This window comes from Streptomyces sp. NPDC032745 (assembly GCF_055579465.1).
This window is the reverse complement of record NZ_JBVING010000005.1, coordinates 414,800-470,006: the sequence shown is the minus strand read 5'-3', so window position 1 is coordinate 470,006 and position 55,207 is coordinate 414,800. Positions and strand designations below refer to the sequence as shown.

Here is a 55,207-nt window from a genome sequence, read left to right as displayed (position 1 = left end):
CCCGCCTCCACATCAAGGTCGTGCCCGAGCTCGACTCGCCCGGGCACCTCGGCGCCGTGCTGCGCGCCCATCCCGCCCTCCAACTGCGGGACGTACAAGGCAGAGCCGTCAAGGGCGCCGTGGACATATCCGACCCGGCCTCGGCCAAGCTGATCGACGAACTGCTCCGCGAATACCTGCCGCTGTTCCCCGGCGGACTCTGGCATCTGGGCGCCGACGAGTACCAGGCACTGGTCTACCGCGACCCGCAGGCCTCCTTCCCGCAGCTCGCCCGGGCGGCGCAGCAGCGGTACGGGCCTTCGGCGCGAGTCCAGGACCTGGCCGAGGGCTGGCTGAACGACCGTGCGGACGTGGTGCGTCCGGCGGGCAAGGTGCCCAAGGCGTGGAACGACGGCTTCTTCACCGGAGGTGTGGTCCAGGCGGCCAAGGACATCCAGGTCGAGTACTGGACGGGCAAGGAGCTCGGGGCCCGGCCGCCGCTGGAGTACCTGCGCGAGGGCCGCAAGCTGGTCAACCTGAACGACGAGTACCTCTACTACGTGCTCGGCCAGCCGAACCAGTTCACCTACCCCACCGGCAAGCGGATCTACGAGCAGTGGACCCCGCTCGTGCTGCGCGGCACGACCCCGGTGCCCGCCCGGTACGCGGCGCAGATACTCGGCGCACGGCTCGCCGTGTGGAGCGACCTGGCCGGAGCCCAGACCCAGGCCCAGGTCGCCGAAGGGATCCGGCTGCCCCTGGCGGCGCTGTCCCAGAAGGTCTGGGACAGCCGCCCGCCGCAGCCCGCCTGGGCCGACTTCAAGGCACTCGCCGACCGGCTCCAGCCTCCGGGGTGAGCCGTACATCCGCCCATATTCGCTGGCCCGGCCGCCGTACGCCTTGGTTGGATGCCGGGATGAACAGTGAGCTGCCGGACGGCTACGAGATGTCCACCGATCCCGCCCGGCTCGACGCCGCGCTGATCCACCGCTGGCTGTCGCAGGACGCCTACTGGGCCCTCGGCCGGAGCAGGGAGAAGCAGGACCGGGCCATCGCGGGCTCCCTGAACTTCGGCGTCTACGACACCGCCTCGGGCGCCCAGCTCGGCTACGCCCGCGTGGTCACGGACCGGGCCACCTTCGCCTGGTTGTGCGACGTCTACATCGACCCCGCCGTACGAGGCAAGGGGCTGGGTACGGGCCTGGCCGCCGCGGTCCGCGACCACCTGGCCCCGTACGGTCTGCGCCGGGTGCTGCTCGCCACCGCCGACGCCCACGCCGTCTACGCGAAGGCGGGCTTCGCGCCCATGGCGCAGCCGGGGCAGTGGATGGTCCTCGGCGAGCAGTGAGCCGCCGGGCGCAGGGGCCGTTACGGGCGGCCTACGCGCTGCCAGCGGCGCCGGATCCACTGGCCGACCAGGGGCAGCGCCAGGACCGCGGTCAGGGTCCAGGCCACCGCGAAACCCCATATCAGCGGCAGTGAGACGGTGACCGAGGCCGCGACCAGCAGGGCCAGCGTCACCGCACCGAGAAGGCAGGCGGCCAGGGTGCGGTGACGCGGGCGTGTGTGCGCGGAGCGCAGGATCCGGACGAGGGAGCGGTCACCCTTGAGATCGGCTTCGATCGCGGAGAGGGCGCGCCGCTCGCGGTCGGACAGTCCGGGTCCGTCCATGACGACCTCCATGGGCTGGCGTCGCCGGGCGGCGCGCGCCGCAGCCTCTGGCCTGCGCATACCCGACCTGGCGCGGCCCAACCCTCGGAGGCCGCCACCCGGCCGGGCGGCGGCCTCCGAGCCGGCGTTCAGGGCGCGGTCACCAGATGGAGTTGACCCACTCCGGGTGGTCGATGAACGGGTTCCGGTTGTGCTGGAAGGTGTCGAATATGACCTGGTTGCGGCGCTGCTCGAAGGCGTCCGGCGGGTCCTGCTGGTTCCACTGCTTCAGCAGGCTGATACGGCCGAAGAGCGGGGCGGTGCCGTTGTTGACCTTGTCGTTCATCTCGAGGTCGGCGAAGCCGTCGCCGCCGTCGTAGCGCACGGCCATGTAGAGCAGCATGCGCGCGACATCGCCCTTGACCGCGTCGCGCGGCTCGAAGGAGTCGGAGTCGGTGAAGCTGCCGGGGGCCTCCGAGACCGGGCTGCCGCCCATGTCGAAGTCCTTGTTGCCGCGCGTGCTGTTGACCGTGACGTCCTCGGGGCGCAGGTGGTGCAGGTCGGTGCCGGGTCCGGTCGCGGTGCCGAAGTCGCCGTGGCTCTTGGCCCAGACGTGCTCGCGGTTCCAGTCGTTGACCCCGCCGCCGTTGGTGGACTTGGACTGGGAGCGGCCCGAGTAGACGAGGATGACGTTGTTCGGGTTCGCCGGGTCCTGGTCGGTCACCTTCAGCGCGTTCCACACGCCGTCGTAGGTCACCTTGGACTGGGTCTTGATGATGTCGTGGAGCGCGGTCTTCAGCGCCGCTCCGGTCTTGCCCTCGGCGGCCGCGTAGTACGAGTCGACCGAGATCGCGGTGGTGGTGGCGGTGGTGGCAGCCGCGTCGGCGTGGGGAGCCGCCGTCCGCTGCTGGCCGGCCGAGGCGGTGGCCGGAATGAGGACCAGGGCCGCTACGGCGAGCCCGGCGACCCAGGGGGTGCGTGGGGAGATTCTCATGGTGTGGGGGATACCTCTTCGCAGGCACCGCCCCCGCCATGGCAGTTGGCGGGGCATCAGGTGGCAGAGCAGAGGCTCACATTGTCATGTGCCTTACAGGTAAAATCCATGTGTCGGAAGGCTGGATTCTGCCCCTGGTGACCACTGGTCCGAACGGGTGAGGACCTCTTGGCAGAACGCGCCGCGGCGGGCACGGTGGCGGGGGCCCCGGCCGGGGCCGTGCGGACCGTGCACACCGTGAACCCCCCTACCGGGAGCAGCCCATGGCAGTGAAGATCCTCATCGTGACCGGCGACGCGGCGGAATCGCTCGAGGTCCTCTACCCGTACCAGCGACTGCGCGAGGAGGGGTACGAGGTGCACATCGCGGCGCCGTCGGTCAAGAAACTGCGGTTCGTGGTGCACGACTTCGAGGAGGGCTTCGACACCTACACCGAGAAGCCCGGCTACACCTGGCCCGCCGACGTGGTTCCCGAGGAGTACGCGGCCGTGGTCGTCCCGGGCGGCCGCGCGCCGGAGTACCTGCGCAACGATCCCGAGGTACGGCGGATCCTGGCCGCCTTCACCGGCTCCGACAAGCCGGTCGCCCAGATCTGCCACGGCCCGCTCATCACGGCCGCGAGCGGCGGGCTGGACGGCCGCCGGGTGACCGCGTACCCGGCGCTGGAACTCGACATGAAGGCCGCGGGGGCGGTGTACGAGGACTCCGAGGCCGTGGTCGACGGCACCCTGGTCTCGGCGCGCGCCTGGCCCGACCACTCCGCCTGGATGCGGGAGTTCCTGAAGGTGCTCGGCGCCAAGGCGCCGCTGGCCTGACGTACGCGGAGGGGCGGTGAAGGGGAGGCTCCCCATTCCCTTGTGAAAGGTCCGGGCCCGGGACTGACGGGGCGGCTGTGGTGTGCTGAGGTGGCAGTCAACCGATGTTGTTCAACTTGTCCTGTTCGCACGGCAGTTGGTGCGGCAGCTGAAAGGACACCACCGTGACTGGACCCTTGGGTCGGCGCAGCTTCCTCGGTGCGGCCGCAGCCCTCGGCGGCGCCGCGCTCGTGGGGCCGCTCGCGCCGCTCGCCCAGGCCCGCCCCGCCGCGTCCCGGCCGGCCACCCTTCCCACCCCGCCCGGATTCCAGCCCGAGGGCATCGCCGTCTCGCCGGGCGGGCTCGCGTACACGGGTTCGCTGATCGACGGTGCGGTCTACCGCGTGGACCTCGCCACCGGGGCCGGGCGGATCCTGACCGAGGGGCAGGGCCCGGGCGCGATGTCCGTCGGGCTGAAGCTCGACGGACACGGCCGGCTGCTCGTCGCGGGCGGTGCGGACGGCCGGATCCGCATCGTGCACGCCGGGGACGGCCGGGTGCTCGCCACCCACCAGGCGGCCACCGGGACCACCTTCGTCAATGACGTCGTCGTCGGCTGCGGCGGAGCCTGGTTCACCGACTCCTTCAACGACGTGCTGTACTTCCTGCCCGCCGGCTCCAGCTCCGGCTCCGGCCAGGCCCCGCGGGCCGTGGCGCTCACCGGTGACTGGGTCCCGACCCCGCCCGGAGGCCAGGTCTGGGGCTCCAACGGCATCGAGCGGACCCCGGACGGCCGGGCGCTGCTGGTGGTCAACGACAACGCGAAGGCGCTGTTCCGCGTCGACCCGCGCACCGGCGCCGCCGCCAGGGTCCCGCTCGACGGGGGATCGGTGGCCAACGGCGACGGGCTCGTGGTGCACGGCCGCACGCTGTACGTCGTCCGCAACTGGGACTACGCCGTCGACGTGTTCACGCTCAGCGCGGACGGCCGCCGGGGCCGGTTCGTCAAGCAGATCACCGATCCGCGCTTCGACGAGCCCACGACGGCGGCGGTCCACGGCGGACGCCTCTACGTGGTGAACGCCGCCTTCGACTCCGACTGGTCGAATCCGGCCACCGCGTCGACGATCGTCAGCTGCCCGTCGTGATCACGGGGGCGGGCTCGTTCCGGTAGTTGGCCGGGCCGAAGTTCTTCTTCACGGCCGCGTCCCAGGACCCGTCCTGGACCATCTTCTTCAGGGCGGCGTTGATCTTGCCCTGGAGCTCCTTGTCGCCCTTCTTGACACCGATGCCGTAGTTCTCGTTGCTCAGGCTGAGCCCGACCAGCTTGAACTTGCCCGCGTTGGCCTTCTGCGCGGCGTACCCGGCCAGGATGGAGTTGTCCGTGGTCATGGCGTCGACCACGCCGTCCTGGAGCGCGATGACGCAGTCCGAGTAGCCGTCTTGCTCCAGGAGGCTCGCCTTGGGGGCCAGCTTCTCCTTGACGTTCTGCGCCGAGGTGGAGCCGGTGACCGAGCAGAGCTTCTTGTTGTTGAGGTCCTCGGCCTTGGTGATCGTGGTGTCGTCGGCACGGACCAGCAGGTCCTGGTGCGCGAGGAAGTAGGGGCCGGCGAAGTCGACCTTCTCCTTGCGCTTGTCGTTGATCGAGTAGCTGGCCGCGACGAACTCGACCTCGTTGTACTGGAGCAGCAGCTCGCGGTCGGAGCTGTCGACCTTCTTGAACTCGATCTGCTCGGGCTTGTAGCCCAGCTCCTTGGCGATGTACGTCGAGACGTCCACGTCGAAGCCGGAGAAGGTCCCGCCCGGCTCGCGCAGCCCGACGCCCGGCTGGTCGAACTTGATGCCGATGGAGAGGTTCCCCTCGGGGCCGCTGTCACCGCCGCACGCCGTGGCGGTCAGGGCGAGGCCGATCACTGCGGCCAAAGCACCGGCCTGGGGAACCTTCATGCTGCACTCTTTCCTCGGGAACGCGGGACTCGCTGCGGGATCGCCGGCAGCAGGTGGAACCGCGGGTTCGTAAGAAGCGTCAAGACGCGTGTACGAGGAAGCTAGGAAGGCGGTGGGCGCGCTGTCACTGGAATTGAGCAAAGCTTGAGGTAACGATCCGGCGTGCCCGGCGTTTCTGCGGCGCATTGTGCCGCGAACGGGATAAACGGGGCCGGGCGCGGTGTCGCGCCCGGAGCGGGGCGGTCGCGGAGAGTCACCGGCCCGGGGGCGGCCCTTTCGAATAGATGATCGATTTTCGCTCTGCGGTCGTGCGTGATCTCCCGTGGAGACCGGGACGTGCGCGCGGACGTCGCGGCGGCCGCATCGGCCACGCTGGGCGAACCGGCCCAACTGGCCGGGAACGTACGCTCGTCCGGACCTGCGGGGCCGCGGCATGACAGCATGGCCGGGCAACGCCCGGTAAGCGGAGGGGGAGTTCGGTGAGCACGTCGACGACGACCGGAGTACGCAAGAGCCTGGCCAAGGTGGAGATCGCCCTGCGGTGGGATCCGAGCCCCTCGGGCACGCCCGCCCACGACCTGGACATCATCGCAGCGGTGTACGGCGCCGCGGACCCGCACGGGGAGCCGGTCCACCTCGTGCACTTCGGCAGCCGTTCCCCCGACGGCACCATCACGCTGAACCGCGACAGCCACACCGGTCAGGGCTTCGGCTTCGACGAGGTGATGACCCTCGAACTGAACCGGATGGCGCCCGCGCTGGGGCGGGTGGTGGTGGGCGTGGTCATCCAGGGGACCGGCCCGCGCGGCGCGCGTACGAAGACCTTCGCGGCCATAGGCGGTACGGGGGTCCGGATCCGGGAGGGCTACACCGATCTCGCGGTGTCCGATTTCGCAGGGGTCCCGGCCGCCACCGCGGCCACGGTCGCGGAGTTCACCCGCGACGCCTCGGGGGCCTGGTCGCTGGACGCCGCCGTACGGGGCTTCGACGCCGATCCGGAGGAGTTCGCCCGGGTCATGGGCGCCCTGCGGCCCTGACGCAACGCGTTGTCGCGGGGCCGCACAGACCGGGCGGTGGTCACTCCCTCGAGTGAGTGGCCACCGCCCCGTCCGGGTGGCGCGCTGCCGCCGTCCCCACGAGGCAGCGCGGGCGGGTCGCCGTCAGGTCATCGTGACGGCGCCCCACCGGTTCAGGGGGCCGGAGCCCGGTTCCGGTCCGGCAGGGGGATCGGGGCCAGGCCCAGCGCGGGCAACAGGGCCCCGTCGACGAACCGGACCAGATAGTCGGCGTCGGCGTACCGCCCCTCCAGCACCGGCCGGATCCGCAGCACGCCCATCAGCTGGGCCGGCAGGAACTCCAGGGCCGGGTGGTCCGCCGCGATCTCGCCGCGTGCCACGGCCCTGGCCACCATCGCGTCGAACGCGGCCAGCTCCGGCTCGACCAGGGCCTCGCGCAGAGCCGCCTGCAGCTCCTCGTCGCTGAGCACCGCATGCCCGAGGGCCTGGGTGAGGCGGGTGTCGCGCCCCGAGTTGCCGGCCGCGATGCGGGCCGCCTCGCGCAGGTCGCCGGCGAGCGTGCCGGTGTCCACCGCGACGAGCGTGCCCTGCCGGTGCGCGCGCAGGGCGGCCGCGACCAGCTGGGGCTTGGTCTTCCACTGCCGGTAGAGCGTCGACTTCCCGCAGCAGGCCCGGGCGGCGACGCCCTCCATGGTCAGGGCCTCGTACCCGTGCTCGCGCAGCTGTTCCAGGACGGCGTCGTAGAACTCCTGCACCCGCTCCGGGGTGATCTTGGAGCGGCGCGCGGCGGGCGGCGTCGACGTCATGGTGAGCTGCTCTCCTCGGGGGCTCCGCGGCGATTGGTTCCGTAGGGAAAGTGTACGGGAACGCGAGCGTATCGGTACACCAGCGTATCGATACGCGAATGTATCGATACACTGGCGTGTCGATGCGCGGCGGCCGGCTCCGGCCGCCGCACACCGGCGCACCCAGCGCGTGACCATCCGCACCATCCGCATTCAAGCGGCGCGCGAGTACAGGAAGAGAGAGTTGGGGGAATGAGCTCCCACACGACACCTGGCGGGCCGGCCGACGGCCCGGGAACCGGGCAGCGGCGACGCCTCATACGTGAGCTGTTGCTCGTCGCGGGCCTGTTCGCCGTCTACAAGGCGGGCCGGATGCTCTCCACGGACCGCACCGACGAGGCCTTCCGCAACGCCGGCCGGATCTGGGACGCCGAGCGCACCCTGCACCTGCCCGGCGAGGGCGCGATCCAGCGGCTGCTCCTCCACGGGGACGCCCTCGTGCACACCGCGAACACGTACTACGCCGCCGTGCACTTCCCGGCGACCGCCGTCTTCCTGATCTGGCTGTACCTGCGCAGACCCGGCCACTACCTGTGGGCCCGGCGCGTACTCGCCGTCCTGACCGGCGCGGCCCTCGCGCTGCACCTCGCCTTCCCGCTCGCACCTCCGCGGATGCTCGACGCCGCGCACCTGGTGGACACCGGGCTGGTCTACGGGCCCTCCGTCTACCGGGCCGCGCCGGCCGCCGACACCATGGCCAACCAGTTCGCCGCCATGCCCTCGCTGCACTTCGGGTGGGCGCTGATGCTGGCGCTCGGCATGATCGCCGCCACCCGGTCCCGCTGGCGCGTGCTGTGGCTGCTGCACCCGCTGCTGACGCTGCTCGTGGTCGTCGGCACCGCCAACCACTACTGGCTCGACGCGATCGTCGCCACCGTGCTGCTCGGCGGGGCGCTGCTGGTCGTCCCGCGCCCGCAGGTGCGTACCGGCTCGCTGCCCGTCGTACGGCACCTGCCGCGCCCGCGGAACGCCGTGGGAGCGGACGATACGGCCGGGGCAGGAGTGGCCCGGCCGGACCGGCAGGCCCAGGAGGCCTCGGCCGAGGTCGTGGGGGCCGGTCCCGAGGCCGTGGGGGCCGGCCGATGAACGCCACCGTCCTCGCCGTCGCGCTCTGCCTCGCCTCCGCCGTGGCCTACGCCTCCGCCGCCGTGGCCCAGGAGCGGCTCGCCCGGGCCGCCGTCGCGCGAAGCGCCGGTGCCCTGTTCGGGAACGGGGCCTGGTGGTGGTCGGCCGGGCTGAACGCCGGCGCCGCGCTGCTGCACGCGGCCGCCCTGCGCTACGGCCCGCTGACCCTGGTCCAGCCGCTCGGCGCGCTCACCCTCGTCGCCGCCGTCCCGCTCGGGGCCCGCGGAGCCGGCCGCCGGGTCGCGGCCACCGAATGGCGGGGCACCCTGGCCACCGTCGTCGGGCTCGGCCTGCTGCTGCTCCCGGCCTCCGGACCGGCCCCCGACGACACCCTCACCCTGGTCGAGGCGCTCGCCGTGTCCGGGGCGACCGCCTTCGCGATCGTGCTGCTGACCGCACGCCGGGACGTGAGCTCGGGGCTGCGCCACGCGACGGCCTCCGGGCTGGCCTCCGCCGTGGCCTCCGCCCTCACCCAGACGGTGGCCGTCGCCGGCGGCCGTGGCGGGGCCCTGCTCAGCGTGCGGGTCGTCTCCGTGGCCCTGCTCGTCGTGGTGTTCGCGGTCGGCGGGATGCTGCTGTCGCAGCGGGCCTACCGGGGCGGGCTCGGGGCGCCGCTCGCCGTCGTGAACCTGGCCAACCCGCTCGCCGCGGCCGCCATCGGCATGGTCCTGCTCGGCGAACGCCTCCAGGGCGGCGCCATGGGGCTCCTGCTCGCCACGGCCGGCGCGCTGGCGGCGGCGCGCGGGGTGCTGCTGCTGACGCGGACGGCCCCGAGCGCGACGCCCGTTCCCGCACCCGCACCCGTTCCCGTACCCGCACCCGCACCCGTTCCCGTACCCGCACCCGCACCCGCACCCGCACCCGCACCCGTATCGGCCTCGGCCGCCGCCGTGTCGATCACGCGTGTGCCAGCATGACGGATATGACTGACGGATCGTTCCTCTCGCTCTGGTCCAGGAACTCGGTGCTGTCCATCGGTTCGGTCGGCTCGGTGCTCTCCATCGGCTCCGTCGGCAGCGTGCTGTCCGTCGGGTCCGCCGGCTCCGCGCTCTCGATCGGCTCCGCGGGGTCCTGGCTGAGCTCGGGCTCCGTGCTCTCCGCGTGGTCGCACCGCTCCGTGCTCTCCTTCCGGTCGACCCGGGCGGTGCTCGGGCGGGGCCCGCGCGCCGGCCTCGCGGCCGCCGCGGTGGCGTCGGCGGCGGCCGCCGGGGTGGTGCTCGTACGGGCCCTCCGCAGCTGAGAACCGTTTCGCCGGTGTTCGCGTCCTCCCCGGTGAACGCGAACACGCACGCACGGCGAAGCGGAGTGAACACACATGGGGATCGTCAGCTGGATCGTCCTGGGACTGCTGGCCGGCGTCATAGCCAAGGTCCTGCTCCCCGGCCGCGACCCCGGCGGCCTGATCGGGACCACCCTCATCGGCATCGCGGGAGCCTTCGTCGGCGGCTGGCTCTCCGCGAAGTTCCTGGACAAGCCGATCGCCAACGAGTTCTACGACCCCGCCACCTGGGGCTCCGCGATCGCGGGCTCGCTCGTCCTGCTCATCGGCTACCGGATCCTGTTCGGCAACTCCCGCGACTGAGCGGCGCCGGGAGCCGTCAAGGCACCGGGCGCGGTCCCCCGCAAGAGCGGCAAGGCGGGCGCGGGCACGGCGGAGGAGCCGGTCGCGACCGGCGAAGCCGCGTTCCGCCCGGGGGGCGAGATCCGGCCAGGGGCGGGACAGGAGCTCTGGTGTCCACCCGGTCGGGCGGGATTCACTGCGGGGCCATGAGACGACACAGGATCACGGGCCTGCTCGGCGCGCTCGCGCTCGCCGCAGGCACCCTGGCCGGCACCGCGGGACCCGCGGCCGCGGCCGACGCCACCGCGCGCGCGGGCGGGGCCCACCGCGCCACCGAAACGGTTCCGGGGGACCCGGCGGTCCCGGCGGCCGGCTCGGCCGCGCCCCGACCCGGCGCCGGCGCCGAGCCGCCCCCCGAGTTCGGGACCGACTGGCACGACCCCCTCACCGCCGCCCCGCCCGTCGCCCGCCCCGCGACCCGGTCGTGCGAGGTGACCCTCGCCGAGGCACAGTTCCGCGACTACACGCCCTACCTGGGGAACTACACGCCCCCGGCCACATGCGGCAGCGGGTCCTGGGCCAAAGTCGTCCTGCGCCTCGACGGCAAGGTCAAGGGCCGCCAGTACGACCGCCTCGGCCACCTCTCCCTCGGCGGCGTCGAAATCCTGCGGACCTCCACTCCCGAGCCCTCGCCCGACGGCATCACCTGGTCCGTCGAGAAGGACGTCACCCGCTACCGCGACACCCTCAGCCGGCCGCAGCCCGTCGAGATGCTGATCGGCAACGTCGTCAACGACACCTACACCGGCGTCATCGACGTCAAGGTCACCCTCACCTTCTACGCCGCCGACCCGGACCGCCACACCCCCGCCCCCGACACTCCCGACCGCGTCCTCCCGCTCACCACCCCCTCCGTCACCACCCCGCGCAACACCGAGCGGCTCCTCGCCGAGGTGTACGCCACCGGCTCCGGCGGCGGCTGCGAGGAGTACTGGTACATGACCACCCCCGACGCCGCCCCGTACTCGTGCAAGGCCGCCGACGGCCCGTACCGCGAGGTCCGGATCTCCGTCGACGGCCGGCTCGCCGGCATCGCGGCCCCCTTCCCGACCGTGTGGACCGGCGGCTGGTCGAACCCCTTCCTCTGGTACGTCACCCCCGCGCCCCGCGCCTTCGACGTCCAGCCGATCGTCTACGACCTCACCCCGTACGCCGCCCTCCTCAACGACGGCCGCCCGCACCGGATCGAGGTGTCCGTCGCCGGCGTTCCGGCCGGGCAGAGCGGCTGGAGCACCCCGGTGAACCTCCTCCTGTGGCAGGACGAGGGCCGCACGGTCGTCACCGGCTCCCTCACCCGGCACGAGGAGGGCGAGCCGGCCAACTCCACCCGCTGGACGCCCGCCGCACCCGGTACGCCCGGTGCGCAGCACCGCCTCGACACCGAGGGCGGCCACCGCCTCACCGTCGCCGGCCGCCTCGACACCTCCCACGGCCGGGTCACCACCACCGTCACCCGCGCCGTCCACAACACCTCCGTGCACCGCTGGACGGAGGGCGAGAACCAGGACGCCCTGACCGCCACGTGGACCGACGAGGAGAGCGTCACCCGCGGCCCCACCACCGTCCGCACCGCACGCACGTACACGATGGACGGCGAGACCACGCTCGGTACCGGGGACCGGCTGCGCACCGTCATCGCACTCGGCGACCGCGCCGAGACGACCACCCTGCGCGGCGGCCGGACCGTGGACCGGACCCGGCTCGACGACCGGTACACGGGCGACGCCGCCTACACGGCGAACGTCCCGCGCGAGCAGCGGCACGCGGTCGGCACCGGCTCCGAGCGCTACCAGCTGTACGGGACGGAGGCCGGGCACGGCTGTTACGACCGCACGCTGACCACCGTCCAGGGCACGGTGACGGTGGACCGCCGACGCTGCTGACACCGGCGGCGCCTACGATGACCGGCCATGGACATGAGTGAGGCCGGCAGACAGCTGGTCGACGGCCGCTTCGAACTGATCGCGCCCCTGGGCGCCGGCGGTATGGGCACGGTGTGGCGCGCCCGCGACATCGCACTGCACCGCGACGTCGCCCTGAAAGAGGTGCGCCCGCCGGACCCGGCGACCGCCGCCGCCCAGCCCGGGCTCACCGTCCAGCTGCGCGAACGTGCCATCCGTGAGGCACGGGCGCTCGCCCGGCTCGCGCACCCGCACGTGGTGACGATCCACCACATCGTCGAGCCCGCGGCCGGTACCGACGGGCACCCGTGGATCGTGATGGAGCTGGTCAAGGGCGGCTCCCTGCACGACAAGCTGGAGTCGGGGCCGATGCCGGTCGCCGACGTGCTGCGGCTCGGCCTCGACGTGCTGTCCGCGCTGCGGGCCGCGCACGCCGAGGGGGTGCTCCACCGCGACGTGAAGCCGGCCAACGTGCTGCTGCGCCCCGACGGCTCGGCCGTGCTGACCGACTTCGGCATCGCCGCCCTGCACGGCTCGACCGCCCTCACCTCCACCGGCGTGCTGATCGGCTCGCCGGAGTACATCGCCCCGGAGCGGGCCCGCGGCGAGGAAGGCCTGGCGGCCTCCGACCTCTGGTCGCTGGGCATGCTGCTCTACGTGGCCGCGGAGGGGGTCCACCCGCTGCGCCGTGCCACCAGCCTGGCCACCGTCGTCGCCGTGCTCGACGAGCCGATCCCGGCTCCGGTGCGCTCCGGCCCGCTGGGGCCCGTACTGGAACGGCTGCTCGTTCGGGACCTGTCCGTGCGGCCCGACGCGGCGCAGCTGGAACGGCTGCTCCGGGATGCGAGCACTGCTCTCGGCGGTGCCACGCCGGTCGTGCCTCTGGTCGTCCTGGGCCAGTACGGGCCGCCGAACCCGCAGCCGGGGATCGGTATCGGCATCGGCCAGACCCGGCCCGCGCAGCCGCAGATCCCGCAGCCCTACGCGCCGGCGGCGCCGTTCACCCCCGGGGGCGGGTCCCCGTACTCGGCCACCGCGCCCGTCCCGGCGGTACACGCCCCGCGCCGCCGCCCGGCGCTGCTCGGCGGCCTCCTCGCCCTGGTCCTGGCAGGCGGCGTGATCGGGCTCGTCAAGTGGATGCCCGACGGCGCGGGCGGCAGCGGCGCCGCGAAGGGCGGTGACACCGTTGCGAGTACGGGCCCCTCCACCGCCTCCAGTCCCAAGCCGAGCCTCCCCAAGTCGGCCGGCAGCCCGGTCGCCGCCCCCAAGGGCAGCCTGCTCACCCCCGCCAACGTGCGCACCGCGCTCGAGGCCCTCAAGCAGAAGTCCGGCACGACCGAGTTCGTGGAGATGACGGTCTACGAGGAGTACGTGCTCGCCTCCATCCCCACCGGCCCCGGAGCCAAGACCTACGACCGCTACCAGTACCGCGACGGCGAGGCGAAGCGCACCGGCCCCGGCGGCACCGTCAAGCCGGACGAGCCGCTGATCGACATGGCGGCCGTCAACTGGGACGCCCTGCCCGGCCTCCTCGACCGGGCCAAGCAGGAGCTCGGCGTGGCCAACCCGACCTCCCGCTACGTCATCGTCGAGCCCTGGCTCCTCGATCCGGCCTCCCTGTCCATGCGGCCCTACCTCAGCGACGAGTACGGGCAGGGCGGCTACGTCTACGCCGACACCCAGGGCAACGTGAAGAAGGTCTACCGCTCCTGACATCGTGTACCCGTACGCATGCCGTACCTGCGTACGGCCCTTCACGGTTCGAGGAGTACGACCACCATGCCCAGCTGGCGCACCACCCTGACGGCGGCCGGTATCTCAGACCCCCGGCTGCGCGACGACTACACGAGCGTCGCCCGCCGGGTGCTGCGCCGCGAGCCGGCCCCGTACCTGACGCTGCGCCTGCTCGCCGCGCCGCCGCTGGTGCCCTGGCTGACGGCCGGGGTGGGCTTCATGAACCTGGTCGACGACGTGGCCGAGACCGGTACCCCGCAGGAACGATCCGCCGGTCTGACCGCACTCACCGGGCAGGTGGACGCGGCCCTGAAGACCGGCGACAGCCCCGACCCGCTGCTGCGTGCGTACGCCCACGCCGTCGCATCCCGCGGCCTGCCCGAGCACTGGGTCTCCCGGTTCCTGGCCGGCGCCGCCACCGCCGAGGCCTGCTTCGACGGCTTCGAGACCGAGGAGGACTTCCAGGCCTACCTCGACGCCTACGCCTGGCCCGGGGTGCTCGTGTTCACCGGACTCCAGTACCGGGGCGGCCCCGACGAGGAACAGGCCGCCGGATGGCGGCGGTTCGTCGACGCCGCCCAGCGCGTCGACTTCCTCGCCGACCTCGCCGGAGACCTCGCGGAGGGCCGGCTCTGCCTCCCGCGGGCCCGCCTCGCCGAGCACTCCGTCACCCGGGCCGACCTCGAACAGGCCCGCGACACCTCGGCCGTACGTGCGCTCCTCGCCGCCGAAACCGGGCTCGCCCGGACCGCCCTGGACGCCACCGACGGCATCCTCGACCTGGTCGAGCCGGGCCTGCGCCCGGTGATCGCCACCATGACGGAGCTCATGGGGCACCAGCTGACCGCCGTGGAACGGGCCGGCGTCCGGGCCCTGCGCAAGGACGTCGGCTACGGCCTGGCGGCCCCCGTCCGCACCCTGATCCGCGCCCGCGCCGGAAGGCCGCGTCCGCGGCCGGGCGCTTAGCCGGTGAGGTCCGGGGCCGCCGGGTCGGGACATTTGTACTGGTGGGGTCCGTACATGCGGATCTGCCGGGGGACCCCGCCCGGTCCATAGCGTGGTGGGCATGACGCAGACGATGCCCACCACACAGACGACGCGGCCGATGCAGACCGCGAAGCCGCCGAACGACGAGCCTGCCATCCGGTTCCGGCACGCCGCCAAGTCCTTCGGCCCCGTCCACGCCGTCGCGGGCATCGACCTCGACGTCCGGCGCGGCGAGACGGTCGCCCTGCTCGGCCGCAACGGCGCCGGCAAGTCCACCGCCATCAGCCTGCTGCTCGGCCTGAACGAGCCCGACGCGGGCAGCGTACGGCTCTTCGGGCAGACCCCCGCGCAGGCGGTCCGGAGCGGCCGGGTGGGCGCGATGCTCCAGGAGGGGCGCGCCGTACCGCGGATCACCGTGCGCGAGCTCGTCGGCTTCGTGGCCCGGACCTACCCGGCCCCCCTGCCCGTCGCCGAGGCGCTGGAGCTCGCCGGGCTCACCGACCTCGCCGGCCGACGCATCGACCGGCTCTCCGGAGGCCAGGCCCAGCGCGTCCGGTTCGCCGTCGCCCTCGCCGGCAACCCGGAGCTCATCGTGCTCGACGAGCCGACCGCCGCCCTCGACGTGGAGGCCCGCCGCGCCTTCTGGGAGTCCATGCGCGGCTATGCCCGGCGCGGCAACACCGTCCTGTTCTCCACGCACTACCTGGAGGAGGCCGACGCCCACGCCGACCGGATCGTGGTCGTCGACGGCGGCCGGATCGTCGCCGACGGCACGGGGGAGCAGCTGCGCCGCGCCGCCGGCGGGTCGCTGGTCTCCGTCGACCTGGCCGGGCGCCCCACCGAGGGTCTCGGCGAACTGCCCGGGGTGGTCTCCGTCGAGGTACGGGGAGACCGCGCGCGGCTGCGTACGGAGGACCCGGACGCGACGGTCGTCGCCCTCGCCCGCCTCGGCGCCGTCCGCGGGATCGAGGTCACCGCGCCCTCGCTCGACGACGCCTTCCTCGCCCTCACCGAGTCCCACACCCCCACCCCCACGCACACCCACACCGCCGCAGGGAGCGCCCGATGATCACCGCCTACGTCCGGCTGGAAGTCCGCCGCACCCTGCGCGACACCGGCTTCGTCGTCTTCGGCATCGGCATGCCGGTACTGATGTACCTTCTCTTCACCAACCTCGGCACCGACGCCGGCGCCGGCGAGTGGAAGACGGCCTCCATGGTGGCCATGGCCGCCTACGGGGCCCTGGGCGCGGCCCTGTCGACCGGGAACGGCGTCGCCGAGGACAAGGGCATCGGCTGGCTGCGCCAGCTGCGGGTCACCCCGATGACCCCGCGCCAGGTGGTGGCCGGCCGGGCCCTGACCGGCTCGGTGATCGTGCTGCCGGCCATCGCCGCCGTGCTCGCGGCCGGGGCGTTCGTCAACGGAGTCCGGCTCGAGGCCTGGCAGTGGGCCGCCGTCGCCCTCGTCCTGTGGCTCGGCGCGCTCCCGTTCACCCTGCTCGGCATCGGCAACGGCTACCGGCTCACCTCCCAGAGCACCGGCGTGGTCAACGTCGGCTGCAGCCTCGCCCTTTCCGTCGTCGGCGGACTCTGGTTCCCGGTCGAGCTGTTCCCGGACTGGCTGCGTTCCCTCTCCGGCTTCACCCCCACGCGCCGCTTCGCCGAGATCGGCCAGTCCCTCGCCGCAGGTGCCGCCCCCGGCCTGAGCGCGGTCGCCGTACTCGCGGTGTGGGGCCTGCTGTTCGGCTCGTACGCGGTGTTCTCGTACCGTCGGTCCGCGAGGACGGTGTAACGCATGAAGCAGGGAACGGGAATGAAGAGGCACGGCAGGCAGGGGAACGAGGAGGACTGGAAGGCCGACTGGGCGGCCCGCAAGGCCGCATGGCGGGCGCGGGAGAAGAGGCGCAGGGAGTGCGGGGAGGCACCCGGCCACGGCCGCGGCCCGATGGGCCCGACCAATGCCTTCGCGCTGCTGCCGTGGCTGCTGCTGGGCATGGGCGCCATCTCCAACGTGATCAAGGGGGAGACCCCCAACCCCTGGATCGGCGCCCTCGGCCTGCTGGTCTTCAACTCCCTCTACATCACCCTGGTGTTCCGCGCCTTCGACCGGCGGGCACGGGAGGCGGCGAGCACCCGCTGGTGCCTCGCCGCCCTCGGCGCCGTCACCTGCGCCCTCGCCCTCGCCTACGGCGGCAACTGGCTGCTGTTCTTCCCGCTGTGGGGCCTGGCCACCGGCGCGGTGGTCCGGGGACGCAAGCTCGGCCCGGTGATGTTCGTCGTCACCGCCCTCGCCGGGGCGATCGCGGGAATGGACGAGGGCTGGGACACCCTCGGCATCGCCTACGGGACGCTCGTGTCCGGCATGGTCACCGCGGCCATCCTCGCCCTGTCCGAGACGGTGAAGGAACTGCGCGAGACACGGCAGGAGCTGGCGCGGGCCGCCGTGGACCAGGAGCGGCTGCGCTTCTCCCGCGATCTGCACGACCTGCTCGGCCACACCCTCTCGGTGATCGTCGTGAAATCGGAGGCGGCCCGCCGGATCGCCCCCCGGGACATGGATGCGGCCCTCGTCCAGGTCGCCGACATCGAGTCGGTCGGGCGCCAGGCGCTCACCGAGATCCGCGAGGCCGTCACTGGCTACCGCGAGGCCAGCCTCGCGGCCGAACTCGACCGGGCCCGCGGCGCGCTGACCGCCGCCGGGATCGAGCCCGTCGTACGGCAGTCCGGGCCCCCGCTGCCCCCGCAGGCGGCGGCCCTGCTCGGCTGGGTGGTCCGCGAGGCCGCCACCAACGCGATCCGGCACAGCGGCGCGACCACGTGCGAGATCGAGGTACGCAGCTCCGCGGAACGGGTCAGCCTGATGATCACCGACGACGGAAACGGCGTAGGCTCGACCCCGCCGGGCAGCGGCCTGACCGGGCTGACCGAACGGCTCGCCGCGGCGGGCGGCACGCTCGTCGGCGGTCCGGCCCCGGGCCCGGGCCGCGGCTTCCGGGTCACCGCCGAGCTCCCGGTGGAGCCGGCCGAACCGGAAGGCGGGGGGAGCGCAGAGCACCCGGAGATTCCGGAGAACGAGGAGAGCCGATGATCAAGGTCCTGCTGGCGGAGGACCAGGGCATGATGCGCGGCGCGCTGGCCCTGCTGCTCGGCCTGGAGGAGGACATCGAGGTCGTGGCGCAGGTCGGCGCCGGGGACGAGATCGTGCCCGCAGCGGTCGCGAAACGGCCGGACGTGGCCCTGCTCGACATCGAACTCCCGGGCCGCAGCGGGCTCGACGCCGCCGCCGAGCTGCGCACGCGCTGCCCCGACTGCCGGGTGCTGATCCTGACCACCTTCGGGCGCCCCGGCTATCTGCGCCGGGCGATGGAGGCGGGGGCCGCCGGGTTCCTGGTCAAGGACGGGCCGGTGGAGGAACTGGCCGCCGCGGTACGCCGGGTGCTCGCCGGGGAGACCGTGATCGACCCCTCGCTCGCGGCCGCCGCGCTCAGCGCCGGCCCGAATCCGCTCACCGCGCGCGAGGTCGACGTACTGAACGCCGCGGTCGACGGGGCCACCGTGGCCGACATCGCGGCCCGGGTCCACCTGTCCGAGTCGACGGTACGGAACTACCTGTCCTCGGCCATCGGCAAGACCGGCACCCGCAACCGCATGGAGGCCGTCCGAGCGGCCCGCCGCCAGGGCTGGCTCTGACGGCGCGGACGGGGTGCCACGGGGAGGCGTGGGGGAGACGCGGAGGATGCGGGGGCCGCGGGGTTCCCGAGCGGAGCGGCCCCTGCCTGCTGCCGGGTCAGTACGGGCCGTTGACGTTGTCGATCGAGCCGTAGCGGGCGGCCGCGTAGTTGCAGGCGGCCGTGATGTTGGCGACCGGGTCGTACGAGTCCGTGGACGTGCCGGGCACGTGGTAGGCCCGGAAAGTCGGGTCGATGACCTGGAGCAGGCCCTTGGAGGGGATGCCGGCCGCGGCGTTGGAGTCCCAGTTGTTGATGGCCAGCGGGTTGCCGGAGGACTCGCGCATCACGTTGCGGTGAATGCCGTTGTAGCTGCCGGGGATTCCGTGCTGGGCCATGATGTCCAGCGACTGCCGGATCCACCCGTCGAGGTTGTTCGCGTACGTGGTGGCGGGCTTGGCCGCAGCGGTCGTCGCCTTCGCGACGGCCGCCTTCGCCGCCGCGCCGAGGCTCAGCTTGAGCCCAGGGCGAATGATCGAGGGGTTGGTGCCGATGGCGTTCCGGTTGGTTTCGTAGAGGGCCTGCCAGCCGCCGCTCACCGAATGCTCGACAGCGATCTTCGAAAGCGTGTCGCCGACGGTCACCGAATAGGTCAGGGCGGCAGCCGCCTTTTCCGCCGCCGGCTTGACGACGGGCAGCGTGGCGGTCGTCACGGCGGGCGCCGAAGCCGGCTGCGTCACGGCCGCCCCGGCCGTGGTCGCGCTGATCAGCGGCAGGGCGAGGGCGGCGCCGCCGGTGCCGGCGAAGGCCAGCTTGCGGGCGATCGGGCGCTGCTTCGGCCGACGGTGCTTTCCGAGTCCGGGCATGGCGGAATTCCTCACGTGCGGGGTGCGGGGGATCCCTGGCGGCGACCGGTTTAGGAAGCTGCCCGCTGGGAACGACGTGACCGTAAGCGAGCTCGCCGGGCCGGAACAAGGCTTGAATTCCACCGGGTGATCGACTTGCCCGTACCGGGGTCGGAAACGACCTTGGGGGCACCTTCCGGGAATGGCGAAATTCCTTTCGGGGAAAAGGGAATAGCCGCCTCCGGATAAATGATGTTGCCCTTATTCGAGTGACTCACATCACGAGCTCCCGAAGCCCGCCGAGGAAACGGACAAGTCGCCCATACGCATGCCTGATTCGGGCATCTCGCCCGTTGTTTGTGAATCGCCCACAGTGGGCCCTTCCCGGCATGCCCGTCATGGTCCCGACACGACCTCGAGCTCCGCCAGTCGCGCCAGCGCCACCGACACCGCCTCCTCGCCCGCCGGCAGCAGCGGGAGCCGTACGTCGGGTGTGGGGATCCGGCCCCGGGCGTGGAGCACCGCCTTGACCACCACCGGATTGGGCTCCGCGAAGAGCGCCGCCGACAGCCTGGCCAGCCCGTGGCCCAGGGCGCGCGCCCGCGGCACGTCCCCGGCCTGCCAGGCGGCCGTCAGCTCCGCGTACCGCGTCGTCGCCAGGTGCGCCGAGGCCAGGATCCCGCCCGTCGCACCCAGCGCCAGCAGCGGCGACAGGTACACGTCGTCGCCCGCCAGTACCGCGAACCCGTCCGGCAGCCCGCCGAGCAGCTCCACCGCGTCCTCGCCGATGCCGCCGCCCGCGTACTTCAGCCCAGCCACCCCGGGCAGCTCCCCGAGCGCCCGCAGCGCGGCCGCGTCCAGCGGCTGACCGGTCCGGTACGGGATGTGGTAGACGACCAGCGGTACGGGGCTCACCGCGGCCAGCCGCGCGAAATGCGCCAGCACGCCCGCCGCCGCGGGCCGCACGAACGACGGCACCGTCACCAGCGCCGCCCGCACCTCGGGCCACCTCGCCAGCCGGCCGAGCGCCGCCTCGGCGGCCCGGGTACCGCTCGCCCCGGCGCCCACAGTCAGCATCGCGCCCCGCTCCCGGCAGACCCGGGCGCAGACGTCGGTGACGAGGTCGCGCTCCGCCTCGTCGAGGGCGGCGGGCTCGCCGGTGGTGCCGAGCGCGACGATCCCGGTGGCGCCATCGTCGAGCACCGCGTGGGCGAGTGCCTCCAGGGCGTCGGCGGCGACGTCCCCGGCGCGTGTGAAGGGGGTGACGAGCGGTACGTGAATCCCATGGAGGGAGAGGTCCTGTGCCATGCCCACGAGCTTCATCTGCCCCGAGCATCAAATCCAGTTCGCGTTCCTTACCTGAACCGTAAGCTGATCCGATGCTCGACGTACGACGCCTGCGCCTGCTGCGCGAACTCGCCCGCCGCGGGACCATCGCCGCCGTGGCCGAGGCCCTGGCCTTCAGCCCTTCGGCGGTGTCCCAGCAACTCGGCGTCCTCGAACGCGAGGCGGGCCTGCCGCTGCTCGAGCGCACCGGCCGCCGGGTCCGGCTCACGCCCGCCGGACAGAACCTGGTCCGGCACGCCGAGGCCGTGCTGGAGCGGCTCGAAATGGCCGACGCCGAACTCGCCGAGGCGCGCAGCGGCCTGGCTGGCGCCCTGCGCATCGGGGCCTTCCCCACCGCCATCCGGGCCATCGTCCCGGCCGCCCTGGTCGCACTGGCCCGGCGCCATCCCGGGCTGGAGCCGATGGTGTCGGAGACCGACCCGGCGGCGGTCGCGCACGCGCTGCGCGCCGGGGACCTGGACGTGGCCCTGATCCACGAGTACGACTTCGTCCCCGCGCAGAAGGAGCCGGGGCTCGCCACGGAGCCTCTGTACCGGGAGGCGATGTACCTGGCCGCCCCGACGGGAACGACGGCGGACGCCACCGGCGTGGCCACCGCCGAGCGGAGCGCCGACCAGGGTTCCGTGCTGCGGGCCCACGCCGACGCCCCCTGGATCACCGGCACCCCCGGCACGCTCTGCCACGCCATGGCCCTGAGGGCCTGCCAGGCCGCCGGGTTCACGCCGCGGATCCGCCACCAGGTCGACGAGTTCCCCACCGTGCTCGCCCTGGTCGCGGCCGGCCAGGGCGTCGCGGTGGTCCCGCAGCTCGGCGTCATGGGGCCCGCCGGCCCGGCCGTCTCCCTCACACGTCTCCTGATGGAGCGCCGCACCAAGGTCGCCTTCCGCAGCGGCGCCGCCGCCCATCCGGCCGTGGCGGCCTTCGGGGCGGCACTTCGCGCCGCCGTGCCACCGGAACTCGAGACTCCGGCTTCCGCGGCGTGACACAACTCCCCTCCACCGCCGCCGCCGTGTACGTTCGTTGATCCAGACAGATCCGACCAGAGCGGGGTACGACGTGACGCATCGAGTACGAGGGGTCATCGCCCGGAGCAAGGGCGCACCGGTGGAGACGACGACGATCCTCGTGCCCGACCCCGGGCCCGGCGAGGCCCTGGTCAAGGTGCAGGCCTGCGGGGTCTGCCACACCGACCTCCACTACCGCGAGGGCGGCATCAACGACGAGTTCCCCTTCCTGCTGGGCCATGAGGCCGCCGGGATCGTCGAATCCGTCGGCCCGGACGTCACCTCCGTCGCGCCCGGCGACTTCGTGATCCTCAACTGGCGTGCGGTCTGCGGCACCTGCCGTGCCTGCAAGCGCGGCCGCCCCTGGTACTGCTTCAACACGCACAACGCCACGCAGCCCATGACCCTCGAGGACGGCACCCCGCTCTCCCCGGCACTCGGCATCGGCGCGTTCGCCGAGAAGACCCTGGTCGCAGCGGGTCAGTGCACCAAGGTCGACCCGGCCGCCGCGCCGGCCGCCGCCGGACTCCTCGGCTGCGGGGTGATGGCCGGCCTCGGAGCCGCCCTGAACACCGGCAACGTCGGACGGGGCGACTCCGTCGCCGTCATCGGCTGCGGGGGAGTGGGCAACGCGGCCGTCGCCGGTGCCCGCCTCGCCGGCGCCTCCCGGATCATCGCCGTCGACCTGGACGACCGGAAGCTGGAGTGGGCGCGGGGCCTCGGCGCCACCCACACCGTCAACGGCCGCACGGAGGACGTGGTCAAGGCCGTCCAGGGGCTCACCGGCGGAAACGGCGCGGACGTGGTCATCGACGCCGTGGGCCGCCCCGAGACCTACCAGCAGGCCTTCTACGCCCGCGACCTGGCCGGCACCGTGGTCCTGGTCGGCGTGCCGACGCCGGAGATGAAGCTCGAACTCCCGCTCCTCGACGTCTTCGGCCGCGGCGGCTCCCTCAAGTCCTCCTGGTACGGGGACTGCCTGCCCGAGCGCGACTTCCCGCTCCTCATCGACCTCTACCTCCAGGGCCGCCTCGACCTGGACGCCTTCGTGTCCGAGACCATCCCGCTCGACGGGGTCGAAGCCGCCTTCGCACGGATGGAGCGGGGCGAGGTCCTCCGCTCGGTAGTCGAGTTCTAGGGAGTGTCGTCGAAGTAGCGTCGGCCGCCCGGAAGGGCGTGCCAGGCCCCGCCAGCCTGGGGGCACCTCCCAGCGGTAGCTGGGGGAGGGACTTTGACGACACGACCTAGACCCCGCCCGGCACCCGCCCGGCCCTGCATCGATGCGGCCCGGCCCGGCCCCGGCCTCCCTGCACCGGGGCCGGGCCGGCCGGTCCAGGCAGGCCCTCGGCCGCCGCCGGTAAGGTGCATGGTGGTCGGTGGGTCCGTACTACACTCGGCCGGGCCGCCAGACCCGTGACCCGGTCGCGATCCGCCCGGGGCAGCCGCACACCCAGGGGCCGTTCGTGACCATCGACCGCAGCTACCGCCAGCCCGGTGTCGTCCTCACCGACCACCGCTTCACCGTCCCGCTCGACCACACGAGCCCGGACGGCGAGCACATCGAGCTGTACGCCCGCGAGGCCGTCGCCACCGGCAAGGACCCCGAGACCCTGCCCTGGCTGCTCTACCTGGAGGGCGGCCCCGGCTTCGGCGCCCGCCGCTTCACCGGCCGGCAGGCCTGGCTGGAGCGGGCGCTCACCGAGTACCGCGTCCTCCTGCTCGACCAGCGCGGCACCGGCCGCTCCACCCCCGCCAACCGGCAGACCCTGCCCCTGCGCGGCACCCCCGCGCAGCAGGCGGAGTACCTCGCCCACTTCCGCGCCGACTCCATCGTGCGCGACGCCGAGGCCATCCGCCCCGGGCTGACCGGCGGCGCGCCCTGGACCGTGCTCGGGCAGAGCTTCGGCGGCTTCTGCACCACCCACTACCTCTCCACCGCCCCCGGGGGCCTGACCGCCGCCCTGATCACCGGCGGCCTCCCGTCCCTGACCGCCACCGCCGACGAGGTGTACGAAGCCGCGTACCCCCGCATCGAGCGGAAGAACCTGGCCCACTACGCCCGCTACCCGATGGACGTCGAACGCGCCCGCCGCATCGCCGCCCACCTCGTAGAGCGCCCGGCCGAACTCCCCGGCGGCTACCGCCTCACCGCCGCGGCGTTCCAGTCCCTCGGCATCCTGCTCGGCACCGGCGACGGCAGCCACCGGCTGCACCATCTCCTCGAGGACGCCTTCGTCCCCACCGCGGCGGGTCCCGCCCTCTCCGACGCCTTCCTGGAGGGCGTCCACGGACTGCTCTCCTTCGCCGCGCACCCCCTCTACGCCCTGCTCCACGAGCCGATCTACGCCCAGGTCCCGGCCGCACCCACCGCCTGGGCCGCCGAACGCGTCCGCGCGGGCCACCCCGGCTTCGACGCCGAGAAGACCCTCGCGGGCGACGGGCCCCTGCTCTTCACCGGCGAGACCATCCACCCCTGGCACTTCACCGCCGACCCCGCGCTGGCCCCGTTGCGCGAGACCGCCGAGCTGCTGGCCGCCCGTACCGGCTGGCAGCCCCTGTACGACCCGGCCCGACTCGCCGCCAACGAGGTGCCGGTGGCCGCCGCGGTCTACCACGACGACATGTACGTGGACACCGCGCACTCCCTGCAGACCGCCCGGGCGATCCGGGGCCTGCGCACCTGGGTGACGGACGAGTTCGAGCACGACGGCGTACGCGCCGGCGGCCCCCGCGTCCTCGACCACCTGCTGGCCCTCGTACGCGACGAGGTCTAGAACCCCGCTTCCGGTGCGCGGGGTCCGTCTATTGTGCGAGGCATGACCGAACAACTGGACCAGCCCGCGCCCCTGGAGCCCATGCCCACCGACTGGCAGCGCGCCCTCGCGGTGGTCGCCCACCCCGACGATCTGGAGTACGGCGGCGCCGCGGCGATCGCCGACTGGACGGACGGCGGCCGCGAGGTCGTCTACCTCCTGGCCACGCGCGGCGAGGCCGGCATCGACACGATCCCGCCCGAGGAGTGCGCCCCGCTGCGCGAGGCCGAGCAGCGCGCGAGCGCCGCCGTCGTCGGGGTCTCCACGGTGGAGTTCCTCGACCACCGCGACGGCATCGTCGAGTACGGCCTCGACCTGCGGCGGGACATCGCGGCCGCCATCCGCCGGCACCGCCCCGAACTGCTCATCACCCTCAACCACCGCGACACCTGGGGCGGCCAGGGCGGCGGGGGGTACTGGAACACCCCCGACCACAAGGCCGTCGGCCGGGCCACCCTGGACGCCGCCGCCGACGCGGGCAACCGGTGGATCTTCCCCGAGCTCATCTCCGAGCACGGCCTGGAGCCCTGGAACGGGGTGCGCTGGGTCGCGGTCGCCGGGTCCTCGACTCCGACGCACGCGGCCGACGCCGGACCCGGCCTGGAACGCTCGATCAAGTCGCTGATGGAGCACAAGGCGTACATCGAGGTGCTCACCGACCAGGACCCGGAGGAGTACTGCCGCAACTTCCTCACCGGCTTCGCCCAGCAGGCGTCGGTGCGCTTCGGCGGCCGCCCGGCGGTGACGTTCGAGGTCTTCCCGCGCTGAGCCCCGCGCCCCTAAGCTGACGGTTCATCAGTTTTCGGCGGGGGGCGGGTCGGCTCGGTGATCGACACCATCGGCAACGACATCGCGGAGGGCGAGGAGCGCATCCGTCTGGAGGTCGCGGACGGGACCGCGGTCCTCACCCTCTGCCGCCCCGACCGGCTCAACGGCTGGAGCTGGGAGTCCACCCGCCAGCTGGGCCTGCTCGCGGACCGGATCCGCTTCGATCCGGACGTACGGGTGGTCCTGCTGCGCGCCGAGGGCCGGGCCTTCTGTGCGGGCATCGACGTGACCGCCCCCGGCGGCGACATCACGGGCGTGACGGCAGCCGAGCGGACCCGCAACTACTACGAGGGCATCCGCTGGGTCCACGAGCGCTTCGCCGTGCTCTCCCGGCTCCCGCAGCCGGTGGTGGCCGCCGTACAGGGCTACTGCCTCGGCTTCGGCTTCGAACTGGCCCTGATGGCCGACCTCCGCGTCGCCGCCGAGGACGCCGTGTTCGCCCTGCCGGAGGCGCAGCTCGGCGTGGCGGTGGACGCGGGCGGCGACCTGCGGATCGCCCGCGAGGCGGGCGCCGGCTGGGCGAAGTTCCTGGCGCTGACCGGCCGCCGCATCGACGCCGCGACGGCGCACCGCCTGAACCTGGTCCAACTGGTCGTCCCCCCGGCCGAGCTGGACGCCGCGGCCCGCACACTGGCGGCCGAGATCGCGGCCAACGCCCCCCTCGCCGTACAGGGCGTCAAGCGTGCGATCGACGCCTACGCGGACGCCGCCCTCGCCCCGGCCCTCGACCGCGTCGCGATGACGGCGGCCCTCACCCTCACCTCCGAGGACTGCCGGGAGGGCTACACCGCCAAGGCGGCCCGCCGCCCGCCGCACTTCAGCGGAGGCTGAACACGGGCCGGGTCGAGAACTCCGCGTACATCCCCTCGCCGTCCGGTCCGTACGCGAACTCGGCCATGGACGGGTTGCGGCCGGCGGTGGCCAGCGGCAGCCATGCGAGGAGGTCGCCGTATCCGCCGCAGACGGCCTCGCCGCCGTCACCGCCGTGCACCGCGGTCGGGTCGCTGCTCAGCTCCGCGCGGTAGCTGTCGTACGCGATGTGCAGCCCGAAGGCATTCGGTTCGTGCCGCAGGCCGCCGTCGCCCCCGTACGAGGGCTCGTCCAGGGGGCACTCGTTCCCCCACCGGAACAGGGTGCCCGCCCCGGCCCCGCAGGCGTGCTCCCACTCGTCGGCGCTCGGCATCCGCAGCCCGCGCGCCGCGAGTACCCCGGGCATTGCGTCCGGGCGCTCGGTCAGCGTCTCGTCCTCCACGGCCATGAGCACGGTGGCCAGTGTCGCGGTACGGACCGGGCTGAGCACCTCGGCGAGATAGGCCTTCAGGCCGAGTTCGTACCCGTACCCCTCGTCCGCGCTCTGTGCGTAGTCGGCGCTCTGCGCGGGCGTCGGCACCCACGCGTCCGTATCGAAGCCCAGCCGCGCCGGCCCGCCGGGTATGAGGGCGAACTCCTGACCCCGGCGCTCGATGCGTACGCGGTGCAGCGGCCCGCCCAGGTGCTCGACGGTGTCGAGCAGCACCACGCGGCCGCCCGCCTGCGCGGCGGCCTCATGGGCGATGCGCCCGGCGGCGGCCGGGTCGAGCGAACGCCAGTTGTCCAGGGTCAGATCGGCGAGAGACATGACCGGATCCTCGCACCGGCCACTGACAGCCGGCACTCAGGGGGTGAACGGGCCGCGCCCCAGTTGGGTGCGGATCGGGATCACCTCGGGGTTGACCAGGGCGCGGCGCTGCCAGTTCGCGCCGTCCACCACCAGCGTGTGGCCGGTGATGAACCGGGCGAAGGGCGAGGCCAGGAAGGTGGCGGCCCAGCCGAGTTCGCGCGGGGCGCCGACGCGCAGGGCGGGCTGGCGTGAGTCCTTCGCGTCGGGTGCGGCGCGCTCCAGCCCGCCGCGGATGTCCTCGGTCATGTCGGCGTGCGGGAACAGGCCGGGGACGAGGCCGTTGACCTGGATGCCGTACGGGCCCCACTCGACGGCGAGCGTCTCCACCAGGTTCTTCACCCCCGCCTTGGCGGCCGCGCTGTGGGCGAAGCCCGGTCCGCCCGTCCAGGCGTACGAGGCGCCGATGCTGACGATGGACCCGGGTGTCGCGGCCGCGAGGTGGCGGCGGCCGAACTCGCGGGTCGTGAACCAGGTGCCGGTCAGGGTGGTGTCGACCACCGCCCGCCAGGCGCCCGGCGACAGGTCCTCCGCCGGGCAGGGGAAATTGGCGGCCGCGTTGTTGACCAGGACGTCCGGCAGGCCGAGGGCCGCCTCCGCCGTGTCGAAGACCTCCGCGATCCGTTCCGGGTCCCGGATGTCGCAGACGGCGGACGTCACCCGGCCCGCGCCGGGCAGGGCCGCCAACTCCTCCTGCGCCGCCTTCAGCTGTTCGGCGCGCCGGCCCGCGATCACCAGGTCCGCGCCGAGCCGCGCGAACTCGGCGGCGATGGCCTTGCCCAGCCCGGTTCCGCCGCCAGTGACGAGGACCACCTGCCCGCCGTACGTACCGGGGGGCAGCGCGGTCGTGCCGAGCGGCGGGGGCGCGGGCAGCCCGCGCGGGATCTCGTCCGTCATGGGGCATCCATAGCGCGCGGGCGCCGAGATCACCATGCCCGGGACGGGATCAACTCTGCGGTGTGCAGGGGGTGGCCGGTGGATCAGGGCCGGGCCCTGATCCACCGGTCCACCGGCCGCCGCCTATGCCTGCTTGCTCGCGCAGGTCCAGATGACGGCACTGCCCGCGCCGGTTTCCCGGTCGCTCACGCTGCCTCCGACCCGGTCGTCGTCGGTGGCGGCGAAGGCACGGCTGAGCGGCACGGAGCCCGGGGCGCCCGCCGGGAAGGGGAGCGCCTTCGGGGTCCCCCGGCCGGGCCAGTAGACGGCCTGGAAGTAGCTGGGCCAGCTCTCCTCGAAGGTGGTGGCGGTGCCGACGGCCACGTTCGTGGTCGGGCTGCTGCCGTTGAACTCCAGGTGGCCGAAGCCGGCCGGGCGGCCCGGGTCGGTGGGCAGCGCGTCGTACGGCTTCGTCCAGACGGCAGGGGTCAGCCGCGGGTCGTTGCGGTAGTAGTAGTCCTCCAGGCCGACCACGCGGCCGCGGTCGTCGATGTCCCGGCCGATCGTGGAGAACGAGTAGTGGTAGCCGTTCCACACCTGGAGGCTGTACGGCGGGTAGCCGCCCCCGGCGGGCCACACGACCGGGAAGGTCTTCGTGACCTCGATGTCGTTCTCGGCGTCGAAGTAGGAGCCGCTGGCGGTGCCGACGATGTCACCGCGCTTGTTGATGCCGCTCAGCGAGACGACCTTGGTGCCGGGGATCGCGTCGGCGGGAACCGGCAGTTCGCGCACGGCCGTGCCGTTCACCCACTCCTTGGCGACGCCGTTGTCCACGGCGACGACCCGGCCCGACTCGTTGACGTCGATGTCCACGGCGCGGCCCTCGGCGACGGGCGTGGTCAGCGCCTCGGAGGTCGCGGCGCCCTTCTGGTGGGTGAAGGTGACCCTGGCGTGGTCCGCGTTGCGCGTGGCGGTGCCCACCATCAGGCCCTTGGCGCTGACGGCCTTGACGCTGCCCCGGTCGAAGCCGGCGGGCAGCGGGACGGCGTGGACCGTGTGCTCGGCGCCCGTCCAGTAGGCGGGCCGGTCGCCGCTCTCGCCGACCACGAGGCCGCCGGTGCCGAACCCCGCCACGGCGCCCCCGCTCGTCCCCGGCAGGGCGGGCAGCAGCTCGATGGCCGGGCTGCACGCCGTCGTACCGGCCGCGGCGGCGGCCGGTCCGGCGGCGGTGATCAGCCCCGCGAGCACGGCGGCGGCCCCCGCCGCGGCCGTCACGTTCCTCATCCCGATTCCGCTCACTGGTGAAGTCCCCCTGATGGTGCGCGTCATATGCCGTACGGCATCTGCGTGTTGATCTTCGGGAGCCATGATGCCCGACCGGGGGGTCACCCGCACCAGGGTTCACAGGGCAGCAAGCGACCGCTTAGTATGCTCGCCGAGCGCGGTTCCCCGACGGCGGCTGGAGGCCCCGGATGCAGGCATGGCGAGTACATACCCCCGGCGAACCCCGGGAGGCCCTGCGCCTCGAAGAGATTCCCGAACCGGTCCCCGGCGAGGGCGAGGTGCGGCTGCAGGTGCTCGCGGCGAACCTCAACTTCCCGGACGCCCTGCTCGTCCGAGGCCAGTACCAGATCCGCCCGCCGCTGCCCTTCACCCCCGGCGTCGAGATCTGCGGCCTCACCGACGACGGCCGCCGCGTCATCGCCACCCCGAGCCTGCCCCACGGCGGCTTCGCCGAGTACGTGATCGCTTCCGAGCGGGCCCTGCTCCCGGCCCCCCCGAGCCTGAACGACGCCGAGGCCGCCGCCCTGCACATCGGCTACCAGACCGGCTGGTTCGGCCTGCACCGCCGGGCACGCCTCCAGCCGGGCGAGACCCTCCTCGTGCACGCCGCCGCCGGCGGGGTCGGCAGCGCCGCCGTCCAGCTCGGCAAGGCCGCCGGGGCCACCGTCATCGGGGTCGTCGGGGGCAAGGCCAAGGCGCGCACCGCCGAGGAACTCGGATGCGACCTGGTGATCGACCGTACGACCGAGGACGTCGTCTCCAGGGTCAAGGAGTTCACCGGCGGGCGCGGGGCCGACGTGGTCTACGACCCCGTCGGCGGCGCCTCGTACACCGCCTCGGCCAAGTGCGTGGCCTTCGAGGGCCGGATCGTCGTCGTCGGCTTCGCGAGCGGAGACATCCCCGCCCCCGCCCTCAACCACGCCCTCGTCAAGAACTACTCGATCCTCGGCCTGCACTGGGGCCTCTACGCGGCCAAGGACCCGGGCGCGATCCCCGCCTGCCACGCCGAACTGACCCGCCTCGCCGCCGAAGGCACCATCAAGCCCCTGATCAGCGAACTCATCGCACTCCCCGCCGTCGCCGACGCCGTGCAGCGCCTCGCCGACGGCACCACCACCGGCCGCGTGGTCCTGGCCATGCCCCGGCAGCAGGGTGTGTCCCGATGACCGCCATCACCGCCGACCACCTGCGCACACGCGTCCGCGGCCTGCTCGCCGCCCACCCGCCCGCCGACACCGACCGCGCCGACTTCCTGCGCGCCCGCTTCGACGCCGGCCTCGCCTGGGTCCACTACCCCGAGGGCCTCGGCGGACTCGGTGCGCCCCGCTCCCTCCAGGCAGTCGTCGACGCCGAACTGGAGGCCGCCGGCGCGCCCGACAACGACCCGCGCCGGATCGGCATCGGCCTCGGCATGGCCGCGCCCACGGTCCTCGCCTACGGCACCGAGGAGCAGAAGCACCGCTTCCTGCGCCCCCTGTGGCTCGGCGAGGAGGTCTGGTGCCAGCTCTTCAGCGAGCCCGGCGCCGGATCCGACCTAGCCGCGCTCGGCACCCGCGCGGTCCGCGAGAGCGGCTCCGGCGACTGGATCGTCGACGGGCAGAAGGTGTGGACCTCCAGCGCCCACACCGCCCGCTGGGCCATCCTGATCGCCCGCACCGACCCGGCGCTGCCCAAGCACCAGGGCATCACGTACTTCCTCTGCGATATGCACGCCCCGGGCGTCGAGGTCCGGCCGCTGCGCCAGATCACCGGCGAGGCCGAGTTCAACGAGGTCTTCCTGACCGGCGTCCGCATCCCCGACAGCCACCGGCTCGGCGCCGTCGGCCAGGGCTGGGAGGTCGCCCGCACCACCCTGATGAACGAGCGCGTCTCCATCGGCGGCATGCGGCTCCCCCGCGAGGGCGGCATGATCGCGCCCGTCGCCGCGGCCTGGCGCGAGCGGCCGGCGCTGCGGACCCACGCACTGCACCAGCGGCTGCTCCAGCTGTGGGTCCAGGCCGAGGTGGCCCGGCTCACCGCCGAGCGGCTGCGCCAGCAGCTCGCCGCCGGGCAGCCCGGCCCCGAAGGGTCCGGCATGAAGCTCGCCTTCGCCCGCCTCAACCAGGAGATCAGCGGACTGGAGGTGGAACTCCTCGGCGAGGAGGGCCTGCTGTACGAGGACTGGACGATGCGCCGGCCCGAGCTCGTCGACTTCACCGGCCGCGACGCCGGCTACCGCTACCTGCGCGCCAAGGGCAACAGCATCGAGGGCGGCACCAGCGAAATCCTCCTCAACATCGTCGCCGAACGCGTCCTCGGCCTGCCCGCCGAGCCGCGCGACGACAAGGACCTCGCCTGGAAGGACCTGGCCCGATGAGCGACGCCTTCGACCTGCTGTACTCCGAGACGGAGGAAGAGCTCCGGTCCGCCGTACGGGCACTGCTCGCCGACCGGTGCACACCGGCCGACGTGCTCGCCCGGGCGGAGACCGGCCGGCCGCACGACCCGGAGCTGTGGCACACGCTCGCCGCGGAGATCGGCACCGCCGGGCTGCTCGTACCGGAGAAGCTCGGCGGCCAGGGCGCGGGCCACCGGGAGGCGGCCGTGGTCCTGGAGGAGCTGGGGCGGGCCGTGGCGCCGGTGCCGTACCTGACGAGCGCGGTGCTCGCCACGGAGATCCTGCTCGGGCTCGGCTGCGACACGCCGGAAGTGGCGCGCCTGCTCGGGGAGCTGGCCGCGGGCCGGCAGGTGTGCGCACCGGCGCTGCCGCTGACACAGGCCCCGGGCGCGCCACTGCCGGGCGTCGTACGGGACACCGGGGGCGGGGTCCTGACGGGCACCCTCACCTCGGTGGCGGACGCGGTGGCCGCCGATGTGCTGCTGGTCCTCGCCGACACGGGGCTGTACGCGGTCCCGGCCGCGGAGGCCGCGCTGACCCCGCTGGTCCCGCTGGACCTGACCCGCCCGCTCGCCACGGTGACGCTGGAGCGGGCTGCGGGGACCCGCCTCGCGGACCCGGCGACGGCCCGCGCGGCGGTCGCCGGAGCGCTGCTCTCGGGGGCCGGACTCCTGGCCTCCGAGCAGGTCGGGCTCGCGCAGTGGTGCCTGGCGGAAACGGTGCGGCACGTGCGCGGCCGCCACCAGTTCAACCGGCCGGTCGGCTCCTTCCAGGCGCTGAAGCACCGCTTGGCGCAGCTCTGGCTGGACGTGGCCTCGGCCCGGGCGGCGGCCCGCGCCGCGGCGGACGCGCTGGCCACCGGGGCCCCCGACGCCCCGCTCACGGTGGCGGTCGCCCAGGCGTACTGCTCCGGGGTCGCGGTCCGCGCGGCCGAGGAGTGCGTACAGCTGCACGGCGGCATCGGCATGACGTGGGAGCATCCGGCGCACTTGTACCTGAAGCGCGCCAAGGCCGATTCGCTCGCCCTGGGCACGGCGGGCCACCACCACTCCCTGGTGGCCGACTTCGCCGAACTCCCGTCTCCCTAGGACCGTCCTCCCCGGGCGGTTCGGGTTCGTGCCGCGGCCGGGTGGGGATGGATGCGTGGCGGTGACAGCGCCTCAGGGCGCGTCGCCGTCGTTGCCGTCCCCGCCGCCACGGGTGCGGTATACGTCCTGTGGGGCTTGCCCGATGCCGGCGAAGGGAGTGGTTGCCGTGGAGCGTACGGCCTGCTGTGTGGTGGGAGGCGGGCCCGCCGGGATGGTGCTGGCCCTGCTGCTGGCCCGGGCCGGGGTGGAGGTGACCGTCCTGGAGAAACACGGCGACTTCCTGCGCGACTTCCGCGGCGACACCGTGCACCCGTCCACCCTGTCGCTGCTGGACGACATCGGCCTCGCCGAACGGTTCGCCCGACTGCCGCAGCGGCGGGTGACCTCGGTGCAGCTGCCCATCGGACCGGACCGGTCCCTCGTCACGGTCGGGAACATCGGGGCGCTGCACGGGAAGTACAACTACATCGCGATGGTTCCGCAGTGGGACCTGCTCGACCTGCTCGCCGACGAAGCAGGCAAGGAGCCTTCGTTCCGGCTGCGCATGGACACCGAGGCGACGTCCTTCCTGATGGAGCGGGGCAGGGTCGCGGGCGTGCGGTACCGCACCGCGGACGGCGCCGCCGGCGAGCTCAGGGCCACGCTGACCGTGGCCTGCGACGGCCGCGGGTCCTTCGCCCGGGTGCTGCCCGAGCTCGGCCTGGAGGGCTTCCCGTGCCCGATGGACGCCTGGTGGTTCCGGGTGCCGCGCCACGAGGACGACCCCAGCGGGCTCGTGGGAGGCCTGGGCGAGCGGTTCTTCAGCGCGCTCATCGACCGAGGCGACTACTGGCAGATCGCGGGGCTCATCCCCAAGGGAACCGATGCCGAGCGCCGCGCCGAGGGCCTGGACCGCTTCATGGCCCAGTTCACGGACGCCGTCCCGTGGCTGGCCGACCGGGCGCACTCCGTCACCTCGTGGGACGAGGTCAAGCTGCTCGACGTACGGCTGGACCGGCTGCGCCGCTGGCACCGGCCGGGGCTGCTGTGCATCGGCGACGCCGCCCATGCCATGTCGCCGGTGTTCGGGATCGGCATCAACCTCGCCGTGCAGGACGCGGTGGCCGCGGCCCGCCATCTGGTGGGCCCGTTGCGCGAGGGGACCGTGGGGCTTCACGACGTACGCCGCGTGCAGCTCCGCCGCATGCCCACGACGGTGGCGACCCAGGGCCTGCAACGCCTGGCCCACGCTCAGGTCATCGAGCCGCTGCTGGCCGGCCGCACCGCGTTCGGCCATCCCTGGCGGGCCAAGCGGCTGACCGAGCTCGTCACCGACTCGCGGTGGCTGAACCGGGTGCCGGCCTACTTCATCGGGTACGGGGCGCTGCGCGAGCGGCCCCCGAGGGAATCGCTCCGCTGAAACAGCACCTCGGATACCGGGACATATACGCTCATTCTCGATTGAGGGGACGATCCACTTCGGGAGGCAACATGAGCGAGCAGCCGGTCCTTCTGCCCTATGCCGATCCGGCCTTCGTCGCGGACCCGTTCCCGCTGTACCGGCAACTGCGCGAGGACGGCCCCGTGCGCCGCACCGTCATCGCGGGCGGCCTGGAGGCCTGGCTCGTCACCCGCTACGAAGACGGACTCGCGGCCCTGTCCGATTCCCGCCTCAGCAGCGACGTGCGCGACGCCTCGGACACCCGCATCCTGCGTCAGCTGCCCGCAACGGAGCGCGAGTCGATGATCGGCAACATGCTCCGCAGCGACCCGCCCGACCACACCCGCCTGCGCCGGCTGGTCTCCAAGGCGTTCACCGCCCACCGCGTGGCCGGGATGCGGCCGCGGATCCAGACGATCACCGACCGGCTGCTGGATGCGCTCGTCCCGGCCGGCCGGGCCGAGCTCGTCGCGGACTTCGCGCTGCCGCTCCCGGTCGCGGTGATCAGCGAACTGCTCGGGGTGCCGGTGGACGAGCGGCACGAATTCCAGCACTGGACCGACCGCATGATCAGACGGGGCCAGGAACTGCCGGATCCCGCCGTGGTGAACGAGGCATGGCAGCACATGCGCGCGTACGTCACCCAGCTCATCCGGGACAAGCGGGCAGACCCCGGCGACGACCTGCTCAGCGCCCTGATCACCGCCCGCGACGAGGAACGGCAGCTGACCGAGGACGAGCTGGTCGCCATGGTGTTCCTGCTGCTGGCCGCCGGATACATCACCACGGTCAACCTGATCGGCGGCGGCATCGCCATGCTGCTCACCCACCCCGGCCAGCTCGACCTGCTGCGCTCCGACCCCGAACTGCTGCCCGGCGCGATCGAGGAGTTCCTGCGCTACGACGGCCCGGTCAGCCCCGGCATCGCCCGGTTCGCGCGCGAGGCCGTGGAGATCGCGGGCGTGACCATCCCGCGCGGCGCGACCGTGCTCATCGGCTCGGCCGTCGCCGACCGCGACCCGGCGCGGTTCCCCGACCCCGACCGGCTGGACATCACCCGGCAGGACAACGCCCACCTCGCGTTCGGGCACGGCATCCACTACTGCCTGGGTGCGCCGCTGGCCCGGCTGGAGGGGCAGATCGCCATCGGTACCGCCCTGCGCCGGCTCCCCGGGCTCGCCCTCGCCGTCCCGCCGGACGAGATCCGCTGGCGCCCCGGCGGACTGCGCGGTCCCCAGAGCCTGCCGGTGACCTTCACCCCCGGCGGCCAGGACCCGTCCCGGGGAACGTAGCCCCGCGCTCATGCCGGCGCCGGGCCGCGGCAAGGGCCCGGCGGGACGCCCGCGCGGGGTGGCCGAACGGCCGATGCGGAGGGCCGGGGCGGTGCGGCAGGGTCGACGGGTTGCCCCGGACCGCCCGCCCCTGAAGGAGGCGCCATGCTGCACGCCCTCTACCTCCTCGGCATCGCCGCCTTCGCCGCCTCCGGCGTGCTCGCCGCCCACCGGGCCAACATGGACCCGTTCGGCGGGCTCGTGCTCTCCTTCGCAGCCGCCATCTCCGGCGGCACGCTGCGCGACCTCATCCTCGACCGCCACCCGCTCTACTGGACCCGCGACCTGCACCTGCCCCGCCTCCAGCGGGCCGCCGGCTGATCCCCGTCCTCGCCGCATGACCGCCGTCATCACCCGGTCAAGCGGCTCCCGCACGTCCAAGCCCGCCGGCCGCCGGCCGCCTGTACCCCACCACCCCGTTCTACGAGCACCCTGACCAGCCGAGGTGACCTCGCCCGCCGCGCCGCGTTAGACCCCGTAGCGCGGACCACCGAGCGAGGGAGACCGCATGTACGCCACACCCGCCTCCGCAGCACCGTCCCGCCGCACGTTCCTGCGTGCGGCCTTCACCGCGGCGGTGCTCGCCGCCACCACCGCGGCCCTGGCGCCCGTACTGCGTGCCCGCCGCCCCCGGCAGAACCTCACCCCGGCCCCCCTCACCGAGGAGACGTACCGCGGCCGCCACATCGCCGTCGACCTCGCCGGGGTCCGCATCGACGGCCGCCCCCTGCACGTGATGCGCCGCGCCGACGGCAGCTACCTGAGCGGGATCAACCACTTCCAGTCGTTCGAGACCCCGCTGGAACTGGCCCGCGCCGCCGTCGACGAACTCGGCACCAACCAGCTGGCGTTCGCAGCCCCGCACCACGGCTGACGGACGGACGGGACAGCGCAGACGGAACGGGAGGAGCCCCGCATGTACACCCGGCAGAACCAGAGGAACCTGACCAGCGCCGAGAAGAGGCGGTTCACGGCGGCCGTGCTCGAGCTCAAGCGCAACGGCACGTACGACCAACTCGTGCGCACCCACGACAAGTACTTCGTGCCCGACCGGGACAGCAAGCTCCGCGTCGGGCACATGTCCCCGTCCTTCTTCCCCTGGCACCGGTGCTACCTGCTCCATTTCGAGCGGCTGCTCCAGGACGTCGACCCGGGCGTCTCGGTCCCGTACTGGGACTGGACCACGGACAGCAGCCCGGTCTCCTCCCTCTGGGCCGAGGACTTCCTCGGCGGTACCGGCCGCGAGAGCGACCGCCGGGTGATGACCGGACCGTTCGCCTACGAGAAGGGCAACTGGGAGATCACCGTGGGCATCACGGAGGCCCGCTTCCTCACCCGCAACCTGGGCCGGCCGCAGAACCCGATCGCCCTGCCCACCGCGGCCGAGCTCCAGTGGGCGCTCGACGACCCGGCGTACGACACCTCGCCCTGGGACTCCACGGCGCGAGACGGGGGATTCCGCAACAAGCTGGAGGGCTGGGCCGCGCCGAAGAGCGAGCGCTGGCGCAACCACAACAAGGTGCACCAGTGGATCGGCGGCCACATGACGGGCGGTACGGCCCCCAACGACCCGGCGTTCTGGCTGCACCACGCCTTCGTGGACATGCTCTGGGACCGCTGGCAGCTGAAGCACCCCCGCTCCGGCTACCTGCCCGGGGCCCCGCTCGAACTGGGCGACCTGCAGCGCGGCCGGGTGATCTCCCTCGACGAGCCGATGCCGCCGTGGAACATCACGCCGCGCGACATGCTCAGCCACCAGGGCGTCTACCGCTACGAATGAGATTCCGGCCGGTTCGGCACCGTCAGCCGGACGGCGGAACGAGAGACGCTTCAGCCGTACGGCGGAACGGAAGAAGGGCCCCCGCCGTACGGCGGGGGCCCTCAGCCTTCAGTCCAACCGGTCAAGCCGGCCGACAGGCGCAGGCGGTCAGCCGCCGTAGCCCTCGGTGTGGTGCTTCTCGCCGCCGCCCGACGCGTTGACGCAGGTGTTGCCGAACGCGGGGTTCAGCAGGGCGATCACGTTCACGGTGTTGCCGCAGACGTTGACCGGGACGTGCACCGGAACCTGGAGAAGGTTGCCCGACAGGACACCGGGGGAGCCGACCGCCGCACCGTGCGCTCCGGCATCGGCGACGGCCAGACCGGCACCGGCGGCCAGGGCGCTACCGGCAACAGCGGTGACGGCGACTGCCTTCGCGATACGCGACATCAAGATCTCCTCGTGCGATTGGGGTGCCACAGCGGAGCTGCGGCATTTGACATGGCATACAACGCAGCGGGAGCCGAGCGGTCACGGCCGCTGGGCCTTAGGGATGAAGGAAAATCGCACGGAGGCGAAGAACGGCTCGATCTGGCCGCCGGCACCCGGCTGCAGGACCGCCACGACGTCACCCGTGCAGCCCGGCCCGCGGTAGAGGGTCGCGGTGCTGCGGCTCGTGTTGGTGACGGCCTTCTGACCGCCGCCCTTCGCCCCGACGCAGCCCTGTGGGTCGGTCAGCCCGTGGACCTTGTCGTCCCGGCCGACGTACTGGAAGTCGGGCCCGGCGGCCTGCGCCGCGCCCGTGGCCACGAGCAGGAGCAGGGGGACCGCGCCGGCCCGGGCGAGGCCGCGGACGCCGGGGTGGATACGCATCGATCGCATGCCCGGTCCAACCCGGACCGCCCCCGGCCGGGTCACGCCTTGTCACCCGTCGCAGGCCTGTGCGACCGTTCCCGGGAGGCGGAACAGCGGATTCACCGGAGTCGGCGGAGTCGGCGGAGGAGCGGAAACGATGAGCGCAGCGGGCGGCGGCGGCCGGCCCCGGGTCAGGACCGGGTGCGGCGTGGTCGAGGGCCGGACCGGGCCGGACGGCATCGCCGCCTTCCGGGGCATCCCGTACGCGGCCCCGCCCGTCGGCGCCCTCCGCTTCGCCGCACCGGAGCCCCCGGCCGCCTGGGACGGCGTACGCGACGCCGGCGCGTTCGGGCCCACCGCGCCCAAGGTGCCCTACCCGCCGAAGTTCGCCGCGCTGCTCCCCGACCCGGAGGTCCCCGGGGACGACTGCCTGAACCTCAACGTGTGGACCCCGGACCCGGCCCCCGGAGCCCGGCTGCCCGTCATGGTGTGGCTCCACGGCGGCGCGCTCACCCGCGGCTCCTCGGCCGTCCCCGTCTACGACGGCTCCGCCTTCGCCCGCGACGGGGTGGTGCTCGTCTCCGTCAACTACCGCCTCGGCGTCCTCGGCTACGGCCTGTTCCCCGACGCCCCCGCCAACCGCGGCCTGCTCGACCAGATCGCCGCCCTGACCTGGGTCCGGGAGAACATCGAGGCCTTCGGCGGGGACCCCGGCCGCGTCACCGTCTTCGGCGAGTCCGCCGGGGCCATCAGCGTCGGCGCCCTGCTCGGCGCCCCGCGGGCCGCCGGGCTGTTCGCCGGAGCCGCCCTGCAGAGCGGCGCCCCCGAGGTGCTGGCGCGCGAGAAGGTGCGCACGATGGTCCGGCGGATGGCCTCCCTCCTGAAGGTGCCCGCGACCGCGGAGGCCTTCGCCGCCACCGCCCTGCCCGACCTGCTCGCCGCGCAGGGCGCCGTGCTGCGCCGTTCCGGCCCGCTGGTCGGCGGCCCCGCGTTCGGCCTGGTCACAGACCCGGACACGGTCCCCGGCGACCCGCTCGGGGCCGCGGCGGCCACGGACGTCCCGCTGCTGCTGGGCTGGACCACCGAGGAGTACCGGCTCTGGCTCGCCCCCACCGGCGCGCTCCGGCTGATGGACCGGCTCGGTCCGCTCACCGTGGCCCTGGCCCGTGCCCGCAGCGGCAAGGACCGGGCCGCCGTACGGGCGCTGCGCGCCGCACTCCCGGGGGCGGGCCCGGCCGAGCTCGCGGGGCAGCTGCTCACGGACCGGCTGCTGCGCGACCCGCTGCGCCGGCTCGCCGGGGCGCGGCGGACCGCCTCGAGCTTCCTGTACGAGTTCGGCTGGCCGTCCGGCGTTCCGGAGCTCGGCTCGTGCCACGCCCTGGAGCTGGGCTTCGTGTTCGACACGCTCGACGTGCCGGAGTCCTCCTGGCTGGCCGGGCCGGACGCCCCGCAGGAGCTGGCCGACCGGATGCACGCGGCCTGGGTGCGCTTCGCCGTGACCGGGAACCCGGGCTGGGCGGCCTGGGACGGCAACGGCCCGCCGATGGTGTTCGGCGGGCCGCAGCGCGTGGAGTCGGTCGAACCGGCGGTTACTCCACCGGCCCTTCCATGACCTTGCTGATGAACTGGATCGGCCCCTCGCCCATGTTCGGGACGTAGGTCTTGGCGTTGTGCTGGCCGCCCGGGATGACCCTCAGGCTGGTGTGGATCGGCCCCTTGCCGTACGTCGCGACGAACTTCTGGACATCGGGCAACGTCTTCTTGTTGCTCTCGTTGTCGCCGACCTGGAAGGCGAGGTAGACGTCCGGAGCGCCCTTCTTGTCGATCATGGCCTTCGCCAGCAACTCCGGGTTGTTCTCGGCCTTCTCCTTGTCGTGGCCCTTCCACAACGAGGAGTCGGGCACGATGTCCGGGCCGGAGCAGATCGCGGCCTTGAACTTGTCCGGGTGCTTGAGCACCGCCTTCAGGCTCGCGAAGCCGCCGGTGGAGGAGCCCATGTAGGCCCAGCCGTCACGGGACTTGACGGTGCGGAAGTTCGCCTTCATCAGGTCCGGGACGTCCTCGGTCAGCCAGGTGCCCATCTTGGGCTGGTCGGGGATGTCGGAGCCGTCCCAGTAGACGCCCTTGTCGTCCGGGCCGGGGTTCAGCACGGGCATGGCGAGGATGAACGGCTTGCTCTTGCCCTCTGCGTACCACTTGCTGATGCTGGTCTGGAGCCCCAGGTCGGTGCCCATCCAGTAGTTGTTCGGGTAGCCGGCGCCACCGGGCAGGGCGATCATGACCGGGAAGCCGCTCTTGGCGAACTTCGGGTCGTTGTACTCCTTGGGCGCCCAGACCCACACCTTGCCCTTGAAGCCGGACTTCTTGCCGTCCAGCGTGGTGACGGCCACGTGCGTGCCGTCGGCCAGGGTCATCGAGTTCTTGAACTCGGACTTCGGGCCGGTGGGCATCAGGGCCTTGGAGTTGGCCGCCTGCTTCGCAGTGCCGTCGGTGCCGCCCGCCTTGCCGCCGCCCGCGGCCGGCTGGCCGAAGGAGATGTCCTTGCCCTTGTCGGTGAAGGGGGGTATCTCGAAGTGGTACATCACCCCGGCGGCTATGCCGGCGAGGGCGAGGACGGAGACACCCGCGATCAGCCAGCGCCTGCCCCGGCGCGGTCGCCGCCGGTCGTCCTCGGGCTCCTCCGGCCCGCCGTACGGCGGCTGCGGTGGCCCGTACGGGGGCTCGTGGTGCTGCTGCGGTTCGTACGGCTGCGCGTACGAAGTGCCGTAGGGCTGCTGCTGGTACTGCCCTTCCGACCGGTACGGCTGGTGCTGTCCGTCGGGTGAGTACGACATGTGCGGTTGCTCTCCGGCTGGTGCTGCCCCGTCGGGGGGTGGTCTCTTCTGTTCGAAGGATGAGCCTACGTGCTCCGTGGTTCCCCTTTTTCCCTGCTCTTGGGTTGACCGAGGGCTGGTCGTTGCCGAACACCCCGAAGGCCACCGGAGTTCCCGGGCTGTTCGCCGCACGTCCCTGGCCCATGCACATGCCCCTGGGTATGGTGCGTCCGCGCCGCCCCCAGAACCCCCCTGCCCGGAGGTATTTTCCGTGTTTGGCATGCCCTCGTCACGGTCCCGCCGCAAGGCCGCCCTCGCCACCGCCTTCGGCCTGACCGCCGCCGGTACGGCCCTGTGGGCCGGCATCGGCTCCGCCCAGCCCGCGCACGCGGCCGGCCTGCCGGCCCCCGACCACATCGTCGTCGTGGTCTTCGAGAACCACGCCTACAGCCAGGTCATCGGCAGTTCCAGCGCCCCGTACATCAACTCCCTCAAGAGCGGGGGCGCCAACCTCACGCAGTCGTTCGGCATCACCCACCCCAGCCAGCCCAACTACCTCCAGCTGTTCTCCGGCTCCAACCAGGGCGTCACCGGCGACAGCTGCTACACGCCGGGCTTCAGCTCCGCGCCCAACCTGGCCTCCGAGCTGCTGGCCGCCGGCAAGACCTGGGCCAGCTACAACGAGACCCTCCCCAGCCAGGGCTCCACCACCTGCAGCAGCGGCAAGTACGCGCGCAAGCACAACCCCTGGTTCGCCTTCTCCAACGTGCCCACCAGCACCGCGAAGACCATGACCCAGTTCCCGACGGACTACACCACCCTGCCCAAGGTGTCCTTCGTCGTCCCGAACCTGTGCAACGACATGCACGACTGCTCCGTCGGCACCGGCGACACCTGGCTCAAGAACAACCTCAAGGCCTACGCGGACTGGGCCAAGACCCACAACAGCCTGCTCGTCGTCACCTTCGACGAGGACAACCGGCTCGCCGGCAACAAGATCCCGACCGTCCTGTACGGCCAGCCCGTCACCCCCGGCAGCACGTCGGGCACCACGTACAACCACTACGACATGCTGCGCACCCTGGAAGGCCTGGCGGGCCTGACCGCCCACGCCGGGAACGCGGCCACCGCCAAGGACATCACGGGTATCTGGGCCTCCTGACCATGTACGTTGCGGACAGTCGCGGTACTCCCGCGCCCGCCGTGACCCCCGAGCCGCCGGCCGTCGCCCCGGGCACCAGCCCGGGGCGGCGCGCCGCGCTCGCCCCCACGGTGCTCGCCCTCGGCACGGTCAGCCTGATCACCGACGTCTCCTCCGAGATGGTCACGGCCGTGCTCCCCCTCTACCTCGTCGCCGGCCTCGGCCTCTCCCCGCTCGGCTTCGGGCTGCTCGACGGGCTCTACAACGGCATCAGCGCGCTGGTCCGGCTCACCGGAGGCCACCTCGGCGACCGCTTCGGCCGCCACAAGGCCCTCGCCGGCCTCGGCTACGGCCTCTCGGCCCTGTGCAAACCGCTGCTCCTGCTCGCTCACACCCTGCCCGCCATCGGCGCGGTGCTCGCCCTCGACCGCACCGGCAAGGGCCTGCGCACCGCCCCGCGCGACGCGCTGATCTCCCTGGCCGCCGCCCCCGAGGACCGCGGCCGGGCCTTCGGGGTCCACCGGGCCATGGACACCGCCGGCGCCCTGATCGGGCCGATCCTCGCCTTCCTGATCCTGCGCGGCGCCGCCGACGGCTACGACGCCGTCTTCACGGTCAGCGCCTGCGTCGCCGCTCTCGGCGTGCTCGTGCTCGTCCTCTTCGTCCCCGGGCGCCGCACCGCACCCGCGCCCGGCGCGGAGCCCGTCTCGCTGCGCGCCGCGCTCGGGCTGCTGGGCCGCCGGGACCTGCGCCGGATCAGCCTGTGCGCGCTGCTGCTCGGGCTGTGCACCGTCAGCGACGCCTTCGTCTTCCTGCTGCTCCAGCGCGCCACCGGGATCGCCGACCGCTGGTTCGCGCTGCTGCCGCTGGGCACCGCCGCCGCGTTCTTCCTGCTCGCGCTGCCGCTGGGCCGGCTCGCCGACCGGATCGGCCGCTGGCGCGTCTTCCTCGGCGGCCACCTCGCGCTGCTCCTCGCGTACGGCCTCCTGCTGGCCGGCGGGCACCACCCGAGCCTGCCGTACGCCGTGCTCCTGCTGCACGGCGGCTTCTACGCGGCCACGGACGGCGTCCTGATGGCCGCCGCCGCCGGAGCCGTGCCCGAGGAGCACCGAGGCGGCGGCCTCGCCCTCGTCCAGACCGGCCAGGCCCTCGCCCGTTTCGCCGCCTCGCTCGGCTTCGGCGCCGCCTGGACCGTCTGGGGCGCCCGCCCCGCCCTCGCGGTCGCCGCCGTCCTGCTGGCCGCCGCGGCCGGCGCGTGCGCCCTGCTGCGCCCCGCGGACGCGATGGCCGCCGAGTCCGGCGCCGAGGCCCGGGCCGACTGACTGCCCGGCCGCCTCCGAAGTTCCCCCACATCCCCGAAAGGTCCCCATGACCCTCCAACGCCGGATCCTGATCCTCGTCTGCGCCGTCGCACTGCTCGCCGCGGTGGGGGTGCTCGCCGTCGTACGGGCCTCCTCACGGGCCGAGGAGAAGAACCAGACCCAGGCCGGCGGCCCGCAGATCAGCCGGGGCGAGGTGTCCCTGGCCCCGGGCGGGGCCGGGCGGCGGATCGTGTTCCGGAACATGGCGTGGGGCCCGCACCGCGACGAGCTCGCCACCGTCCCCGCCGCCGCACCCCAGGGCCCGCGTACCGCCTCCGGCGTGAGCTGCCTGCGCTTCCACTCGGCGGCCGGCACCGGGATCTGCCTCCAGGCCGACAAGGGCGGGGTCCAGGAGAGCTACCGGGCCGTCGTCCTCGACGCCCGCCTCAAGGAGGTCTCCGCACACCCGCTGGCCGGCATCCCCACCCGCGCCCGGGTCTCGCCAGGCGGCCACCTCGCCGCCTGGACGGTCTTCGTCGGCGGGGACTCGTACGCCGGGACGAACTTCTCCACCCGCACCTCGCTGCTCGACCTGCGCACGGGCAGGCTCGACGCCTCGCTGGAGGACTTCGCGATCCGCAAGGACGGCAAGGCGTACCGCAACGCCGACGTCAACTTCTGGGGCGTGACCTTCGCCGCCGACGAGCGGACCTTCTACGCGACGCTCGCCACCGGCGGCCAGACCTACCTGGTCCGCGGCGACCTCGCCGAACGCACCGTGACCACGCTCCGCGAGAATCTGGAATGCCCGTCGCTGTCGCCCGACGGGACCCGGCTGGTGTTCAAGAAGCGGGTGCCCGGCCTGTCGGCCGACGCCCCGTGGCGGCTGTACGCGCTGGACCTGGCCTCGATGCAGGAGACCCCGCTCGCGGAGGAGCGCAGCGTGGACGACCAGGTGGTGTGGACGGACGACAAGACGGTCGTCTACTCCCTGCCGGGCGACTTCGGCGCCGACCTGTACGCCGTACCGGCCGACGGCAGCGGCGCTCCCACCCCGCTGATGGCCTCGGCCCTCGCCCCGGCCTTCCTCGGCTGACGCCGCAAGGAAGGGCCGGGGCGGGGTCCGCCGGCGGGGACCGCTGCGCCGATGTGCAGGACCGTTACGCCGAATGCAGGACCGTTACGCCGGGATCAGCGTCTTGCGTCGCCGCTTGCGCTGGGCCCCCGCGGACAGCCTCAGCTCGATGATCGACCGCACGGCCGGCCACTCCTCGTCGAGGATCGAGTAGAAGGCGGTACTGCGCACGGCGCCGTCGAGCCCCCGCGAATGGGCCCGGCGGACCCCCTCGCAGGTGAATCCGAGCCGCTCCATCGCGGCGCGCGAGCGCCCGTTGCGGGCGTCGGCGCGCAGCGAGATGCGGCGGACGCCCCAGGTCTCGAAGGCATGGCGGAGCATGAGCAGCTTCGCCTCGGTGTTGATGCCCGTCCCCTGGGCGCCCGGGGACAGCCAGGTATTCCCGATCTCGGCGGCATCGGGGATCGCCGTCGCCGGATCACCGAACGGGACGCCCGGCACCGCGGGCCACACCAGCGGTCCCTGCCAGTAGTCGAGTTCCAGGAACCGGGTCGAACCGACGACCCGGCCGTCGGTGGCTCTGACCACCGCGAAGGGGAGCGATCGACCCGCCGCCTGATCTGCGAGGGCGCGGTCGATGTACTCGTGGGACGCCTGCACCCCATGGGGTACGGGGGTGAAGGCGTAAGTCGTACGATCCTCGGCCCCGGCCACGGCCAAGGCCTCGGTGTGGTGGGGGGCGAGGGGCTCGAGCCGCACGGTGCGGCCGGCGAGGAGTACGGGTACGGGCACGGAGCCTTCGGTCCTTCTGGGCGGTGGGGTGGTTGCACAGTGTGCGCTCCTGACGTCGCCCCCCGTGCAAAACACGAGTGAAAGGCAACGGGCTGTCAGGTGAACGCGAGTGGCTCAATGTAGCCCCTAAATCTCCTCTCATGAACCCCCAAATTGGCAACGTCACGGCCATCTTTTTCGATGACTTTGGTCCCCGGCCGGGAGCGTCCGTAATCCTGATCCGCGGACAACCGTTCCACCGCACGGCGAGGGCCCCCCGGACGGCGGCCCCGACGACCTTCGACTGTCGTGCAAACAACCTCTGACCTGCGAGGATGTGAGGATGACCGGGCGCGCCCGCGGAAGGTCCCGACCGTCGGCCCGGCGGATGGTCCCGGGCCTCTGGCCGGCCGCCCGGACATCGAACAAACGGCCGTCGGTGATGTGTCCGCGGGCGGGTGCCGGGGCCGTGCGCGGCAGTGCTTGGCGGCCCGCGTGAAGTGGCCCGACGGATCGGGGGCAGATTGGGCCGATCTGTTGGGCCATTCGGCTGGTCGGACGGCGCCGCGCCGCCCGGCCGCCGCCCGGCTGAGCGATTCCGTCGGAGGCGGCGCCTACTCCGTGTGTTCGATCCCCTACTTCACCCGGGTGGCCGCCCGCCCCCTACGCGATGGGCCCGGCGGTGAAGACGGTCCGGCGGCGACGCTCCGGCTGCGGTAGACCGTCGGGGGCGGCCGTCAACTTCGCGGGCGCCGGCAAACCCTGGCTTCACCGCGGCGGGCCGCGCCTTCGCTCCGGTCGCCCGCGGGCTCTTCCGCTGGGCGTTCGTGACGCTCGACCCGGCGACTGCCGGCCGGGAGCGCGCGCCGGACCCGGCCGCCGGCGCCCGATCCGGCCGCCTGCCCCTTACCGTCCCCAACACACCGTTCCCGCACCGAGCTTCACGGAAAGACGAGACACCCCCCACCATGTCCGTATCCCGCATCACCTTCCTCGAGGGCCAGGCCGGCCAGGGCGCCGCCCTCGCCCGGATCGCCGACCGCGTCCGCAGCCAGCTGGCCTCCCCGGAGCGCGCCGCGCTGCGCGCCGCCCGGCGCCCCCTGTTCACCGGCATCGGCGCCTCGTACGCCGCCCTCGCCGTCCCCGTACAGCAGTTGCGGAAGGCCGGGGTCGTCACCCAGCGCGTCCTGTCCAGCGAGCTCGAGAACGGCACCGCCGGCTTCGACACCGACTGCCTGATCGCCGTCTCCCAGGGCGGCCGCAGCCGCGAGACCATCGCCGCCTGCCGGTCCGCCGCCCCCGGCATCACGAGGACCGCACTGCTCAACGTCTTACCGTCGCGGCTCGGCGAGCTCGCCGACCTCACCGTGGGCCTCGGCAACGAGCCCGACTCGTGCGCCTCGACCATCGGCTACACCGGCACGGTCGTCGCCCTCGACCTGATCGCCGGGGCCATCGCGGGCCGCGCGCGGGATCCGTGGGGCGCCATCGCCGAGCAGACCGCCGCAGTCCACGCGCAGGCCGCCGAGGTGGTCGCGGGCCTGCGCGAGCGCGGCGCCCGCTGCATCGCCTCCGACACGGTGGCGGCCGGGGCCTCGCGCGCCTCGGCCGAGGAGGGTGCGCTGCTGCTGCGCGAGGTGGCCCGGATGACCGCGGCCGCCTCGGCGACCCGCAAATACCTGCACGGGGAGATGGAGTCGGCGGGCAACACCCTCCACCTCGTCTTCGGCGACGGCCGCGAGATCGAGCTGGCCCGTTCGCTGGCCGGCGCCGGGCACCTCACGCTGCTGCTGACGACGGCCCGGGCCGAGCCGGCGGACAGCCTGTCGGTGATCCGCCTCCCCGAGGTCCCGGACGCCGTGCGCGTGGTGCTGGAGACGGTGGTCCTGCAGGAGCTGGTGGCGCGGCTCAGTGCCGAACGGGGCGTACCGATCGAGTCGTCCGTCTTCGCCCACCACGACACGAAGTGGCCCGACCCCAGGGCTGCTGCGGGGAACGCCGGGCCCCCGGCGCCGGTGGCCCCGTGCAGGCCGTGAGCCGCCGGGCCGTCGCCGCCTGAGATCATCCGTGCATGGACTTCGTGACGGAACTGGCCCGCTTCGCGGCCACGGGGAGGCTCGGCGCCTTCCACGTCGGCGCGCACCTGCACGACCTGGTCGCCGCGCACGGCGAGCCGGACTGCGCGTGGCCCGTGTACCCGCGGCGGCGGTGGCCGCACTGGTTCCACCACGGGAGCCTGGAGAACGTGTACTGCCGGTGCCGTCTGCTGCACTCGATGAGCCTGGACACCTGGCGTGATGCGGTGGAGATCCCGGGCCCCGGCGCGGGGGAGTCGTACCGCGGACCGGTGTCCGTCACCGAGTCCCGGCTCACCGCGGCGCTCGCCGGCGCCGGGGTCACCTGGCGTACCGAGTGGTCCGAGCGGCTTCCGGAGCAGCGGACCCTGTACACGGAGCCCGTGCCGCAGACCGTGGTGAGCTTCGTCTTCGTGGCCCGCTGCTGCGACACGGAACCGATCGCGGAGGACTGGCCGCTGCACACGGTCTCCTCGTACGCCCTGGACCACCGGGAGTGCCCGGAGGCCGACCCCGCTCTGCCCGACGACGGATACGGAGCCTGAGATGGAGGACGTGCTGCGCCGGCTGGCCGCCGTCGGGCCCTTCTTCGCCGTGCCGTACGGGCAGGAGCCGCCCGGGGACGGCTTCCGGCCGCTCGGCGAGCTCTACGGGGCACAACTCGAGCCGTACGTCGCCGAGGTGGGGCGGCGGATCCGGAGCGGGCCCGGCCGCGTCGCGGCGTCGACCGCGCAGTTCGGGATCGCCTCGCGGCTCTGGTCGCTGGGGCTGGGCTGCGCCGCGCTGGGCGGGCGGATCCCGGACCTGGGGGCCGAGCGGGTGTGGTGGCGGCTGCCCGCGGCGGGGTCGCTCGAGCTGTGGCTGCCCGAGCCCGCCGCGGGAGCCCTGCCGGCCGGGACGCTCGGGGAGAGCGTGCTCGGCAACCTCGGGGTTCTGGACGCCCGCCTGCGGGAACGGTACGGGGTATCGCCCAAGGTGCTGCGCGGGAACGCCGCGTCGGGGCTGGTCGGGGCGCTGCGGGTGCTGCTCGACCGGGTTCCGGGCGGCCCGGCGGTGTCCTTGGCCGCGGAGCTGCTGGCCGAGGGCGGGGCGCTCGGCGGGACCGGCACGTTCATCCACGAAGAGGGGCTCGGGGTGGCCTTCGTACGGCGCAGCTGCTGCCTCTACTACCAGGTGCCCGGCGGCGGACTCTGCGGGGACTGCGTGCTGCGGACCAGGTAGCCGGACAGGGCCGTTCGGAGCAGCCGAGGGTGTGGCGGGCGCCGATCCGCTGGGGCAGCCTCCTACGGTCCCTGCCATGACGCACGCTCGCACACCGCAGCCGCAGCCGCAGCCCCGCTCGGAGACCCCGTGGGTGCTGTCCCGGCGCGCCGCCCTGACCGGACTCGCCGCAGGCGCCGGAGCCCTCGCCGTCGGCGGGACCGCCGGCTGTGCGGGCGCCGCGCCCCGGGCAGCTGCGGCGGCCCCCGATCCCTCGCCGGGAGCCATGAAGCTGTTCGACGACCCCGGGTACAACTTCGCCGGGCTCCTCGCGCTCGGCGCGGCCGGCATGCGCGCCTCCGAGGTGGGCGAGGTGCTCACCGCCGTCAACGCCATCAACACCGCCGGGCTGTCCGCGCAGACCTTCACCGACACCTTCCGCGCCTGGGGCGACCGGCTCGCCGCGCCCCCGGCCGCCGGCCGGCACGGCGGCGAAACCCCCTCGCAGACCCGCCGGTTCCGCTCGCTGCGGGCCGCGCAGTACTACGCCCAGGCCCTGTTCTACGTACTGGGCACCCGCAGCCCCGGCGACGAGAAGGCGGTCTACCTGGCGGGCCGCAAGGCCTGGGACACCTTCACCGAGCTCTGTTCCCCGGCCGCCGTCCGCGCGCAGGTCCCGTACGCGAAGACCCGCCTGCCGGTCTGGTTCTTCCGGCCCGACGGCCGGGACGAGCCCCGTCCGACCGTGATCCTCACCAACGGAAGCGACGGGCAGAACCTCGACATGTGGACGTACGGCGTCGCGGCCGCCCTCGGGCGGGGCTGGAACGCCCTCGTCTACGACGGCCCGGGCCAGGGCCAGCTGCTGTTCGTCGAGGAGATCCCGTTCACCACCCGGTGGGAGCAGGTGGTGGCCCCGCTCGTCGACTGGCTCGACGCCCGGGGGGACGTGGACAGCAGCCGGATCGCGATCACCGGCCTCAGCATGGCCGGCAACCTCGTCGCCCGCGCCGCCGCGTTCGAGCGCCGGCTCGCGGCCGTGGCGTGCATGCCCGGCGTGCTCAGCCCGTGGCTCGGCTTCGACAAGGAGCTCCGTGACATCGTCACCGCCGACAAGGCGGAGACCAACCGCGTCTGGAACGAGGACGTCGTCCCCGAACTCACCCCGGAGCTCGCCACCACGGTCAAGAAGCGCTTCGAGATCTTCTCGCCGGAGGCCCTGCGCGAGGCGCGCGCGGGCCGGGTGTTCAAGGACCTGTGGACCCCGGCCCAGGTCGCGATCGGCCTGGACGTCACCAGGGTCGTACCGCAGATCAAGGCGCCGACGCTGGTCCTCGACTACGACTTCGAGCAGTTCTACCCCGGCCAGCCCCGGCAGATGTACGACCTGCTGCGCTCGAAGCGGGAGTACGTGAAACTGACGGAGGCCACCGGGGCGCAGTTGCACTGCTCCCCGATGGCCCCGCAGCAGCACTGCGACGTCGTCTTCGACTGGCTCGCCGACGTCCTGCAGCGTTAGTGCTTCGGCTCGACGGCCGTCAGAACGTGAGGTTCCAGGCGTCGATCTTGCCGGTGTCCGCGTTGGCGTTGTCGTTCACACGGAGCTTCCAGACACCGTTGGCGACCTCGGAGGACGCATTGACGGTGAAGCTCTGGACGATGTTGTCGGTGCCGCCGCCGGCCCGGTTGCTCAGGGTGTAGACGGAGCCGTCCGGGGCCACGAGGTCGACCTTGAGGTCACCGATGTAGGTGTGCTTGATGTCCACGCCCACCTTGAGGGTGGCCGGCGCGTTGCCGGTGACCCCGCTGACGGTGATGGGGCTCTCCACGGTGGCGTTGTCGTTGATCGCGAAGTCGCCGAGGTTCTCGAAGTACTTCCCGGGCGGCGGGGTGGACCCGACCGCCTTCAGCGCGTCGACCTGGCCCTCGCCGAAGAACGAGTTGTTGGCCGCGGTGCCGGTGCAGCGGCTGTCCGACGGGCAGGCGATGTCGTTGGCCTGCGTGGCCAGCTTGTCGCGCAGCTGCGCCGGGGTGATGCCGGGGTTGGTGCTGGCGAGCAGCGCCGCGACGCCCACCACGTGCGGGGTGGCCATCGACGTGCCGCTCTTGCTGCCGTACTTGCCGCCAGGGATGGTCGAGTAGACGTCGCTGCCCGGGGCCGCCACGTCGATGACGCCCGAGCCGAAGTTCGAGAACGAGGCCTTCGTGGTGCCCGTGCCGTTCGCCGCGACCGTGACGACGCCCGGGAGCTCGGTCGGGATGTCGAGGCAGGCGTTGGTGATGGTGCGGGTGACCGGCGTCGAGTCGTTCGGGCTCGCGGAGTCGGTCGTCTTGTGGGCGAGGTCGTAGTTCTCGTTGCCCGCTGCGGCGACCTGGAGGGAGCCCTTGCCCTCCGCGTACTCCTGGGCGCGCTTGACGCCCTCGATGATGGCGGCCTGGTCGATGTTGTCCGGGCAGTTGAACTGCCACGGGTCCGTGTAGTAGCTGTTGTTGGTGACCTTGAAGCCGTGGTCACCGGCCCACACGAAGCCGCAGATGGTGTTCTCGGCGAAGAAGAACGAGTTGCCCGGCTCGGCGACGCGGACCGCGGAGATCTTCACGCCCGGGGCCACGCCGACGACGCCCTTGCCGTTCTTGGCGGCCGCGATGGTGCCCGCGACGTGGGTGCCGTGGCTGTCCACGTCCCGCCAGGCGCCCGTACGGGTGTCGGGCTTGCCGTAGGCGCAGGAGACGGAGTCGGCCGCGTTGAAGTTCGGCGCCAGGTCCTGGTGCTGGTCGTCCACACCGGTGTCCAGGATGCCGACCTTGACGGAGGCGGAGCCGGTGGTGACGGCCCAGGCCTGGTCCGCCTTGATCTGGCTCATGTCGGCGCGGACGGGCTCGCCGGCCGGGGTCGTCGACTGCGCCGGGTTGGCGGGCAGCGCCGGGTTGTAGGCGTCGGCCGGAACGTCCGAGGTACGGGTGGCCCCGACCTGCTGGACCCCGCTGACCCCGCGCATCGCCGTGGCGAAGCCGGCGGAGGAGGAGTGGGCGACGATCACGCCGATGGCGTCGAAGTTCGAGAAGACGGCGCCGCCGTTGGCAGCGACGGCGGAACGCACCGCCGAGCTGTCACCGGGGGCGGTGATCACCAGGTAGGCGCGGGTGCCGGCAACCCAGGTCGCACTCTGGGAGGTCGGCGCCGCGGCCGCAGCCTTGGCGGGGGCGGACTGGCCGGACGGGGAGACCGGGGCGGTGCCGGCGAGCGCGGCGGGTGCCCCGAAGGCGAGTGCTGCGCCGAGCGTGGCGGCGAGCACGAGAGTGCGTCGAGGTCGGCTGGATATGTGGGGTATCAATGCGTCCTCCGAAGACGGCCCGGTGGTGCTCATGGCACCTACCGGGCCGTACGAAACGAGTGGTGGACGCAAGATGTCAGACACGTGCCCCGGTATGGAAGTACCTTTTACCGCACGACACTTCGTAGCCCCATGGCCGAAAATCGACCATGGGGCCATGTGGGGGCCATGTGGGGGCCATGTGGGGGCCGACCGGGCTGGGCACCGTGGGGGCGAGCCCTGCCCGGCCGGCCCCTGGCGGGGCGCTGCCGGTTAAGCCGGCACGCCCTCCTTGGCGTCGGCCGGCGACTGGCCGGGCACGGTGGGGAGCTCCGTGCCGTGGCTGTCGTCGACCAGCGTGGTCTCGTCGAACTCCAGGCGTCCCGCGAGGACTTCGGTGGCCCGCTCGCGGTCGAACTCCTTGGTCCAGGTGCCGATGAGCACCGTCGCCACCGCGTTGCCCGCGAAGTTCGTCAGCGCCCGGGCCTCGCTCATGAAGCGGTCGATTCCCACGATCAGCCCGACACCGTCGACGAGTTCCGGCCGGTGCGACTGGAGCCCGCCGGCCAGCGTCGCGAGCCCCGCGCCGGTCACGCCCGCCGCGCCCTTCGAGGCCACGATCATGAACAGCAGCAGCGAGATCTGCTCGCCGATGGCCAGCGGCTTGCCCATCGCCTCCGCGATGAACAGCGAGGACATCGTCAGGTAGATCGCGGTCCCGTCCAGGTTGAACGAGTAGCCCGTCGGCACCGTGATGCCGACGACCGGCTTGGAGACGCCCAGGTGCTCCATCTTCGCGATCAGCCGGGGCAGCGCCGACTCCGAGGAGGAGGTGGAGAGGATCAGCAGGAACTCGCGGCCCAGGTAGCGCAGCAGCGAGAAGACGTTGAGCCCGGTGCACACCCGCAGCAGGGTCCCGAGGACCACGAACACGAACAGCAGACAGGTCGTGTAGAAGCCGATCATGATGACGGCGAGCGACTTCAGTGCGTCGATCCCGGTCGCACCGACCACCGCCGCGATGGCGCCGAACGCGCCCACCGGCGCCGCCCACATGATCATCGCCAGTACCCGGAAGACCAGCTTCTGCACATGTCCGATCCCGCGCAGCAGCGGCTCGCCCGCCGTACCCATGGCCTGGAGCGCGAACCCGCACAGCAGCGCCACGAGCAGCGTCTGGAGCACCTGGCCGCCGGTGAACGCGGAGACCAGGGTGGTCGGGATGATCCCCAGCAGGAACTCGGGCGTGGTCTGCGCCCCGCCCGCCTTGGCCTGCGCCTCTCCCGCGTGCTTGACGGCCTCCGTCAGGTGCAGTCCGCTGCCCGGCTCGAGCAGGTTCCCGACGAGGAGCCCGATGGCCAGCGCCACCGTGGACATGATCATGAAGTAGCCGAGGGCGAGGCCGCCCACGGCGCCGACCTTCGCGGCCTTGCGCACCGACCCGATGCCCAGCACGATCGTGCAGAAGATCACGGGCGAGATCATCATCTTGATGAGGTTCACGAAGCCGGTGCCCAGCGGCTTGAGCTCCACGGCCGTGTCCGGTGCGGCGAAGCCGACGGCGATGCCGAGGAGCACCGCGGCGATCACCGCAATGTAGAGATAATGGGTCTTGTCGCGTCTGCCGGCCACGGCTCGCCTCCTGGTGGTGAATACGTCCCGGGAGGACCATCGCCGAGGCTGTGACCCCGGTCACCCTTGCGTTCATTGAGTTCACGGCCGGGTGCACACTGAACGCCATGTTCCGGTTCCCTCGACCCCCGCGCAGCCTCGCCGGCCAGCTCTTCGCCATGCAGGTGCTGCTGGTCGCCGTGGTCGTCGCCGGCTGCGCGGTCTTCGCGTACGCCACCGCCCGCGGGCAGGCCGAGGAGTCCGCCCGGCGCCAGGCGGGGGCCGTGGCCCGCGCGGTCGCCGACTCCCCGTCCGTCCGCGAGGCCGTACGCGGCGCGGCGCAGGGCGCCGACCCCTCGGCGGCGCTCCAGCCGTACGCCGAGCGGGTCCGCGTGGACTCCGGGGTGGACTTCGTGACGATCATGGCCCCGGACGGGCGGCGCTGGACCCACCCCGACCCCCGCCGCATCGGCGAGCCCTTCATGGGGAACACCGCCCCCGCCCTGCGCGGCGAGACCTTCAGCGAGACCTACACCGGCACCCTCGGGCCCTCCATCCGCGTCGTCACCCCGCTCATGGACGACGGCCGGGTCGTCGGCATGGTCAGCTCCGGCATCACCGTCCGCGCGATCAGTGCCCGGCTCGCGCAGCAGCTCTCCGTCCTCGCCTGGGTCGCGGCCGGCGCGCTCGCCCTCGGCGGACTCGGCACGTACATCGTCAACGCCCGGCTGCGCCGGCACACGCACGGGATGAACGCGGCCGAGCTCAGCCGGATGTACGACTACCACCAGGCCGCCCTGCACGGGGTCCGCGAGGGCCTGCTGATGCTGGACGGACAGCGGCGGATCACCCTGATCAACGACGCCGGGCGCGAACTGCTCGGCCTGCAGGGGGACGTCAAGGGCACCGGCGCCGCCGACCTGGGCCTGCCCGCACCGCTCACCGGCGCCCTGCTCGCCGACCGGCCCCGGGTGGACGAGGTGCACCTGACCACGGACCGGGTACTGGTCCTCAACAGCTCGCCCGTCGCGGGCGGCGGCCGCCGCGGCACCGTGGTCACCCTGCGCGACCACACCGAACTCCAGTCGCTCACCGGTGAGTTGGATCAGGAACGGGGATTCACCGAGGCGCTGCGGTCCCAGGCCCACGAGGCGGCCAACCGGCTGCACACCGTGGTCTCCCTCATCGAACTCGGCCGCGCGGACGAGGCGGTGGAATTCGCCACCGCCGAACTGGAACTGGCCCAGGCCCTCACGGACGAAGTGGTCACCGGCGTCGGAGAGCCCGTCCTGGTGGCGCTGCTCCTGGGCAAGGCCGCCCAGGCTCACGAGCGGGGCGTCGAGCTGGTCCTCACCCCCGACAGCCGCGCCGTCGACGGCCGGACCGGAACCGTCCCGGCCCGGGACCTCGTCACCGTGCTCGGCAACCTCCTCGACAACGCCGTCGACGCCCTCACCGGCGTCCCCGCCGCCAGGATCGCCGTCACCGTCCGGCCGGAGGAGGACGCACTGCTGCTCCGCGTCGCCGACAACGGACCCGGCCTGCCCGCGGGCGCCGCGGCCGATGTGTTCCTGCGCGGCTGGTCGGGCAAGGGAGAGGGGCGCGGCCTCGGCCTCGCCCTGGTCCGCCAGGTGGCCCACCGGCACGGAGGCAGCGCGGTCGCCGCCGAAGGGCCGGGCGGGGGAGCCGAGTTCACCGTACGACTGCCGGTGCGAAGGGAGCCGACGCCATGAGCGACGCACGCGAGGCGCCCTCGGTATCCGCGGTGCGCGTGCTGGTGGTCGAGGACGACCCCGTCGCCGCCGACGCGCACGCCCTGTACGTCGGGCGGGTGCCCGGTTTCACCGCCGTCGGCGCCGTCCACTCGCTCGCCGAGGCCACCCGGGTGCTGGAACGGACCCGGGTCGACCTGCTGCTGCTCGACCTCACCCTGCCCGACGGGCACGGGCTGCGCTTCGCCCGCCGGCTGCGGGCCTCCGGGCATCCCGTGGACGTGATCGTGGTGACCTCGGCGCGGGACCTGGCCGTGGTCCGCGAGAGCGTCTCGCTCGGCGTGGTCCAGTACGTACTGAAGCCCTTCGCCTTCCCGACGCTGCGCGAACGGCTGCTGCGCTACGCCGAGTTCCGCGCGACGGCGGGGGAGGCGGCCGGCCAGGACGATG

The 55,207-nt window shown here is 73.1% G+C and carries 53 protein-coding genes and 1 pseudogene (2 of these 54 cut by a window edge); 39 read left to right on the top strand and 15 right to left on the bottom strand.

Translation table 11 applies throughout. From position 1 onward, the window contains the following. Positions 1-836 carry the 3' portion of a beta-N-acetylhexosaminidase gene (locus ACZ5WG_RS16400; protein WP_468723701.1) on the top strand. The gene continues 823 nt to the left of window position 1, outside the view, so 836 of the gene's 1,659 nt are visible here — the last part of the coding sequence; its start codon lies beyond the left edge, outside the window; it ends in the stop codon at positions 834-836. A gap of 59 nt (positions 837-895) precedes the next feature. After that, positions 896-1,327: a GNAT family N-acetyltransferase gene (locus tag ACZ5WG_RS16395; RefSeq protein ID WP_468723700.1), complete on the top strand. Its 432-nt coding sequence runs from the start codon at positions 896-898 to the stop codon at positions 1,325-1,327. Between the two features lie 20 nt (positions 1,328-1,347). On the opposite strand, the gene ACZ5WG_RS16390 is transcribed toward ACZ5WG_RS16395, so the two are convergent. After that, positions 1,348-1,650, bottom strand: coding sequence for a DUF3040 domain-containing protein (locus ACZ5WG_RS16390; RefSeq protein ID WP_468723698.1), 303 nt, complete (start codon positions 1,648-1,650; stop codon positions 1,348-1,350). A 139-nt stretch (positions 1,651-1,789) separates the two neighbouring features. Continuing rightward, positions 1,790-2,623 (bottom strand): endonuclease I family protein, encoded by an 834-nt coding sequence (locus tag ACZ5WG_RS16385; protein WP_468723697.1) that lies wholly within the window; start codon positions 2,621-2,623, stop codon positions 1,790-1,792. A 263-nt stretch (positions 2,624-2,886) separates the two neighbouring features. Between ACZ5WG_RS16385 and ACZ5WG_RS16380 the strand changes: the two genes are divergently transcribed. Next, on the top strand, positions 2,887-3,438 hold the full coding sequence (locus ACZ5WG_RS16380) for a DJ-1/PfpI family protein (RefSeq protein WP_468723695.1): 552 nt from the start codon (positions 2,887-2,889) through the stop codon (positions 3,436-3,438). 164 nt (positions 3,439-3,602) lie between these two features. Continuing rightward, positions 3,603-4,565: an SMP-30/gluconolactonase/LRE family protein gene (locus ACZ5WG_RS16375; protein ID WP_468723694.1), complete on the top strand. Its 963-nt coding sequence runs from the start codon at positions 3,603-3,605 to the stop codon at positions 4,563-4,565. Here the strand turns inward: ACZ5WG_RS16375 and ACZ5WG_RS16370 are convergent. Continuing rightward, positions 4,549-5,364, bottom strand: coding sequence for a glutamate ABC transporter substrate-binding protein (locus tag ACZ5WG_RS16370; protein ID WP_468723692.1), 816 nt, complete (start codon positions 5,362-5,364; stop codon positions 4,549-4,551). The genes ACZ5WG_RS16375 and ACZ5WG_RS16370 overlap by 17 nt on opposite strands. Before the next feature lie 479 nt (positions 5,365-5,843). Between ACZ5WG_RS16370 and ACZ5WG_RS16365 the strand changes: the two genes are divergently transcribed. Continuing rightward, positions 5,844-6,401, top strand: coding sequence for a TerD family protein (locus ACZ5WG_RS16365; RefSeq protein ID WP_468723690.1), 558 nt, complete (start codon positions 5,844-5,846; stop codon positions 6,399-6,401). A 152-nt stretch (positions 6,402-6,553) separates the two neighbouring features. Here ACZ5WG_RS16365 and ACZ5WG_RS16360 read toward each other — a convergent pair whose 3' ends face one another. Further along, complete coding sequence (locus ACZ5WG_RS16360; protein WP_468723688.1) at positions 6,554-7,186, bottom strand: TetR/AcrR family transcriptional regulator; 633 nt, start codon at positions 7,184-7,186, stop codon at positions 6,554-6,556. A 231-nt stretch (positions 7,187-7,417) separates the two neighbouring features. Between ACZ5WG_RS16360 and ACZ5WG_RS16355 the strand changes: the two genes are divergently transcribed. The 11 genes and pseudogenes from ACZ5WG_RS16355 (at position 7,418) to ACZ5WG_RS16305 (ending at position 18,282) form a co-directional block, all read left to right on the top strand. After that, positions 7,418-8,311, top strand: a complete 894-nt coding sequence (locus tag ACZ5WG_RS16355; protein ID WP_468723687.1) for a phosphatase PAP2 family protein — start codon at positions 7,418-7,420, stop codon at positions 8,309-8,311. Next, positions 8,308-9,267: a hypothetical protein gene (locus tag ACZ5WG_RS16350; RefSeq protein ID WP_468723686.1), complete on the top strand. Its 960-nt coding sequence runs from the start codon at positions 8,308-8,310 to the stop codon at positions 9,265-9,267. The genes ACZ5WG_RS16355 and ACZ5WG_RS16350 overlap by 4 nt, the downstream gene beginning before the upstream one ends. A 5-nt stretch (positions 9,268-9,272) precedes the next feature. Continuing rightward, a complete protein-coding gene (locus ACZ5WG_RS16345) occupies positions 9,273-9,590 on the top strand; it encodes a hypothetical protein (protein WP_468723684.1) in 318 nt (105 codons plus the stop codon). Positions 9,591-9,665: 75 nt separating this feature from the next. Next, positions 9,666-9,932 (top strand): GlsB/YeaQ/YmgE family stress response membrane protein, encoded by a 267-nt coding sequence (locus ACZ5WG_RS16340; RefSeq protein ID WP_266661109.1) that lies wholly within the window; start codon positions 9,666-9,668, stop codon positions 9,930-9,932. 371 nt (positions 9,933-10,303) lie between these two features. Beyond that, positions 10,304-11,854, top strand: a pseudogene (locus ACZ5WG_RS16335) (peptide-N4-asparagine amidase); the annotation flags it as partial. Positions 11,855-11,881: 27 nt separating this feature from the next. After that, positions 11,882-13,585, top strand: coding sequence for a serine/threonine-protein kinase (locus ACZ5WG_RS16330; protein ID WP_468723682.1), 1,704 nt, complete (start codon positions 11,882-11,884; stop codon positions 13,583-13,585). A gap of 66 nt (positions 13,586-13,651) precedes the next feature. Further along, the gene (locus ACZ5WG_RS16325) at positions 13,652-14,572 is read left to right on the top strand and encodes a squalene/phytoene synthase family protein (RefSeq protein ID WP_468723681.1); all 921 of its coding nucleotides are present in this window, start codon (positions 13,652-13,654) and stop codon (positions 14,570-14,572) included. Between the two features lie 139 nt (positions 14,573-14,711). Next, a complete protein-coding gene (locus ACZ5WG_RS16320) occupies positions 14,712-15,662 on the top strand; it encodes an ABC transporter ATP-binding protein (protein WP_468723930.1) in 951 nt (316 codons plus the stop codon). Then, positions 15,662-16,384, top strand: coding sequence for an ABC transporter permease (locus ACZ5WG_RS16315; RefSeq protein WP_468723928.1), 723 nt, complete (start codon positions 15,662-15,664; stop codon positions 16,382-16,384). The genes ACZ5WG_RS16320 and ACZ5WG_RS16315 overlap by 1 nt, the downstream gene beginning before the upstream one ends. A gap of 3 nt (positions 16,385-16,387) precedes the next feature. Then, positions 16,388-17,680, top strand: a complete 1,293-nt coding sequence (locus tag ACZ5WG_RS16310; protein WP_468723680.1) for a sensor histidine kinase — start codon at positions 16,388-16,390, stop codon at positions 17,678-17,680. After that, complete coding sequence (locus ACZ5WG_RS16305; protein WP_468723678.1) at positions 17,677-18,282, top strand: response regulator; 606 nt, start codon at positions 17,677-17,679, stop codon at positions 18,280-18,282. The genes ACZ5WG_RS16310 and ACZ5WG_RS16305 overlap by 4 nt, the downstream gene beginning before the upstream one ends. A 97-nt stretch (positions 18,283-18,379) precedes the next feature. On the opposite strand, the gene ACZ5WG_RS16300 is transcribed toward ACZ5WG_RS16305, so the two are convergent. Further along, positions 18,380-19,126, bottom strand: coding sequence for a transglycosylase SLT domain-containing protein (locus ACZ5WG_RS16300; RefSeq protein ID WP_468723676.1), 747 nt, complete (start codon positions 19,124-19,126; stop codon positions 18,380-18,382). 375 nt (positions 19,127-19,501) lie between these two features. Beyond that, positions 19,502-20,413, bottom strand: a complete 912-nt coding sequence (locus tag ACZ5WG_RS16295) for a dihydrodipicolinate synthase family protein (protein WP_468723674.1) — start codon at positions 20,411-20,413, stop codon at positions 19,502-19,504. Between the two features lie 71 nt (positions 20,414-20,484). Between ACZ5WG_RS16295 and ACZ5WG_RS16290 the strand changes: the two genes are divergently transcribed. The 5 genes from ACZ5WG_RS16290 (at position 20,485) to ACZ5WG_RS16270 (ending at position 25,928) form a co-directional block, all read left to right on the top strand. Next, on the top strand, positions 20,485-21,435 hold the full coding sequence (locus ACZ5WG_RS16290; protein WP_468723672.1) for a LysR substrate-binding domain-containing protein: 951 nt from the start codon (positions 20,485-20,487) through the stop codon (positions 21,433-21,435). 73 nt (positions 21,436-21,508) lie between these two features. Then, positions 21,509-22,594, top strand: a complete 1,086-nt coding sequence (locus ACZ5WG_RS16285) for an S-(hydroxymethyl)mycothiol dehydrogenase (protein ID WP_468723670.1) — start codon at positions 21,509-21,511, stop codon at positions 22,592-22,594. A gap of 331 nt (positions 22,595-22,925) precedes the next feature. Next, positions 22,926-24,230, top strand: coding sequence for an alpha/beta fold hydrolase (locus ACZ5WG_RS16280; protein ID WP_468723927.1), 1,305 nt, complete (start codon positions 22,926-22,928; stop codon positions 24,228-24,230). 42 nt (positions 24,231-24,272) lie between these two features. After that, entirely contained in the window at positions 24,273-25,037 is a 765-nt protein-coding gene (locus tag ACZ5WG_RS16275; RefSeq protein ID WP_468723668.1) for a PIG-L deacetylase family protein, read from the top strand. 57 nt (positions 25,038-25,094) lie between these two features. Next, the gene (locus tag ACZ5WG_RS16270) at positions 25,095-25,928 is read left to right on the top strand and encodes an enoyl-CoA hydratase/isomerase family protein (RefSeq protein WP_468723667.1); all 834 of its coding nucleotides are present in this window, start codon (positions 25,095-25,097) and stop codon (positions 25,926-25,928) included. Here ACZ5WG_RS16270 and ACZ5WG_RS16265 read toward each other — a convergent pair. The 3 genes from ACZ5WG_RS16265 to ACZ5WG_RS16255 all read right to left on the bottom strand — a co-directional run bounded on the left by ACZ5WG_RS16265 (position 25,915) and on the right by ACZ5WG_RS16255 (position 28,914). After that, positions 25,915-26,715 (bottom strand): hypothetical protein, encoded by an 801-nt coding sequence (locus ACZ5WG_RS16265; RefSeq protein ID WP_468723666.1) that lies wholly within the window; start codon positions 26,713-26,715, stop codon positions 25,915-25,917. The two genes, ACZ5WG_RS16270 and ACZ5WG_RS16265, sit on opposite strands and share 14 nt — an antisense overlap. 36 nt (positions 26,716-26,751) lie before the next feature. Next, a complete protein-coding gene (locus ACZ5WG_RS16260; RefSeq protein ID WP_468723664.1) occupies positions 26,752-27,651 on the bottom strand; it encodes an SDR family oxidoreductase in 900 nt (299 codons plus the stop codon). A gap of 123 nt (positions 27,652-27,774) precedes the next feature. Then, on the bottom strand, positions 27,775-28,914 hold the full coding sequence (locus tag ACZ5WG_RS16255; RefSeq protein WP_468723662.1) for a hypothetical protein: 1,140 nt from the start codon (positions 28,912-28,914) through the stop codon (positions 27,775-27,777). Between the two features lie 188 nt (positions 28,915-29,102). On the opposite strand from ACZ5WG_RS16255, the gene ACZ5WG_RS16250 reads away from it, so the two are divergent. The 8 genes from ACZ5WG_RS16250 (at position 29,103) to ACZ5WG_RS16215 (ending at position 36,910) form a co-directional block, all read left to right on the top strand. After that, entirely contained in the window at positions 29,103-30,080 is a 978-nt protein-coding gene (locus ACZ5WG_RS16250) for an NADPH:quinone oxidoreductase family protein (RefSeq protein WP_468723661.1), read from the top strand. Next, complete coding sequence (locus ACZ5WG_RS16245; RefSeq protein ID WP_468723659.1) at positions 30,077-31,270, top strand: acyl-CoA dehydrogenase family protein; 1,194 nt, start codon at positions 30,077-30,079, stop codon at positions 31,268-31,270. Before ACZ5WG_RS16250 ends, ACZ5WG_RS16245 begins: the two co-directional genes overlap by 4 nt. Next, positions 31,267-32,379 (top strand): acyl-CoA dehydrogenase family protein, encoded by a 1,113-nt coding sequence (locus ACZ5WG_RS16240; RefSeq protein ID WP_468723657.1) that lies wholly within the window; start codon positions 31,267-31,269, stop codon positions 32,377-32,379. Before ACZ5WG_RS16245 ends, ACZ5WG_RS16240 begins: the two co-directional genes overlap by 4 nt. A gap of 166 nt (positions 32,380-32,545) precedes the next feature. Further along, on the top strand, positions 32,546-33,778 hold the full coding sequence (locus ACZ5WG_RS16235) for an FAD-dependent oxidoreductase (RefSeq protein ID WP_468723655.1): 1,233 nt from the start codon (positions 32,546-32,548) through the stop codon (positions 33,776-33,778). 71 nt (positions 33,779-33,849) lie between these two features. Then, complete coding sequence (locus tag ACZ5WG_RS16230; protein ID WP_468723653.1) at positions 33,850-35,091, top strand: cytochrome P450 family protein; 1,242 nt, start codon at positions 33,850-33,852, stop codon at positions 35,089-35,091. Positions 35,092-35,235: 144 nt separating this feature from the next. Then, complete coding sequence (locus ACZ5WG_RS16225; RefSeq protein ID WP_468723651.1) at positions 35,236-35,451, top strand: trimeric intracellular cation channel family protein; 216 nt, start codon at positions 35,236-35,238, stop codon at positions 35,449-35,451. A gap of 187 nt (positions 35,452-35,638) precedes the next feature. Further along, positions 35,639-36,004: a tyrosinase family oxidase copper chaperone gene (locus ACZ5WG_RS16220; RefSeq protein WP_468723649.1), complete on the top strand. Its 366-nt coding sequence runs from the start codon at positions 35,639-35,641 to the stop codon at positions 36,002-36,004. Positions 36,005-36,046: 42 nt separating this feature from the next. Next, positions 36,047-36,910, top strand: a complete 864-nt coding sequence (locus ACZ5WG_RS16215) for a tyrosinase family protein (protein ID WP_468723648.1) — start codon at positions 36,047-36,049, stop codon at positions 36,908-36,910. 147 nt (positions 36,911-37,057) lie between these two features. Here ACZ5WG_RS16215 and ACZ5WG_RS16210 read toward each other — a convergent pair whose 3' ends face one another. Next, positions 37,058-37,339 (bottom strand): chaplin, encoded by a 282-nt coding sequence (locus ACZ5WG_RS16210; protein ID WP_468723646.1) that lies wholly within the window; start codon positions 37,337-37,339, stop codon positions 37,058-37,060. An 81-nt stretch (positions 37,340-37,420) separates the two neighbouring features. Beyond that, a complete protein-coding gene (locus tag ACZ5WG_RS16205) occupies positions 37,421-37,771 on the bottom strand; it encodes a hypothetical protein (RefSeq protein WP_468723644.1) in 351 nt (116 codons plus the stop codon). A gap of 130 nt (positions 37,772-37,901) precedes the next feature. Here ACZ5WG_RS16205 and ACZ5WG_RS16200 point away from each other — a divergent pair, with 130 nt between their 5' ends. Beyond that, on the top strand, positions 37,902-39,356 hold the full coding sequence (locus ACZ5WG_RS16200) for a carboxylesterase/lipase family protein (protein WP_468723643.1): 1,455 nt from the start codon (positions 37,902-37,904) through the stop codon (positions 39,354-39,356). Here ACZ5WG_RS16200 and ACZ5WG_RS16195 read toward each other — a convergent pair. Further along, a complete protein-coding gene (locus tag ACZ5WG_RS16195; protein ID WP_468723641.1) occupies positions 39,334-40,578 on the bottom strand; it encodes an alpha/beta hydrolase in 1,245 nt (414 codons plus the stop codon). The two genes, ACZ5WG_RS16200 and ACZ5WG_RS16195, sit on opposite strands and share 23 nt — an antisense overlap. A gap of 259 nt (positions 40,579-40,837) precedes the next feature. Here ACZ5WG_RS16195 and ACZ5WG_RS16190 point away from each other — a divergent pair, with 259 nt between their 5' ends. From ACZ5WG_RS16190 to ACZ5WG_RS16180, 3 genes are read left to right on the top strand one after another with little or no spacing between them, the layout of a single operon-like run. Beyond that, on the top strand, positions 40,838-41,719 hold the full coding sequence (locus ACZ5WG_RS16190; RefSeq protein WP_468723639.1) for an alkaline phosphatase family protein: 882 nt from the start codon (positions 40,838-40,840) through the stop codon (positions 41,717-41,719). Positions 41,720-41,721: 2 nt separating this feature from the next. Then, on the top strand, positions 41,722-43,020 hold the full coding sequence (locus tag ACZ5WG_RS16185; RefSeq protein ID WP_468723638.1) for an MFS transporter: 1,299 nt from the start codon (positions 41,722-41,724) through the stop codon (positions 43,018-43,020). Between the two features lie 46 nt (positions 43,021-43,066). Continuing rightward, entirely contained in the window at positions 43,067-44,095 is a 1,029-nt protein-coding gene (locus ACZ5WG_RS16180; RefSeq protein ID WP_468723636.1) for a TolB family protein, read from the top strand. An 84-nt stretch (positions 44,096-44,179) separates the two neighbouring features. Here the strand turns inward: ACZ5WG_RS16180 and ACZ5WG_RS16175 are convergent, their stop codons facing one another. Then, the gene (locus ACZ5WG_RS16175; protein WP_053789887.1) at positions 44,180-44,866 is read right to left on the bottom strand and encodes a GNAT family N-acetyltransferase; all 687 of its coding nucleotides are present in this window, start codon (positions 44,864-44,866) and stop codon (positions 44,180-44,182) included. Between the two features lie 947 nt (positions 44,867-45,813). Here ACZ5WG_RS16175 and ACZ5WG_RS16170 point away from each other — a divergent pair. The 4 genes from ACZ5WG_RS16170 (at position 45,814) to ACZ5WG_RS16155 (ending at position 49,639) form a co-directional block, all read left to right on the top strand. After that, positions 45,814-46,881: an SIS domain-containing protein gene (locus ACZ5WG_RS16170; RefSeq protein ID WP_468723634.1), complete on the top strand. Its 1,068-nt coding sequence runs from the start codon at positions 45,814-45,816 to the stop codon at positions 46,879-46,881. 35 nt (positions 46,882-46,916) lie between these two features. After that, positions 46,917-47,465 (top strand): hypothetical protein, encoded by a 549-nt coding sequence (locus ACZ5WG_RS16165; protein ID WP_468723633.1) that lies wholly within the window; start codon positions 46,917-46,919, stop codon positions 47,463-47,465. Position 47,466: 1 nt separating this feature from the next. Then, complete coding sequence (locus ACZ5WG_RS16160; protein WP_468723632.1) at positions 47,467-48,141, top strand: (2Fe-2S)-binding protein; 675 nt, start codon at positions 47,467-47,469, stop codon at positions 48,139-48,141. A gap of 76 nt (positions 48,142-48,217) precedes the next feature. Then, entirely contained in the window at positions 48,218-49,639 is a 1,422-nt protein-coding gene (locus tag ACZ5WG_RS16155; RefSeq protein WP_468723630.1) for an alpha/beta hydrolase family protein, read from the top strand. 19 nt (positions 49,640-49,658) lie between these two features. Here the strand turns inward: ACZ5WG_RS16155 and ACZ5WG_RS16150 are convergent, their stop codons facing one another. Then, positions 49,659-51,416: a S8 family peptidase gene (locus tag ACZ5WG_RS16150; protein ID WP_468723925.1), complete on the bottom strand. Its 1,758-nt coding sequence runs from the start codon at positions 51,414-51,416 to the stop codon at positions 49,659-49,661. A 291-nt stretch (positions 51,417-51,707) separates the two neighbouring features. After that, positions 51,708-53,066: a cation:dicarboxylate symporter family transporter gene (locus ACZ5WG_RS16145; protein WP_468723628.1), complete on the bottom strand. Its 1,359-nt coding sequence runs from the start codon at positions 53,064-53,066 to the stop codon at positions 51,708-51,710. Positions 53,067-53,173: 107 nt separating this feature from the next. Here ACZ5WG_RS16145 and ACZ5WG_RS16140 point away from each other — a divergent pair, with 107 nt between their 5' ends. Both ACZ5WG_RS16140 and ACZ5WG_RS16135 read left to right on the top strand, forming a co-directional pair. After that, a complete protein-coding gene (locus ACZ5WG_RS16140; RefSeq protein WP_468723626.1) occupies positions 53,174-54,778 on the top strand; it encodes a sensor histidine kinase in 1,605 nt (534 codons plus the stop codon). After that, positions 54,775-55,207: the 5' portion of a response regulator gene (locus ACZ5WG_RS16135; protein WP_468723625.1), read on the top strand. 296 nt of this gene lie beyond the right edge of the window; only the first 433 of its 729 coding nucleotides appear in the window; its start codon is at positions 54,775-54,777; its stop codon lies off the right edge, out of view. The genes ACZ5WG_RS16140 and ACZ5WG_RS16135 overlap by 4 nt, the downstream gene beginning before the upstream one ends.

Bases quoted from the DNA above. Each gene is read 5' to 3' on its own strand.
- ACZ5WG_RS16395 (WP_468723700.1), top strand. From the start codon at position 896: ATGAACAGTGAGCTGCCGGACGGCTACGAGATGTCCACCGATCCCGCC.
- ACZ5WG_RS16390 (WP_468723698.1), bottom strand. From the start codon at position 1,650: ATGGACGGACCCGGACTGTCCGACCGCGAGCGGCGCGCCCTCTCCGCG.
- ACZ5WG_RS16385 (WP_468723697.1), bottom strand. From the start codon at position 2,623: ATGAGAATCTCCCCACGCACCCCCTGGGTCGCCGGGCTCGCCGTAGCG.
- ACZ5WG_RS16380 (WP_468723695.1), top strand. From the start codon at position 2,887: ATGGCAGTGAAGATCCTCATCGTGACCGGCGACGCGGCGGAATCGCTC.
- ACZ5WG_RS16370 (WP_468723692.1), bottom strand. From the start codon at position 5,364: ATGAAGGTTCCCCAGGCCGGTGCTTTGGCCGCAGTGATCGGCCTCGCC.
- ACZ5WG_RS16360 (WP_468723688.1), bottom strand. From the start codon at position 7,186: ATGACGTCGACGCCGCCCGCCGCGCGCCGCTCCAAGATCACCCCGGAG.
- ACZ5WG_RS16355 (WP_468723687.1), top strand. From the start codon at position 7,418: ATGAGCTCCCACACGACACCTGGCGGGCCGGCCGACGGCCCGGGAACC.
- ACZ5WG_RS16350 (WP_468723686.1), top strand. From the start codon at position 8,308: ATGAACGCCACCGTCCTCGCCGTCGCGCTCTGCCTCGCCTCCGCCGTG.
- ACZ5WG_RS16345 (WP_468723684.1), top strand. From the start codon at position 9,273: ATGACTGACGGATCGTTCCTCTCGCTCTGGTCCAGGAACTCGGTGCTG.
- ACZ5WG_RS16340 (WP_266661109.1), top strand. From the start codon at position 9,666: ATGGGGATCGTCAGCTGGATCGTCCTGGGACTGCTGGCCGGCGTCATA.
- ACZ5WG_RS16330 (WP_468723682.1), top strand. From the start codon at position 11,882: ATGGACATGAGTGAGGCCGGCAGACAGCTGGTCGACGGCCGCTTCGAA.
- ACZ5WG_RS16325 (WP_468723681.1), top strand. From the start codon at position 13,652: ATGCCCAGCTGGCGCACCACCCTGACGGCGGCCGGTATCTCAGACCCC.
- ACZ5WG_RS16320 (WP_468723930.1), top strand. From the start codon at position 14,712: ATGCAGACCGCGAAGCCGCCGAACGACGAGCCTGCCATCCGGTTCCGG.
- ACZ5WG_RS16310 (WP_468723680.1), top strand. From the start codon at position 16,388: ATGAAGCAGGGAACGGGAATGAAGAGGCACGGCAGGCAGGGGAACGAG.
- ACZ5WG_RS16305 (WP_468723678.1), top strand. From the start codon at position 17,677: ATGATCAAGGTCCTGCTGGCGGAGGACCAGGGCATGATGCGCGGCGCG.
- ACZ5WG_RS16300 (WP_468723676.1), bottom strand. From the start codon at position 19,126: ATGCCCGGACTCGGAAAGCACCGTCGGCCGAAGCAGCGCCCGATCGCC.
- ACZ5WG_RS16295 (WP_468723674.1), bottom strand. From the start codon at position 20,413: ATGGCACAGGACCTCTCCCTCCATGGGATTCACGTACCGCTCGTCACC.
- ACZ5WG_RS16290 (WP_468723672.1), top strand. From the start codon at position 20,485: ATGCTCGACGTACGACGCCTGCGCCTGCTGCGCGAACTCGCCCGCCGC.
- ACZ5WG_RS16275 (WP_468723668.1), top strand. From the start codon at position 24,273: ATGACCGAACAACTGGACCAGCCCGCGCCCCTGGAGCCCATGCCCACC.
- ACZ5WG_RS16265 (WP_468723666.1), bottom strand. From the start codon at position 26,715: ATGTCTCTCGCCGATCTGACCCTGGACAACTGGCGTTCGCTCGACCCG.
- ACZ5WG_RS16260 (WP_468723664.1), bottom strand. From the start codon at position 27,651: ATGACGGACGAGATCCCGCGCGGGCTGCCCGCGCCCCCGCCGCTCGGC.
- ACZ5WG_RS16255 (WP_468723662.1), bottom strand. From the start codon at position 28,914: ATGAGGAACGTGACGGCCGCGGCGGGGGCCGCCGCCGTGCTCGCGGGG.
- ACZ5WG_RS16250 (WP_468723661.1), top strand. From the start codon at position 29,103: ATGCAGGCATGGCGAGTACATACCCCCGGCGAACCCCGGGAGGCCCTG.
- ACZ5WG_RS16245 (WP_468723659.1), top strand. From the start codon at position 30,077: ATGACCGCCATCACCGCCGACCACCTGCGCACACGCGTCCGCGGCCTG.
- ACZ5WG_RS16240 (WP_468723657.1), top strand. From the start codon at position 31,267: ATGAGCGACGCCTTCGACCTGCTGTACTCCGAGACGGAGGAAGAGCTC.
- ACZ5WG_RS16230 (WP_468723653.1), top strand. From the start codon at position 33,850: ATGAGCGAGCAGCCGGTCCTTCTGCCCTATGCCGATCCGGCCTTCGTC.
- ACZ5WG_RS16225 (WP_468723651.1), top strand. From the start codon at position 35,236: ATGCTGCACGCCCTCTACCTCCTCGGCATCGCCGCCTTCGCCGCCTCC.
- ACZ5WG_RS16220 (WP_468723649.1), top strand. From the start codon at position 35,639: ATGTACGCCACACCCGCCTCCGCAGCACCGTCCCGCCGCACGTTCCTG.
- ACZ5WG_RS16215 (WP_468723648.1), top strand. From the start codon at position 36,047: ATGTACACCCGGCAGAACCAGAGGAACCTGACCAGCGCCGAGAAGAGG.
- ACZ5WG_RS16210 (WP_468723646.1), bottom strand. From the start codon at position 37,339: ATGTCGCGTATCGCGAAGGCAGTCGCCGTCACCGCTGTTGCCGGTAGC.
- ACZ5WG_RS16205 (WP_468723644.1), bottom strand. From the start codon at position 37,771: ATGCGATCGATGCGTATCCACCCCGGCGTCCGCGGCCTCGCCCGGGCC.
- ACZ5WG_RS16200 (WP_468723643.1), top strand. From the start codon at position 37,902: ATGAGCGCAGCGGGCGGCGGCGGCCGGCCCCGGGTCAGGACCGGGTGC.
- ACZ5WG_RS16195 (WP_468723641.1), bottom strand. From the start codon at position 40,578: ATGTCGTACTCACCCGACGGACAGCACCAGCCGTACCGGTCGGAAGGG.
- ACZ5WG_RS16190 (WP_468723639.1), top strand. From the start codon at position 40,838: ATGCCCTCGTCACGGTCCCGCCGCAAGGCCGCCCTCGCCACCGCCTTC.
- ACZ5WG_RS16185 (WP_468723638.1), top strand. From the start codon at position 41,722: ATGTACGTTGCGGACAGTCGCGGTACTCCCGCGCCCGCCGTGACCCCC.
- ACZ5WG_RS16180 (WP_468723636.1), top strand. From the start codon at position 43,067: ATGACCCTCCAACGCCGGATCCTGATCCTCGTCTGCGCCGTCGCACTG.
- ACZ5WG_RS16170 (WP_468723634.1), top strand. From the start codon at position 45,814: ATGTCCGTATCCCGCATCACCTTCCTCGAGGGCCAGGCCGGCCAGGGC.
- ACZ5WG_RS16165 (WP_468723633.1), top strand. From the start codon at position 46,917: ATGGACTTCGTGACGGAACTGGCCCGCTTCGCGGCCACGGGGAGGCTC.
- ACZ5WG_RS16160 (WP_468723632.1), top strand. From the start codon at position 47,467: ATGGAGGACGTGCTGCGCCGGCTGGCCGCCGTCGGGCCCTTCTTCGCC.
- ACZ5WG_RS16155 (WP_468723630.1), top strand. From the start codon at position 48,218: ATGACGCACGCTCGCACACCGCAGCCGCAGCCGCAGCCCCGCTCGGAG.
- ACZ5WG_RS16140 (WP_468723626.1), top strand. From the start codon at position 53,174: ATGTTCCGGTTCCCTCGACCCCCGCGCAGCCTCGCCGGCCAGCTCTTC.